This is a genomic window from Erythrobacter sp., from assembly GCF_040217515.1.
GTDB lineage: Bacteria > Pseudomonadota > Alphaproteobacteria > Sphingomonadales > Sphingomonadaceae > Erythrobacter.
In genome coordinates, this window is the sequence record NZ_JAVJPT010000012.1 from 56,294 (window position 1) to 113,964 (window position 57,671).

Consider the following 57,671-nt stretch of genomic DNA (forward strand, 5'->3'; position numbering starts at 1 on the left):
AGTCAAGCCGTTCCTCATCGGGTTCCCTCTAGGCGTCGCGATTGTCCAGGGCGTCTATCGGATGTGAAGGCGCGCCTCTGTGGAGAAGTAGGCGACAGGTGCGCTTACCGAATCCGCGATAGTTTTCTATCCTGACTTCATGCCTTACGCCCCATTCGTTCCCCTGCGCGTGATGTCTTCCTATTCGATGCTCGAAGGGGCGATCGACCCCAAGGACATCGCGAAACTCGCAAGGCAGCTCGGCTTTCCGGCAATCTCGATCTGCGACCGCGACGGGCTTTACGGCGCGGTCATGTTCGCTTCGGCCTGCAAAGGCGAGGGCGTGCAGCCGATCATCGGCGCGCTGCTAGGCGTCGCGCGCGAAGGGCCATCGGGCGCAGCATCGCAGGGGACAATCGGTTCGGGCAAGCTGCCGATCGACTATCTCCCGCTCTTCGCGCAGGACGAACGCGGTTATGACAATCTGTGCCACCTCGTCAGCAAGGCCCATCTTGAGCGCCCGCTCGAATTCGATCCCCATGTAACGCTGGACGATCTCGAAGGGCGCACCGACGGGCTCATCGCTCTGACCGGAGCGGGGGAGGGGGCGCTTGCCCGCCTGCTCGCCGAAGGGCAGGATAAGGCGGCAAGGACGCTGTGCGACCGGCTCGACCGGCTGTTTCCGGGGCGTCTCTACATCGAACTAGCGCGCCATGGCGACCCGGTGTGCGAGGCAGCCGAAGAGCCCTTGATCGACCTCGCCTATGCCCGCGAGCTGCCGCTGGTCGCGACCAACCCGGCGAATTTCGCCGAGCCGCACATGCACGAGGCGCACGATGCCATGTTGTGCATCGCCAATACCAGCCAGATCGAGGCCGAGGACCGCCCGCGCTCCAACCCGCAGGCTTTCGTCAAGTCGGACCGGATGATGGCCGAACTCTTCGCCGACCTGCCCGAGGCGACCGCGAACACCCTCGTCATAGCGCAGCGCTGCGCCTGTGCCCCGCCTGACCGCGCACCGATCCTGCCCAGCCTTGCGGGGGATCAGGAAGGCGAGGCGACAATGCTGGTCGAGGATTCGCACCGCGGGTTGGAAAAGCGGCTCGAGCCTTACGGCGAATTGTCCGAGGAAGAACGCCGGGCCTATTTCGATCGGCTCGATTACGAGATCGGGATCATCATCAAGATGGGCTTCCCCGGCTATTTCCTGATCGTCGCCGATTTCATCAAATGGGCCAAGCAGCAGGGCATCCCCGTCGGCCCCGGCCGCGGCTCGGGGGCCGGCTCCCTCGTCGCCTGGGCGCTCACTATCACCGATCTCGACCCGATCCGGCTCGGCCTGCTGTTCGAGCGCTTCCTCAACCCAGAGCGCGTGTCGATGCCCGACTTCGATATCGATTTCTGCGAAACGCGAAGGGGTGAGGTGATCCGCTATGTCCAGCAGAAATACGGGCACGATCATGTCGCCCAGATCATCACTTTCGGAAAGTTGAAGGCCCGCGCCGTGCTGCGCGATTGCGGCCGGATCCTTCAGATGAGCTACGGGCAGGTGGACAGGCTCTGCAAGATGGTCCCCAACCACCCGACCGATCCATGGAAGCTTGACGAGGCGCTGCACGGAAAAGCGGGCAAGGACGGCCACCGTGCGCCCCCAGTCGCCGAATTCCGCCGCGAATACGACAACGACAACGGGGTGAAGCGCCTCATAGACCTTTCTCTGCAATTGGAGGGGATGCCGCGCAATTCCTCGACCCATGCCGCCGGCGTGGTGATCGGGGACCGTCCGCTCTCGCAACTCGTCCCGCTTTACCGCGATCCTCGGTCGGACATGCCGGTCACGCAATACGACATGAAGCATGTGGAAAGCTCCGGTCTCGTGAAGTTCGACTTTCTCGGCCTCAAGACCCTGTCCGTTCTGCGCAAGGCCGTCGACCTGCTGGCGGAGCGGGGCATCGCAATCGATCTCGGCGCGCTGACGCTCGACGATCCGGCAGTCTACGAGCTCATGCAGGCTGGTAACACGGTCGGCGTGTTCCAGCTCGAATCCGAAGGCATGAGGCGCACGCTGAAAGCGGTGAAGCCGACCAATTTCGGCGACATCATCGCACTGGTTTCGCTCTATCGGCCGGGGCCGATGGATAACATCCCGCTGTTCGGTAAGCGCAAGGCGGGCGAAGTTCCGATCGAATACCCGCACGAAAAGCTCGAAGGCATCCTCGCGGAAACCTACGGCATTTTCGTCTACCAGGAACAGGTCATGCAGGCCGCACAGATCCTCGCAGGATACTCGCTCGGCGATGCGGACCTGCTGCGCCGCGCAATGGGCAAGAAGAACCAGGCCGAGATGGACAAGCAGCGCGCCATCTTCATCGAAGGCTGCGCGCGCGTCTCCGGTATCGGCGAGGACAAAGCGAACGAATTGTTCGACTTGATCAACAAGTTCGCAGGCTACGGCTTCAACAAGAGCCACGCGGCCGCCTATGCCCTGCTCGCCTATCAGACAGCATGGCTGAAGGCGCATTATCCGGAAGAATTCTACGCCGCCTCCATGTGTTTTGACATGCATCAGTCGGAAAAGCTCGCAGTCTTCGTCGACGATGCGCGCCGTTATGTCGGGCCGGACGGCGCGATCGAGATCCTTCCCCCCGATATCAACGCCTCTCATGCGCGCTTTACCGTCGAACAGACGGAGCGCGGCTATGCGGTTCGCTATGCGCTTGCGGGGATCCGCAATGTCGGCGAAAAGGCAATGGAAGCGATCGCTGCCGAGCGGGAGGCCAATGGCAGGTTCGAGAACCTGCAGGATTTTTGCGAACGCATTCCGCATGGCGCGATGAACCGCCGCCAGTTCGAGGCGCTGGCCTGTGCCGGGGCGCTCGACGGGCTCGAGGCGAACCGGGCTCTCGTCCATTCCAATGCCGAGCACCTGCTCGCAGTGGCAGAGGCGGCCATGCGCGAAAGGGTGAGCGGGCAGGCCGGACTTTTCGGAGGTGAGACCACACCGGGCGAAACGCTGCGCCTCGCGCCGACCGAGGAATGGAGCAGGGCCGAACGGATGGCAAGGGAGCGCGAGAATTTCGGCTTCTATTTCACCGGCCACCCCATCGAGCAATTCCGCGCCATCGCGCTCTCCAACGGGGCGCGGACCTATCAGAGCCTGATGGAAGGCGGAGGCGGCGGCATGGCGGTCATGGCAGCGATGGTCGAGAGTGCTGTGAAGGCCCGGACGAAGCGCGGCAAGGATTTCACGAGGGCCGATTTCTCGGACCGGTCGGGGCAGTTTTCCGCAGCCTGTTTCGACGAGACCCTCGTGCCCCAGTTCGAACGCTGGGCAGCGAACGGCGAATGCCTCCTGCTCAATGTCGAGCTCGATACGCCCGATCCGTCGGAACCGCCACGTCTGACAGTGCGCGGCGCGCGGCCGCTGGCGAGCGTGAGCGGGTCGACGCGGATGCGGCTTACCGCCGATGTCATGACGATGGACGCCCTGCTCGAACTCAAGATCGAGCTCGATGTCGCGCTGGGCGAATGGCAATCGGGCTGCGGCGAGGTGATCGTGCGCGTCGCGCTCGAGCAGGGCGGCCACGCCCATGTCCGGCTGGGGCGTGACTTCATGCTCGACGGCGAATTGGCCGAACGGCTGGCAACCATCCCCGGGATCGACAATGTCGAACTCGGACCCCAGCGCGGCAAGGCTCGGCTCAAGCTGGTAGCCTGAGCCGAGCCGGGACGCCGTGCCCGCCAAAAACACGTCTTTGTACGAACCGGGCGGAATTCGGGGTGAAACGCTGAATGGTTTTGCTCGCCCGTAAACCAGCGCGTCATGCCGTGAAAAAAGAGGCCGGAAGATCGCTCTTCCGGCCTCTTTGCGTGAGGGTTCGATAGGGCTGCCTTACATGCCCGAATTCGGCCCGTAGGTGATCTCGACGCGGCGGTTCTGGGCCTCGCGAACACCGTCCGCAGTGGGGACGCGCGGCTGCGATTCGCCGAAGGCCTCGCTCGAGATGCGCGCCTCGGGAATCCCGCGCCCGCCGAGATAATCGCGCACCGAAGCGTTGCGACGGGCGGCAAGGGCCATGTTGTAGGTGACGCTGCCTGCCCGGTCGGTGTGCCCGGCGAGCATGACGTTGGCCGTGCCGCAATTCGAATAGGCGGTCACCGCCGCATCGAGGATGGTCGCCGCTTCCGCGGTGATAGCGGATTCGTCGAAATCGAAGAACACGATGTAGGGGCCCGTGTTGCACGCCGGCGCCGCGGGTGGCGGCGGAGGAGGAGGCGGGGGAGGCGGCGGCGGCGGGGGGGGCGGCGGCGGAGGAGGCGGGGGAGCCATCGCGGGTTCGGGCGCGCTGCCGAAATTGTAGCGCAGGCTGGCAAGGATCGAGTGGCTCTGGAAGTCGGCCTCGAGCGGGTCGCCGAATGCGCTTTCGAATTCGAATTCGTCGATCACGAAATAGCGATACTTGACCCCGAGATCGAGATTGTCGCTCACCGCGAAGCGAAAGCCGCCCAGCAGCTGCCAGGCGAAATCGGTCGACGAATCGTCGACGACCGTGCCGAGCCCGGCAACTTCAACGGGCAGGTCGACATTCGCGAAGCCCGCACCGCCGCCGGCGAAGATCTGGAAATCGTTGCCGTATTCGAACAACCCGTTGACCATGCCGCTGAAGATCGAAAGGTCTTCCTCGTTCTGGACCGTCGTTCCCGGCGCGATCCCGGCGCCGGGCACGAGGTTCGGGTTGACCACGGTCAGGCTGTCATAGCCGGCGCGCTTGTATCCGCCCTCGGCCTCGAGCCGAAAGGCTCCGAAATCGTAGCCGACCACGATGTCGGCATCGATCCCGGTGTTGGTATCCGCGAAAGCGGCATTTTCCTGCAGCCCGTCGGGACGGGCGAGATCGATATCGACATCGACCTGGTCCTCCAGCATGACGCCGCCGTCCACGCCGACATAGAACTGTCCGTCGCGCGCCTGCGCGGGGACAGCAGCGATTGCGGCGGAGCCCGCAAGAAGTATCGCAATTCTGGTCATGTCCTTCCTTTCGATCATCGCTTCATTGCGCCGGGTCTTAGGAAGCCTCCATGGCAAAGCCGTGACAGATATTCGCGAGGCTGTCGCAATTGCGCCGATCCGGAGATTGCCAAGCGCGCATCGGCTCGGCATGAACACGACCGGTTGGCCCATTCACACCGGGCAAGGGATTCCCGGTAATCCGAACAGTCTTCAGCAATAGGGGAGAGACGATAATGGCAAAGCTCGGAGCGATGCAGGACTGGACCATGCGCATCACGAGCGTGATCGATCACGCCGCGCGCGAGGCTGGCACGCGCGAGATCGTGACGCGCTGGGCCGATGGCAGCATGACGCGCACCGACTGGTCGGGGATCAGGCGTGACGCGCTCAAGATGGCGCAGGCCCTGCAAAGACTCGGGATTAGGCCGGGCGAGAGGGTGGCGAGCCTTGCGATGAACCATTCGCGCCACCTCGTCAGCTGGTACGGCGTTGCGGGCATGGGCGGGGTGCTGCACACCGTTAATCCGCGCCTGTTCGAAGACCAGCTCGAATATATCGTCAACCATGCCGAGGACCGCGTCCTGCTCTACGATGCGGCGTTCCAGCCGATCGTCGACAAGATGAAGGATCGCTGGCCCACGATCGAGCATTACATCTGCTACGATTCAGACGAGAACGCGCCCGCCTTCGAGGACTGGATCGGCGCCGAAAATGGCGATTTCGAATGGGTCACGGGTGATGAACGCGATCCTTGCATGATCTGCTATACCAGCGGCACGACCGGAAATCCCAAGGGCGTGCAGTACGAACACCGCTCGACCGTGCTCCACGCGGTCGCCGGCCTCCAGCCGGCGGCGTTCAACTTTTCCGGAGCTTCGGTGATGTTGCCGGTGGTCCCGATGTTCCATGCGGCAAGCTGGGGACTGCCCTATGCGGGCGCGATGGCGGGCATCAAATTTGTCTTTTCGGCAGTCAATGATCCCGCCGTGCTCCACCAGCTGATGATCGACGAGAAGGTGACCGACAGCGCGGGCGTTCCGACAGTATGGCTCGCGCACTTCCAGTACTGCGATGCCAACGGGCTCGACCTGCCGCCATTGAAGGCCGCGACAATCGGCGGTTCGGCCGCGCCCAAGTTCATGATCGAGCGCCTGATGAAGAACGGCACGCGCGTCCAGCACGCCTGGGGCATGACCGAGACCAGCCCGATCGGCACGGTCGGCGGGCCCACCTGGGACTGGGAGGAGCTTTCCTTCGAGGAGAAGGTGCAGAAGACGACCATGCAGGGTCGTCCGATCTTCGGTGTCGAACTGCGCACGGTCGATCTCGACGACATGGTCACCGAATTGCCGCGCGACGGGAGAAGTTCGGGCGCGCTGCAGATCCGCGGTCCCTGGATCATCAAGCGATATTTCAAGGCGGAAAAGGACGCGGTGGGCAATGACGGCTGGTTCGACACCGGCGATGTCGGCATCCTGCATCCCGACGGGACGCTCCAGCTGACCGACCGGACCAAGGACGTGATCAAGTCGGGCGGTGAATGGATCAGCTCGGTCGAACTTGAAAACGCCGCCGGCGGCCATCCGGCGGTCGCCGAAGCCGCCTGTGTCGGCATGGCCCATCCCAAATGGGATGAACGCCCGGTCCTTTTCGTCGTGAAGAAGCCCGATGCTGAAGTGAGCACGGACGACATCATCGAGCATCTGCGCGGGCAGGTGGCGAAATGGTGGCTGCCCGATGCCGTCGAATTCATCGACGAGATACCGCACACCGCGACCGGCAAGATCTCCAAGAAGGACCTGCGCGACCGTTTCTCGGACTACAAGCTCGAGGCCTGATCGATCATGGAGTGCGAAACCTATATCGACCCGTCGCGCGAGAATTTCGAGCAGTTCAAGAATCTCCCGCGCGACGAACCGATCCACATGCTCAACCTGCTGCTTTATCGCGAAAGGGCCGAATATCCCGAAGGTCACGAGCACGCGGGCAAGGGCTGGACGGGTCGGCGCGCTTACGAGGAATACGGAAAGACCTCGGGCCCGATATTCCGCCGCGTCGGCGGGACGATCATATGGCGCGGCAGCTTCCAGACGATGGTCACGGGCCCCGAATTCGAGACCTGGCACGACGGCTTTGTCGCGTCATATCCGAGCGCGACCGCCTTCTTCGAAATGATCAAGGACCCCGACTATGCGAGAGCGGTTGTGAATCGCTCCGCCGCACTGGTTGACAGTCGGTTGGTGCGCTTCAGCCCCGGCGAGGCGGGGGAGGGCTTCGGCTGAACTGCCCCGTCCATAGCCGGCGTTGGTGTTTCAGGTGTCACCTGCCGACCCGGCGCCTTCGCTCTCACGCTTGCCGTAGAGATACTCGAAGAAATCGTTCAGCGAATTTTCCCACAGGGCGATCTGCCGACGGTAGTTCTCGCGGGTGATGCCGCCATCCGAGATGATATAGAGCCTGACCGAAACCGTCCCTTTGGGATCGACATAAGCGCGCCCGAAATTCTCGCGATAATTGTACGCGTTGATCGCCTCAATCACCTCGGACTCGGAACGGCCCTGCGGGTTGAAGGTGGCAAGGAGTGAGGTGCCGAGACATTCGGCCTCGAGTTCTTCATCGCTGCACGCGAGCAGCAGCGCATTGGCGAAAACACCCGAGGCGAAGGTGACATTGATGCTGCGGCTGTCCGGCATTTCCTCGTGACGCGCGCCGTTCGCCTTAAGCGCGGCAATCAGGTCGGCACGATCGAATGTCTCGAGCAGCGCACTTTCCTGCGCGTTTACCGGCAAAGCCAGCATGCTGGCGAGGAGGGCGCAGAGCGTTGCCTTGAGTCTGGTGTCGGTCATCGTTGTCCTTTCTTTTTTCAGCGCCCCGCCAAGGTCCCGTGTCGCCATGTCCCGTCACACATCGGCTCGCCGTTATTCTCCTTCGCCGTAAAGCGCTTCGCTGTACTGGGCGATGCCGAGCGCGAACAGGCCGATGCCGATGACGAGATTTTCCCGCGTAATCCCGCCGTCGAGCATCATGTAGGACTTGAGCAGGTGTTCTCCGCGCTCGTTCACGATCACGCTCGCCGGGTTGAAGCTCGCCGAAAAGCGCCGTGCGATCCGCTCGGCCGTTTTGGCATCGCGGCCTTCGGGCGGTGTAAACAGGCTGGTAAGGAGCAGACCGCGGCACGGACCCTCTTCACAGGCGGAGCGACGCAGCACCGCGACCCCGCCGCCGGGAAAGGCGACCCGCAGCACCCGCGCTTCCTCGTCGAGCTGTCTTGCCTCGGCCCGGAGCGTAATTAGCGCCTCGCGCAGGGTCTGCTCGTCGATCGTCTCGATCAATGCGGGCGGCGGTGCGGGCTCAGCCGCGGCGACGGGCGATGTCGCGGTGGCAAGGGCAGCGAGCACAGTGACGGCCGCTAAACGCGACAAGCCTGAAATAACGCCATGAAACGCTTTCATCGCCCCCTCTCCTCCCGCGATGCCTAAAACGCAAGCAGTGATAAAACAAGGGAAAGCCCATCATGCAAAGAGGTCGAGCTGGCCATGCGGAGAGGGCCTTACGAAGCGGGTGCAGTCGAGCTCGAAACGGTGCTTGCCGATACCTGCACGCTTGCAGGCGATCGCGAAGCGGCTGCGAAACAGGTCGGCCCACACGCCTTCGGGTTTCATGCGCGTACCGAAATTCGGATCGTTGTCGCGCCCACCTCGGATTGAGCGGACGATGCCCATCACTTTCCCCGCGCGTTCGGGGTAGTGGACGTCGAGCCATTCGCGGAACAGTGGCGCGACCTCATGCGGTAGGCGGAGCGGAATCCAGCCCGCGCTCGGAACACCGATGCGCCCGGCTTCGGCGAGGATGCCCTCCATGAATTCGTCCGTGATCGCCGGGATCACGGGTGAGACCGAACAATGCGTGGGAACCCCCGCCTCGACCAGCCTCCCGAGGGCGGCGAGCCGTTTGGCCGGGGCCGCGCAGCGCGGTTCGAGCTTGCGCGAAAGACCGGGATCGAGGCTCGTCACCGAGATCGCGACCGCAACGAGATTCTCGCGCGCCATTTCGGCGATGAGATCAAGATCGTCGAGTACACGGTCCGATTTCGTCGTGATCGTCACCGGGTGGCGCGCCTCCAGGCACACTTCGAGCACCTGCCGCGTGATCCGCCAGTCGCGCTCTATCGGCTGATAGCAATCGGTGTTGGTGCCCAGCGCGATCGGACGCGGGCGGTAATTCGGGTTGGCCAGCGTCTCGCGCAGCAATCGCGCGGCATCGGGCTTTGCGAACAGACGGGTTTCGAAATCGAGGCCCGGCGATAGGTCGTGATAGGCATGGGTTGGGCGGGCATAGCAATAGATGCAGCCATGCTCGCAGCCGCGATAGGAATTGACCGAACGGTCGAACGGTATGTCGGGCGACCGGTTGAAACTGAGGATGGAGCGCGGGCACTCGCGCGTCACGGTCGTCCTGAGCCTTACCGCCGGGCCGGCATCATCGCCTCCGAGCGCCTCAAGATGGTCGCGCCAGTCGCCGCACGCCTCGCGCGCTGTGAGCCCGAAGCGGGCAGGGGTGCGGGCGGAGGCCGCGCCGCGGCCCTTGGCAGGCGTGCGTTCCGGATCGGGCATGAGTCGGAACATAGAAGGAACATACGTGGCTGTCGAGCCTTATCCGCGATAGATCTGCAGCCCCGCCCCGACGGCCCATAGCGCGATCAGTGCGACCGATTCCCAGCCGATCTTGCCCGGCCCCTCGCGCTCGCGGCGCAGCAGGCCGAGTAGCAGGACTGCGGTCATCACGATGACGAGGCCCATCCAGAACACCGTGGCATCGGATATCGCATGATAGATGCTACCGTCGCGATAGGCGAAGTCGCTCGCGGCGATGAACAGCGAATCGAACATGTTCCCGCCGACGATCCCGCCAATCGCGAGCTGCGGCGCGCGCCGACGCACGGCGGCGATGGTGGTGACGAGTTCAGGCAGCGAAGTGACGGTCGCCGTGCCGAGCGATCCGACCAGACTGCCCGAAAGGCCCAGCCTTTCGGACAGGGCGAGGCCGGTTTCCCCCACGACATAGCCCGCAAAGCCGACGATCACGACGAGCGCGCCGAACATGGCGAAAAGCCGTGCAAGTGATCGCCCTTCATCGTCTTCGTTCGGTTCGTCTTCCTGCGTGTCCTTCGTCTGCTTGGGCAGCCACATCGGTTCCTGGTGGATGCGATGGGCATTGTGAAGGCCGATGAGATAGACCGCGATGAGGACGGGGCTCAGCAAATTGACCCCGAGGAGCGTGATCGGCGGCGCGGCCCAGGCCATGACGGGCAACGCGACCAGCACGATGAGCACGGTCGCCTGACCCAGATTGACCGCGCTCACGCCCGCATGCTCGAGATTGACCCGCTTGTAGAAGACATCGGCAAGGGCGAGGAACATTGTTTGCGCAACGATCCCGCCAAGTGCGTTCGAGACGCTGAGATCGGCCGCCCCGCTGGCCGCGGTGCTGGTCGAGGTCACGATCCCGGCAATGCTCGTCCCCGCGCCCAGCAGGACCGAACCGATCAGCGCTTCGCCAAGGCCGGTCCGGTCGGCGATAACGTCGGCATATCCCGCCATTTTCGAACCGAACACCGCGATCACGACCGCGCACGCGGCGAAAGCGATCGCGAGCGTGGTGGTCGAATATTGGGCGAGATCAAGCAAGGGGGCCCCGTTTTGCGGCGTGATGCCTGACCAATCCGGGTGCGTAACGCTTTGTTCCGCCGCTATCGCTCGGTGAGGCGCGGCATCAGCTCGACGAAATTACAGGGCCGGTTACGCGCGTCGAGCTGCTCGGCGAGGATATTGTCCCAGCCGTCCTTCACCGCGCCGTTCGAACCGGGCAGCGCGAAGATGTATGTGCCACGCGCCACCACTGCGCAGGCGCGCGACTGGATCGTGCTGGTTCCGATGGTGTTGAAGCTTACCCAGCGGAACACTTCGCCGAAACCGGGGATCTCGCGTGCGCCCTCGATCATCGCCAGTGCCTCGGGCGTGACATCGCGCCCGGTAAGCCCCGTCCCCCCGGTGGAGACCACCGCGTCGATAGCTGGATCATCGACCCACCCTTCGAGCCGTGCGACCAGCGTGGCGGCATCGTCGCGTTCGATAGCACGCGCGGCCAGTGCGTGCCCGGCACTCTCGATCCGCTCGGCGAGGATGTCTCCGGACGTGTCGTTATCGCAGGTTCGGGTGTCGGATACGGTGAGCACGGCGATATTGATAGGAACGAACTGCCGTGTCTCGTCGATGGCCATGCCTGCCGCCCCTTCAGTCTTCGAGTTCCACCCTTGCGGTGCGGACCCTAGACATTCGCGGGAAGACTGGCCAGCGCCCCTGGGCCAACGCCCGGCGACTGGGCGAGGCGACCCCGGCGGCACGCTCGTACATCCAGTAATTGCGCATCACGATCGCGACATAGCCGCGCGTCTCCCAGTAGGGGATCGATTCCATCCAAAGCAGTGGGTCGCCCTGGTCGTTGATTTCGCTGTTCCAGCGAGCGACCGGGGTAAGGCCGGCATTGTAGGCCGCCATGATCTTGGGCAGCAGCCCGCCGGTCGCGCCGCTGTCGCGCAGCATCTCAAGGTGCTGCTGGCCGTAGGCGAGGTTGATCTCGGGATCGTTGAGATCGGCATAACTTGCACCCAGTTCGAGGCGGCGGTTATGATCCCGCGCCGTGGTCGGCATGATCTGCATGAGCCCGCGCGCATTGGCGGGGCTCACTGCGCCGGTGCGGAAATTCGATTCCTGAAGCGCATGGGCGAAGGCGAGTGCAGGGTCGACCCGCCATCCTGTGCGCGGCTGCCAGCGCGCGACCGGAAAGCGCAGCGCAGCATTGCTGTGCATCCCGCGGGGCGCGTGATGGGCCATGAACAGCTGTGCGCCCGGCAGGCCCAGTTCGCGCGCGAGGCGTGCGAGGGCCGGGTAAGCACCTGGGGGGCCGATCCGAGCCTCGTGGCGCAACACTTCATCGGCAAGCGCATAGCGCCCGATCTCGACCAGCGCCGTTGCAACGCGGACATTGTCGCGCCGCTCGAGCACGCGCCAGTCGTCTTTGCCGAAGGCTTCCGGTGCGGCTTCGGCCGGCAGGTCGATACCGAGTTGGTCGGCCGCGAGCATTCCGTAGAGCGTTTCGTGATAGCGAGCCGCTGCGACAAGGTGCTGCTGCGCTTCGCCCGGTTCGCGGCAGCGCACGAGCGCGCGATGGGCCCAGTAATGCGCTGCGGTGGTGAGCTCGTCATTGGTCGAGGCTTTCGCCGCCTCGGCGAAGCTTTCCGCCGCAAGCGCGCAATGGCCCAGCCGCCATGCGGCAAGACCGGCGACCCATTCGCCTTCCGCGACCCACGGCCCGCTTCCCTCCGCCACCGTCTCGGCCATGGCGAGGGCGGAGCGATCGTCGTTCTCGATGTAGAAGCTCCAGGCGACCCGCTGGCGCCATTCGGCCCGGGCTTCGGGACCGAGCCTCGCATCGACCTCTTCGAGATAACGTCGTGCCGAGGCCGGATCGTCGCTGCGGATCGCATCTAGGATCGCGGCGCGGACTGATTGCGGCATGTTCGCGTCTTCGACCGTGCGTGGGCGGATCCGCTTGGTCGCGGCGGGGCGGCGGCTCAACGCCTGGACGGCGGGCAATTCGGGCGCATTCTCCAGCCCACGCTTCTCCCCGAGGCGCGCCAGTTGTGCCGCCTGCGGCAGTTCGAGACCTGCCGCAAACCAAGCCGCCACCTGTTCGGCGCTGACCTTGGGACTGTTCGCATGGGTGTAGTATTCGGCCAGTGCAACGGCGCGCAGCACGCCGTCTTCGTCGGCCAGTAGGCGGTCGACAGCTCCCCAGTCCTCGCGGTCGATCGCGGCGAAGACCGCGCGGTAATGGTCGCGTTGACGCGCCGACAGGACGACGGGAAGTGCGGAGGCGGTACGTTCGGCGCGGTCGTAATGCGCGACCATGCTGCCCGAGGGCTGGGCTGCCAGAGGCGAGGCGAACGCGCCGCCGAACGCGACGGTCAACGCCGCCAGCGCTCCACTCAAATACGTTAGTACCGGGCTATGCCCAGCGGCCCCTTTCGCTGTCAGACCTGTTCGCTCGACCACTCGATCCATCTCCGCCAGAACCGGGCCTTGAGCCTGGGCATCCCGATTAGGCTCTCGAGATCCTCGCTCACCAAGACCGGTTTATTGGAGGCTTTGTGGTTTAGGATAGGTAAATTCCCATAATCCTTTTTCGCGTCCGGTGCGAGAAGCGCGGCAAGCCCTGCACCAAATGCGACGATCCGCCGGGGCGCGACGATCTCGATATGGCGCGAGAGCACATCGGCCATTCCTCGCTGCGCTTCGGCGGCGCAATCGGCCATCGGCGTGAAGCGGGGAAGGGCGGAGGCGACATAGGTTTCTTCACCTGAAAGCCCCATCGCCGCAAGAATCGCCTCGATAAGCCGACCTTGCGATCCGGAAAGGAGGTGCTCGCGGTCGGTTTCCTCGGGATGCACCACCAGGACCATAAGAGCCGCTCCGGCGGTCCCGCGCGGCGGGACCCGGCCGCGCGGGCCGACCATGTCGAGCCCGGGAGCCGTGAGCCACCAATCGCGAAACGCCTCAAGCGTCTCAGGCGGCGAATCCCCGAACAGACCGATCGCCGGCGCTTTTTTCGCAAGCTTCGTCTCGGCCGGCGCATCGCCTCTTACCGCGACGTTCGCAGCAGGTTCGGCAACGGGCTCGACCGGTGCCGGCCGGGCCAGCCATGCCGTAGCGTCATCGGCGAAATCGAGGTCGACGCCCGCAAGCCGCCACCATTCGCGATGGGCGGCGAGTTCGCGGGCAAGGTCGGGGTCGGGGGCGGTCATGCTATCCAAAGCGGGTCTTGACTGTCCGGGGGGCAGTTAGCAAGTGCAATAGGCCAGAGAGGGGGCTCTCTAAACGCCGATGGGCGTTTTGCCGGAAACGAAGGGTTACAAGAGAAGCGCATGAGCGAACGTGAATCAATGCCCTGCGATGTGGTCATCGTGGGAGGCGGGCCGGCCGGCCTTTCTGCGGCGATCCGCCTCAAGCAGATCAACGAGGAACTCGAAGTCGTCGTGCTCGAAAAGGGCTCCGAGATCGGGGCGCATATCCTTTCCGGCGCGGTGGTCGATCCAAAGGCGCTCGACGAACTGCTGCCGGATTGGCGCGATCAGGGCTGCCCGATGGCCGAAACGCCCGTGACCGATAACTGGCACTGGATGCTTTCGAAAGGCGGAAAGACTTCCCTGCCGCACGCCCTGATGCCTCCGCTGATGGGTAATCACGGCTGCTATACCGGCTCGCTCGGCAATATGACCCGCTGGCTAGGCGAACAGGCCGAGGAACTGGGCGTGATGGTCTTTCCCGGCTTCCCGGCGGCCGATGTGCTGTTCGACGATGACGGCGCGGTCGCGGGCGTCATTACGCAGGACATGGGCGTAGATGCGAACGGCGAGAAGAAGCAGGAATACGAGCCCGGCATGGAAATCCATGCCAAATACACGCTTTTCGCGGAGGGCGCGCGCGGTTCGCTGACGAAGCGAATGAAGGCGAAATACGATCTCGAGGCGAATTGCCAGCCGCAGGTCTATGGCCTCGGATGCAAGGAATTGTGGGACATCGACCCGGCCAAGCATGTGCCGGGCCGTGTCATTCACACCCAGGGCTGGCCGCTGTCCGAAAGCGACACCTGGGGCGGGGGCTTCCTTTACCACCAGGCGAACGGTCAGGTCGCGATCGGCTTCGTGACCGCGCTCGATTACAAGAACCCGTGGGTTTCGCCCTACCAGGAGTTCCAGCGCTGGAAGCAGCACCCCGCGATCCGCGAATATCTCGAAGGTGGCAAGCGCGTGGCCTATGGCGCGCGCGCGATCAACGAGGGCGGATGGCAGTCCGTGCCCAAGCTCGCTTTTCCCGGCGGTGCGCTGATCGGGTGTGCGGCGGGCTTTGTGAACGTTCCCCGGATCAAGGGCAGCCACACCGCGATGAAGAGCGGGATGCTCGCCGCCGACAGCATCGCCGCGGCGATCGCGGCGGGCCACGAGAAGACCGAGCTTTCGGATTATGACAGCACCCTGCGGGAAAGCTGGATCGCGGACGAGCTGAAGAAAGTCCAGAATGCGCAGCCAGCCGTCGCCAAGTACGGCGGCGACATCGGCACCGCGCTTGCGGGTATCGACATGTGGATGCGCACGCTCAAGATCGGCCTGCCGATCTCGATGAAGCACCACCGCGACCACGAGATGACAGGCCGCGCGGACCTCTATCCGAAGATCGACTATCCCAAGCCCGACGGCGAGATCACCTTCGACCGGCTCACCAACGTCGCCTTCAGCTACACCAACCACGCCGAGGACCAGCCCTGTCACCTCCAGCTCAAGGACCGCGAGCTGCAGAAGAAAAGCGAGCTGGAAGTCTATGGCGGCCCCTCGGCTCGCTATTGCCCGGCGGGCGTCTACGAATGGGTCGAGGAAGAGGGCAAGGAGCCGCAATTCGTGATCAACGCGCAGAACTGCGTCCACTGCAAGACCTGCGACATCAAGGACCCCAACCAGAACATCAACTGGGTGACGCCCGAAGGCGGCGGCGGGCCGAATTATCCGAATATGTGAGAGGGTGTCTCGAGCCGTAGCAAACACGAGACCCACCGAAGCGTCTTCGCAGGTAAGTCGAAGCGGGAGATCGATTCGATGTTTGCTGAAGGCGATGAGGGTTCGGACGAATTGATGGAGAAGCGTCGCCTCAAACGCGAGGCTAAAGCGAACCGCTCGACGAAGTGACCCTCACCGAAACCGCCTATGCCAAGATCAACCTCGCGCTGCATGTCCGTCGGCGGCGGGAGGACGGGTATCACGAGCTCGAGACCCTGTTCGCCTTCGTCGATACGGGTGATGTGCTGAGCGCCTCACCGGCGCAGCAGGACAGCGTCACGACCCTCGGTGAATTCGCACGCGGGATCGAGGACCCTTTCGACAATCTCGTCGCCAAGGCGCTCGCCGTCCTGCCACGCTCGCGGGGCCTCGCGATCACGCTTGAAAAGAACCTCCCCGTCGCGGCTGGCCTCGGCGGCGGGTCGGCTGATGCGGGGGCGGTGTTCCGCATCGTCGAGTCGCTCCACGGCCTGCCCGACGACTGGCGGGAACGCGCGGCGAAGCTCGGCGCCGACGTGCCTGCCTGCGTCCTAAGCCGCACGCATATCGGGCGCGGGACCGGGACCGAGCAGGCGAAGGTGGAGGACGACCTCGCCGGAACCCCCGTCCTCCTCGTCAATCCGCGTGTGCCGCTGTCGACCGGGCCGGTGTTCAAGGCGTGGGACGGATCAGGCCGGGGCGCGCTGCCCGAAGGCCCCGCGCGGCACATCGCCTTCGAGGGGCGCAATGACCTCGAAGCACCTGCGATTTCGCTTTGCGCGGTCATCCGAGAGGTGCTGGATGCGCTCCGCGGAACCGACCCGTGGCTCGCCCGCATGTCCGGCTCGGGCGCGACCTGTTTCGCGCTTTACGACAGCGAGGCCGAGCGCGATGCGGCCGCCGAGCGCGTCGCGGCGGACCACCCCGGCTGGTGGCAACTCAGGGGGAAGCTGAGATGATTGACGGCCAGCCCTTCCGCCATATTGGAGCGCCTAGCCCGGGCGGGATCGTCTGCGTCGCCGACCACGCCTCCAATTTCGTGCCCGAGGACATCCCCCTCGGCATCGCGCCCGAACTTCTCAAAGAACACGTCGCCATCGACATCGGTGTGGCGGGCGTTGCGACCCGGATGGCGAACCAGCACGGTATCGCCGCACACCTCGCCACGGTCAGCCGCCTCGTCTGCGACCTTCACCGCGAGGAGGACCATCCGAACGTCGTCCCCGAGGCGAGCGACGGATACGTGATTCCCGGCAATATCGGGGCCGACATCGAAAGGCGGCTAAGCCGCTTTCACCGCCCCTATCACGCCGCACTCCAAGGGTGGCTGGAAGCCGCCCAGCCTGGCCTGATCGTATCGCTGCATTCCTTTACGCCGAAGATGGCGTCCACCGACGAGGAGCGCCCGTGGGACATCTCCCTGCTGTGGAACACCGATGACCGGGCCGCGCGCCATGCGATCCGCTTTCTCGCGGACGAGGGCCTGCATGTCGGAAAGAACCAGCCCTATTCGGGCGCTGAACTGAACGCCAGCATGAACCGCCATGCCGAGGCGCATGGGCGCCCCTATTGCTTCTTCGAGATCCGCCAGGACCACATCACGACCCGCGCCCAGCAATCGCGCTGGGCCGACATGCTCGCCGATGTGGTCGGAAGGGTTGCGCTGGCGCTTTCCTGAAGGCAGGGGCTGTTGCGCAAGCAAGCCAGTGACGGGAAAGAATATGTCCGAACGCTTCGACAAGTCGAAATTGCCCAGCCGCCACGTTTCGGTCGGCCCCGAACGCGCGCCGCACCGCTCCTATTACTACGCGATGGGCATGACCGAGGAGGAGATCAACCAACCCTTCGTCGGCGTGGTGAGCGCAGGCAATGACAGCGCGCCCTGCAACACGACCCTGAACGCGCAGGCCGACATCGCGCGCGAGGGGGTGATCGCCGGGGGAGGGACGCCGCGCCGGTTCAACACCATCACCGTGACCGACGGAATCGCGATGGGCCACCAGGGGATGAAAAGCTCGCTGGTCAGCCGCGAGGTGATCGCGGATTCAGTCGAAGTTTCGGTGCGCGGCCATTGCTATGATGCGGTTGTAGGCTTTGCAGGTTGCGACAAGAGCCTGCCGGGCATGATGATGGCGATGCTGCGGCTCAACGTGCCCGCGATCTTCGTCTATGGCGGCTCGATCCTTCCAGGCACTCATCATGGCAAGGACGTAACCGTTGTCGACGTGTTCGAGGCGGTCGGCCAGCACGCCGCCGGAAACTGCCCCCTGCAGGAACTGATCGCCCTCGAGAAGGTCGCCTGTCCCGGACACGGTGCCTGCGGGGGCCAGTTCACTGCCAACACCATGGCCTGCGTCGGTGAGGCGATCGGATTGTCATTGCCGAACAGCAACATGGCGCCCGCTCCGTACAGATCGCGTGAGGAAATCGCACGCGCCGCCGGCAAACAGGTGATGTATCTGGTCGAAACGAATCTGCGCCCGCGCGATATCTGCACGCGCGCAGCCTTCATGAATGCGGCGCGGGTCGTTGCTGCCACGGGCGGTTCGACCAACGCCGCGCTCCACCTGCCCGCCATGGCCAATGAAGCGGGGATCGATTTCGACCTGTTCGATGTCGCGGAAGTATTCAAAACAATACCTTACATCGCGGACTTGAAGCCGGGTGGTAAGTATGTCGCCAAGGATATGCATGAGGCGGGCGGGGTCTACATGGCCTTGAAGACACTGCTCGACGGCGGCTTCATCGATCCCGAACCGATCACCGTCACCGGCAAGACCCTGGGTGAGAACATCGAGGAGATCACCTGGAACCCCGATCAGAAGGTGTTCTACGAAGTCTCCAACCCGATCACGCCCACCGGCGGCGTCGTCGGGCTCAAAGGCTCGCTCGCGCCCGACGGGGCGATCGTCAAGGTCGCCGGCATGGCGCGGCTTCAGTTCTCCGGCCCCGCGCGGGTGTTCGACCGCGAGGAGGATGCTTTCGCGGCCGTGGAGGCACGCGACATCGCGGAAGGCAGCGTGATCGTGATCCGCTACGAAGGGCCCAAGGGCGGCCCCGGAATGCGCGAGATGCTTTCCACCACCGCTGCGCTCTACGGGCAGGGGATGGGCGAGAAGGTCGCGCTCATCACCGACGGGCGCTTCTCGGGTGCGACGCGCGGCTTCTGCATCGGCCATGTCGGGCCGGAGGCGGCGGAATGCGGCCCCATCTCGCTGGTCGAGGACGGGGACATCATCTCCATCGACGCGGTCGCCGGCACGATCGAGCTCGAAGTCGAGGAAACGGTGCTGGAAGAACGGCGCAAGGCGTGGCAACCGCGCGAACATGATTACCAGTCGGGCACGCTCTGGCGCTATTCGCAAACCGTCGGACCGGCGCGTTACGGCGCGCTCACCCATCCGGGGGCGAAGGCGGAGAAACACTGCTTTGCGGATATCTAGCGCGGCTCTCCTCGCTTTGGGGCTCGCAGCCTGCGTGCCCGAGGCGGGCGCTCCGCAAGGCAAGACCATCGCCTGCGCGATCGGGCCGGGGGCAGAATTCGCGGACGAATGCGTGCTCGAAAGGCGGGCGTTGGAGGAGGGGCGCGAAATGCTCGTTATCCACCATCCGGGCGGCGGCTTCCGGCGCTTCGTGATGGAGCGCTCCACCCTGCTCCCGCTCGACGGGGCCGAGCCGCTAGTCATGGTCGCACTCGACGCCGCGAGCGGCATCGAGTTCACCGTCGCAGGCGACCGCTACCGCCTTCCCCCTGCGGGCGAGCCGGAATGAACGAGAGCCAGATTCTGACTGCCAGCGAAATGCAGGCTGCCGAGCAGGCGATCTTCGATAGCGGCACGAGCGTTTCGGAGCTGATGGAGATCGCCGCCGGGGGTGCTGCAGAGTGGGTCCGCCGCGTCGCCGCCGGGCGTTCGGTCACGGTCCTGTGCGGCCCCGGCAATAATGGCGGCGACGGCTATGTTATCGCGCGGCGGCTCGTCGAGGCGGGCAACCAAGTCGAGATCGTCGCCCCGATCGAGCCCAAGACCGACGCGGCACTGGCCGCGCGCAAGCGTTTCGAGGGGCCGGTCCATTCCTCGGGCCGCGATGTCCGGGCAGAGGTGCTGGTGGATTGCCTGTTCGGGACCGGACTGGCCCGGCCGCTGTCGGGCGAATTGGCGCTGCTCCTGCGCGACCTCGCCGGGCGACACCCGATGCGCGTTGCGGTCGACCTGCCTTCCGGCATTGCCAGCGACAGCGGCGAACTGCTCAACGAGAAGCTGCCGGACTACGACATCACGCTTGCGCTCGGGGCATGGAAATTCGCCCACTGGAGCCTGCCGGGCAGGGCGAGGATGGGGCGGGTCAGGCTTGTCCCCATCGGGATAGGGCCCGTCGATGGCGCAGCCCGGCTCCTTGCAAGGCCGCGAATTGATCCGCCCGAGCGCGACAGCCACAAATATCGTCGCGGGCTTTGTGCTGTGGTCGCGGGCGAAATGCCCGGGGCTGGCCTGCTGGCGACCCTCGCCGCCCAGCGTGCGGGCGCGGGCTATGTCAAGTTATTTGCCGAAACCGTCCCTGCCGCTCCTCCTCCTGACCTCGTGATCGAGACCGACACGCTGGGCGATGCGCTAGCCGATGAGCGGATCGATGCGCTCTTGTGCGGCCCCGGCCTGGGGCGCGATGAAGTAGCGGGCAGGCGGCTCATGGCGGTGCTGGGCTCCGATCTGCCGACCGTGCTCGACGCCGATGCACTCGTACTGCTGCGGCCCGCAATGCTGGGGGAACAAGTGCTCGTCATGACCCCGCATGACGGCGAGCTTGCAACTCTGTGCCAGAGCTTCGCGGTTCGCGCGGAGAGCCGCCGAGACCGGGCGCAGGCGCTCGCGCGCACGAGCGGGGCGGTGGTCGTCGCCAAGGGCCCCGATACCGTGATTGCGGCGCCCGGTGGCAGGCTGTCCCTTGCGCCGCCGTCGCCGAGCTGGCTCTCGGTCGCGGGTACGGGGGACGTGCTGGCCGGCATCCTCGCTAGCAGGCTTTCAACCGGAAGCGATCCGTTCGAGGCCGCGTGCGAGGCCGTGTGGCTGCACGGGGAGACGGCGCGGCTTTGCGGTCCTGCCTTCACCGCGCAAGAACTCGCCCGCGCCGTGCCGCGCAGCCTCGCTGCCGCGCTTGTCTCCACGAGCCTGTGAGCGGTCCCGGGGAAATCGTCCGCATCGCGGCGAGGGGAGACGGCGTTACTGCCGAAGGCCGCCATGTCGCGGGCGCGGTGCCGGGTGACAGGGTCGCAGCGGACGGTGGGGTCCTTGAGGGAGCCCATCATGTGACAGCGCCATGTCCCCATTTCGGCCCTTGCGGGGGATGCCAGCTCCAGCATGCCGACGACACGGTCCTTGCCGATTTCGTGCGTGACCGGGTGCTGGGCGCCGCCGCGAGGCAAGGCATCGAGACGCTCGAAATCCTGCCGGTCCATCTCTCGCCGCCTGCAACCCGTCGCCGGGCGAGCCTCCACGGGCTCAGAACGGCGAAAGGGGCGGTCCTCGGCTTTCGCGCGGGCGGCTCGCACCGGATTGTCGACATGAAGGCCTGCCCGGTCCTGCACGAGCAGCTGTTCGCCCTTTCCGGCCCGCTCCGGGCCTTCATCGCTGCGCATGGCGGCAAGGGCGGGATCGAGGCGCGGCTCACCCTGGCCGACCAGGGGCCCGATGTCGCGCTCACCAACGTCGCACTGGACGGCCTCGCCGCGACCGAAGCCGCGCTGGATCTCGCAAGAGAGAACGGCCTTGCGCGGCTTTCGATCGACCAGGGCTATGGCACGGAAACGATGTGGGAGCCGGAACCGGTCTCTGTGACCCTGTCGGGCATACCCGTGGACCTGCCGCCCGGCGCTTTCCTGCAGGCGACCATCGATGCGCAAGAGCGCATGGCTTCGGATGCAATCGCATGGATCGGCGATGCTTCAGTCGTCGCCGATCTCTTCGCCGGGCTCGGCACTTTCGCCTTCGGTCTGCTCACGGCCGGACCGGCGAAGCGAAAAGTCCTGGGTGTCGAAGCCGACCGTGCCGCGCACCTCGCCTTCAAGGCCGCCGGAGCGCGAACCGGGGGGCGTGCGCTCGCCTTGCACCGCGATCTTTTCCGCGCGCCGCTTCAGCCGAGCGAACTTGCGCGCTTCGATGCCGTGTTGCTCGACCCTCCGCGAGCCGGAGCGAAGGCGCAGGTCGCCGAAATCGCGGCGAGCGAGCTGGCCCGGGTCCTCTATGTCAGCTGCAATCCGGCAAGCTGGGCGCGCGATGCCGCGCGGCTTGTCGAAAACGGCTTTCGCTGCACGAAACTGCGGCCGGTGGGCCAGTTCCGCTGGTCGACCCACGTCGAACTGGTCAGCCTGTTCGAGCGCGCCTGAGGGTCACGCTCTGAGCGCAGCGAGGATTTGCGCGTCGAGCCACTCCCGGTGCTCCGCCCGGTCATAAGCATGGCCCGCGCCCTCGCAGCGGGCGATCCGGCTGTCGGGGCCCCAGCTTTCCTCGAAGACCTGCGCGGTGCGGTCCGCAGTGGCGAGCAGGATGTGCACCGGGCCATCATAGTCTGCCAGGCCTGCGCGCATTTCCTCCGCAAGGCTTGAAGGCGCGGGGGCGGGAGCGAGCGATTTGATAAGGCCCCGGCCCAGTTTCCCGAGGTCCACCCCGCCGCGCAGCAGGCGCGCCACCTCGCGGGGATTGGTGAGCTTTTCGGCATAGCGCGCTCGGATGGCGGAAGCCGGCGGCGTGGGATCCTTCTCGCCGCCATCCTCCTCGATCGTCCAGGGGTTGGAAAGGACCAGAGCGTCGAGCCCCGCTCCTTTCGTCAGCATCAGCGCCGAGGCCGCGTCGCAATTGCCAAAGCCAACCACCCGGTCGACCTGCGGGGCAATCGCGCGGAAAGCTTCCAATGCCGCGGCGATGTCGCGCCGCGCATGGCGAAAGCCGCGATTCTCGCCCTCGCTGTCGCCGATCCCGCGCCGGTCGAAGCGAAACACCGGAAAGCCCGCCCGCGCGATCCGCGAGGCCAGCAGCGACTGGCCGGAAAAGGCACCCGCGCGGACTTCGTTGCCGCCGCTCACGATCAGAAGCCCGGTGGTGCCGGGGGCCGTGTCGAGCGTGCCCGCAAGTTTGAGGCTGCCGCACCCGAAATCGAGCGGGAGCCGGGTCATGCCTCGCCCTCTGTGGATCGTCCTTCGCCAAGCGAATCAGCGATGATCCGTGCCAGTGCCTCGGCCTGCGCCTGATCGTGATCGGGCTCTGCGCGCAGCCACAGGCCGGGCCCGCCGAGCGCGGACTGGGCGATGTCCTGCCGGATCTGCGAGGCCCCGGCCTCGGCCTCGGCGAATTCGGCGAAGAAGGTGGCGCCCAGCGGCCAGCCGGCAAGGACGAGCCCGTCGCGCCGCCCCCTGTCCATCAGCTCTTCCCGGCTTTCCTCGCGCCCGTCCTCGCGCGCGGCGAGGGTGCGTGCCCGGATCATCCCGCGCAATTGTTTCGGCCCACTCTGCGCGGCGTAGCGCCAGCCGGGAAGGTCCGCAGGCGCGATGAGCGCGCCCGAACGGATCGCGAGCACATGGGTCGCGGTGAAAGCCTCGCAGGCCGCTCGCGCCGCCGCGCGCCAGGCCGTCAAGGTCTGTTTGTCGAGTGGAACGAGGCTTTCATTGCAGCCCGGAAGGTCGGGCAGGAAGCAGTCGATCCCCGCCTCGTCGAGCAGCCGCATGGCCGCCACGGTAAGGCGGCGCAGCTTGTTCGCCTCGTCGAACCATGCCGGTAGGACCAGCACCCGGCATTGTCGGGACCGGTCGAAGGAAACGAGCAATTCCTCGGCTGTCTGTCCGTGTTCGAGCGGTGCTGTCCAGGTGCCGATCAAGCGCTGGCTCCCGTCCGTCTGTGCAGTAACGGGAATCAGCTTTCGGCGAGCTTGGTTTCGGCGAAGCCGAGAAGCCCGCCATAGGTTTCGAGCATCTCGCCATCGACATCGTCATCCTCGATGACGATTTCAAGCCGGTCCTCCATCTCGGTGAGAAGGCCCGCCACCGCCATGGAATCGAGTTCTGGCAAATGGCCGAAGAGGCCCGAATCCGGCCCCATCGCCTCTGCCTGCGCCGCGTCGATTCCCAGCACGTCGGCGATTATCGACTTCAATTCACGGTCGATTGCGGCGCGGTCCATTCCCGTTCCCGTCTGGCTGTTTCCGCCTTCGGCGGCGGTCTTGATGGCCGGAGTCGTGCTCATGGCTTTCGGATTCCCCGTTCGGACCCGCGCGCAAGGTTGCGAAAGGCGCGGCCTGTTCTTGGAGCGCGGCCTTAGCCAGCGAGCGGCGCGGGCGCAAGTTCCGGCACGTCCGGTTCGCTGAGCCGCCGCCCGGCCAGGCGGGCCAGATCGATCCAGGCGCGGGCGCGTCCCATGGCGAGACAGTCGATCCGGTAGCGCGGGCGTATCTCCTCCATCCAGTCGGCCTTATAGGGCTGGTCGCCCGTGCCGAAATCGATTGTCCCCACCCGGTCCCGGTCGATGACATGTTCGAATAGGGCGGCGGTGAGCGTCGTACCGGCCGAGAGTTGCCGATGGCTTTCTCGATGCGCTAGCTTGTGGATGAAGGCGGTCCCGCCCTCGACCGTCCAGCACTGCGCCGCGACCGGCTCGCCTTGGTGCCAGGCCATGCCGAAACGCAGACGGCCTGCCGCGCCCTCGGCCTGAGCGAAGCTGCGCAGCATGGCGGGGAAGTCCTCTTCGGGTTTCCAGCTTTCTGCATAGATGTCTTCGTATGCGGCCCACAATTGAGGGTCGAAGCTTTCCAGGATGCGGGTCTCGACCTTCTTCGCCTTGCGCTTTAGCGTCGTGCGCATACGCCCGGGCCTATCCGCCCAGTATTCGGCGAAACTGCGCCCGCGCAGATGCAACACGTGATTTATGTCGCAGAGCGTGACCTCGACCCGCCAGCCGGCGGCGCGGAAGGCGCGGGCAAGGCGGGATGCCGACCCGTCCTCCTCGGGAACGGGGGCGAGCGTCACGCGGTGGCCCCTCGTCTTGAGCTGGCGGGCGATTTCGGCCAGCAAACGGTCTCCGCGTTCGCCGGGAGGGGCGAGCTGGCGCCAAGTGAAGCTGTACCAGTTGCGCAAGGGGGCGATCCGTCCATGGGTCTCGGTGAGGGCGAGCGCCGCATGCGCGTCACCGTCCTGCGCCATCGCGACAAGCGGGACGAGGCCCGTTTCGGCCAGCAGCGCGTACCATTCGGCGCGATCGAACGGTGCGGGCGCGGCATGGCCATCGCCGCATGCGAGACCGCTGAGCGCGTTAACGCTATCGTGACAGGTCGATACGATCATTATACCTCGCTTTCGAACACTCCCGAACCGTTCCGCCCTCCGACGACGCAGAAAGACCGATGCCCAGCCCTTCGCCCGCCGCGATCGCCGAGAAAGCCTGCCGCGAGCCCGATTCCGCGCCCCGTCCGATCGATCACCTTGCGGTGCTCGCTGCGGAACGCGGGCGGGGCGGGGACATCGCGCTCGAGCTTCGTTCGGGGTTTATGGATCACGATGCGTTAAACTTGCGTGTTGACGAAATCGCCGCTTGGCTCGCACGCGAAGTGCCGGACAGGGGCGCGCGGGTGGCTAGCTGGGCCGCCAAGGGAGAGCTGACCTGTCTCATGCCCCTTGCCGCCGCGCGCGCGGGGTTGGTCCATGTGCCGATCAACCCGCTTTTGAAGCGGATGCAGGTCGCGCATATCCTCGCAGACAGCGGCGCGCGGCTGCTGGTGGGGACGGCATCGCGGCTCGCCGGGCTCGAGCAAGGCGACGTACCCCCGGCCTGCCGCGTGGTCGAGGAGGATGTGGCGTTGACGCAGGCGAGCAGGGCCGGGCGGGGCCCGGGACCTTCCAAGGCCGATCCCGATGCGCTGGCCGCCATCCTGTACACCAGCGGTTCGACCGGCCGGCCCAAAGGGGTGATGTTGAGCCATGCCAATATGTGGCTCGGCGCGGTTTCGGTCGCGCATTACCTGCACCTGGCCCCGGATGACGTGACGCTGGCTGTGCTGCCGCTGAGCTTCGATTACGGGCAGAACCAGCTTTTTTCGACGTGGTATGCCGGCGGACGCGTCGTGCCGCTCGATTTCCTGTTCCCGCGCGACGTTGCCAAGGCCTGTGCGCGGCACGGCGTCACAACACTCGCGGCGGTTCCGCCGCTCTGGGTCCAGCTGACCGAGCTCGAATGGAAGCCGGAAGAAAGCGCCCCGCTGCGCCGGTTGACCAATAGCGGCGGCGCGCTGACGGTTGAGCTAGTACAATCACTCCGAGGGATTTTCGGACAGGCCGAGCTTTACCCGATGTATGGTCTGACCGAGGCGTTCCGATCAACTTATCTCAGCCCCGAATTGGTTGAAAAGCACCCGACATCAATGGGTAAGGCGATACCTTTTGCAGAGATTCTCGTTATCGGCGACGACGGTGAAGAGGCCGCGCCGGGCGAGGAGGGCGAACTCGTCCATTGCGGGCCGCTGGTGGCGCAGGGCTATTGGCAGGACCCCGAGCGGACCGCCGAGCGCTTCCGTCCCGCACCTGCATGTTCGCATTACGGTGGCACCGCCGTATGGTCGGGCGACCGCGTCCGGCGCGATGCGGAAGGCCTGCTGCATTTCGTCGGTCGGCGCGATGCCATGATCAAGAGTGCGGGCAACCGCATCAGCCCGCAGGAGGTCGAGGACGCCGCGCTCGCCACCGGCCTCGCTTCAGAGGCGGTCGCGCTCGGCCTGGCCGATCCGCGGCTCGGCCAGGCGGTGCATCTGGTGGTGCGCGGGCCCGGCGATGCCGATGCGCTTGCCAGGGCGCTCAAGGCGGTGCTGCCCAATTTCATGCAGCCGCAACCCCGGCACATCCACTGGCGCGAGGCGCTGCCTCTCAATCCCAACGGCAAGATCGACCGCACCGCGATCGCCGCCGAACTTGCGAAAGCGCAGCAATGAAGCCCGTCGGCCCGATCCCGCCCGGCTACGGCACGCTGGAAGGCGAACTCGCCATTGGCGGGCGCACGGCAAGCGCGCTGGTCGAAGAGGCGGGCGGCACGCCGCTCTTCGTCTATTCGCGCGCATTGCTGGACAAGCGCGTCGCCGACCTGCGCGCCGCGCTCCCGGAGCGCATCGGGGTCAATTACGCGGTCAAGGCCAACCCGCTGCCTGCCGTCGTCGTCCACATGGAGCCTCTGGTCGATGGGTTCGACATCGCCTCGGCGGGCGAACTGGCGATCCTGCAGGACGCCGGAATAGACCCTGCGCGCATCAGCTTTGCCGGCCCCGGCAAGCGCGAGGAGGAGCTGGAAGCCGCGATCGCCGCCGGCGTGACGCTCAATTGCGAATCCGCGGGCGAAGCGGCGCGTTCGCTCGCGATCGGCGAGCGGCTGGGGCAGCGCCCGCGCATCGCGATCCGCGTCAATCCGAGTTTCGAGCTCAAGGGCTCGGGGATGAAGATGGGCGGCGGTGCCAAGCAATTCGGGGTCGATGCCGACAAGGTCCCCGCACTGGCCCGCGACGTGATTGGACAGGGAGCCGAATGGCGCGGGCTGCACATCTTCACCGGCAGCCAGGCGCTGAGTGCGGAAGCGATCGCAGAAACGCAAGCCAACGTGTTGAATCTGGCTGCGGAACTCGCTGAGCAAATCGGCCACGGCCTGCCCAAGCTGAACATGGGCGGCGGTTTTGGCATTCCCTATTTCCCCGGCGACGAAGCGCTCGATCTCGCCGCCGTGGGCAAGGCGCTGGCCGAGCGCGTCGCCAACCTGCCGCCCGCGCTTGCCGAAACCGAGCTGTGCCTCGAACTCGGGCGCTATCTCGCTGGCGAAGCGGGGGTTTATCTGTGTCGCATCGTCGATCGCAAGGAGAGCCACGGGACGACCTATCTCGTCACCGATGGAGGCCTGCATCACCAGCTCGCCGCCTCGGGCAATTTCGGCACCGTGGTGCGTCGCAATTACCCCTCTGCGATAGCCACCCGCTTCGCCGGGGAACCGAGCGAGGAGGTCAATATCGTGGGCTGCCTGTGCACCCCGCTCGACCGGCTCGCCGACCAGGCGATGATGCCGCGCGCGGATGTGGGGGATGTCGTCGCCGTGTTCTGTGCCGGGGCTTATGGCGCGACCGCTTCGCCGTCCGCCTTCCTCGGCCATGGCCCGGCGCGCGAAATGCTGGTCTGAACGCGGCTCGCCGCAGGGCGGGCAGGCCTTCGCGTTAACCTCTCGCCATGCGCTGTCCCAAGGCGGGATGGGACTTGGATTGCGGGCTTATTCCTAACACTCTCTTCACCATTTTCAGGCACATCGGACGTTGGAATTCCGCGGGGCCGGGTCGGGCAGGTCGCTCCTGCCGGCACGTGCCGCCCCCGCGCATGCTTGGTCCAAGGATAGGTAACGATGTTCAGAACGCCGCTTTCCCTTCCCCATATCGCCCGCCGCGCCGCGCGATTCGTGGCCGCGTTCGCGCTGCCGCTGGGGCTCGCCGCCTGCGCGGGCGGTCCCGAACTGCCGCCTGCGACCTACACCGCCGCAGCAGAACAGCCCTCGGAAGAATATCGCATCGGCCCGCTCGACGACATCACGATCCATGTCTGGCGCAATCCGGAACTGAGCGCGGAGAAGGTCAAGGTCCGCCCCGACGGCCGCCTCACGATCCCGCTCGTGCAGGACATCCCGGCGGTGGGCAAGACCGCGACCGAGCTGCAGGATTACATTGCGGGCGAACTCGCCAAATATATCGAGCAGCCCATCGTTTCGGTGATCGTCAACACGCCCGGCGGCACCTACGACCAGCGTGTGCGCGTGGTCGGTTCGACCGAACAGCCCGCCTCGCTGCCTTACCAGGCCAACATGACCGTGCTCGACGCGATGATCGCGGTCGGCGGCCTGGGCGAATTTGCCAGCGGCAACCGTGCCAAGCTGATCCGGCTCGACCGGGAAAGCGGCACGCAGAAGGAATATCGCCTGCGTCTCGCGGACCTGCTCAAGCGCGGCGATGCCAGCGCCAACGTGATGCTTTCGCCCGGCGATACGATCATCATCCCGGAGAGTCGCTTCTAAGGGGGCGCGGCACGGATGGACGAACTCTTCGACGAGGTGCGCGCGGCGCTCTGGTCGGTCTGGCACCGGCGCTGGATCGCGATTGCGGTCGCCTGGGGGGTGTGCCTCCTGGGCTGGCTGGTGGTCGCGTTGATCCCCAATTCCTATGAATCCAAAGCGCGGATCTACGTCGATGTCGAGGATGTCCTGTCCGAACAGCTGGGCATTGCAGGCGACGGACGCGAAGAGATCCTCAAGGTTCGCCAGACGCTGGCGAGCAATGTCAATCTCGAACGGGTGATCAAGGCGACCCGGCTCGGCGAGGGGATCTCGACCCGCGGCGAGATGGACAACGCCATTGCCGACCTTTCGAAGAAGGTCGCGGTCCGCAGCGAAGAGGACAACCTTTTCGCCATCGCCGCGACCGTCGGCAAGGACGACCTGACCGATGCTGAAAACGCGGTCCTTGCGCGCAATGTGGTGCAGAAGCTGCTCGACATCTTCCGCGAGGAGCACATTGCCGGCAACCGGGCGGGAATCGACCAGGCGCTGGCCGAACTGGATTCCCAACTCGAGGAGCGCAAGGCCGAACTCGAGGCGGCGGAGGAACGGCGGCTGTCCTTCGAGGCGCAATATCCCGAATTGATCGGCGGCTCGCAGACCCTTTCGAGCAAGGTCCAGCAGGCGCGCACCGAATTGCGCGATATCGAGGCCGACCTCGCCGCCGCGCAGAGCGCCCTGGCCGCGATCGAAGGCCAGCTTTCCGGCACGCCGCGCACGATCATCGGCCCCGGGAATACCGGTGGCCCGCGCGGCGCGCTGATGCAGGCGCAGGCGCAGCTGGCCGAACTGCGTTCGCGCGGGCTCACCGACGAGCATCCGGACGTGGTCGCGACGAAGCGGCAGGTGGACCTGCTCGCCCGGCAGGCGGCCGCTGCCGGGCCGGACGACGCGCGCGGCACCCCGAACCCGGCCTATACCTCGCTGATCGCGATCCGCGCCGACCGGCAGGCGGCGGTGGAATCGCTGCAGGCGCGGCGGGCGGCGCTGCAATCGACTCTCGCTTCGCTGATGGCGAGCCAGGCGAGCGAACCGGCCATCGCCGCCGAGGCGAACCGGATCAGTCGCGATTACGACGTGCTGCGCAAGAATTACGAGGACCTGCTCCAGAACCGCGAGGAAATCCGCACGCGCGGCGACGTGGTGGACGAGACCAGCCAGTACAAGTTCGACCTGATCGACCCGCCGGTCGTCCCGCAAAAACCCGCCGCGCCCAATCGCCCGGTGCTCTTGCTGGGCGTGCTGGTGGTCGGCCTCGGCGCGGGCGCGGGGGTCGCCTGGGCGCTGGGCCAGCTGCGCTCGGGCTTTGCGACGCCGCAGAAGCTTGAACGCGCCTTCGACCTGCCTGTGATCGGGGCGATCTCGCTGACCCTGTCGGATGCAGCGAAGGCACTCGAGCGGCGGCGATTGAAGCAGTTCGCGGGCGCCTGCGCCGGGCTAGGTGCGATTTTCGTCATCCTGCTTGCGATCGAGGTCGTCTCGGTCGGGACCGTGGCGTGAGGAGGGGCGCATGACCGAGCATAGCAGGATCACGCCGCCGGGCGGAATGCCCGGAAAGAGGCCGGACAAGGCCAAACGTCGCTCGCTGTTCGAGCGAGCCGACGATGCGTTCGGGCAGGGGCTCGGCCCGGCGGACGTGCCGCGTGACCTGCCGCAGGCTCCGCGCCGACCGCAGCCGCAGGAGACGCCCCCGGCCGGAAAGCCCGCGAGCGAAAAGGCGACGAGCGAAACACCCATCGCCCCGGCGGAGGGCCGAGTGCCTTCGCACCAAGCCGCGCGGGTCGCGCTTTCGGGTCCGCCCCAGGTGGTGGACCGCACAAGGCTGGGCAGCGAGGGCCTGATCGTCCCCGAGGACCCGGCCACCGGCCAGCTCGAGGAATTCCGCATCGTCAAGCGCGAACTGCTCGCCGAGGCGCGCATCGGGGGCGACGACCTCGCGCGGCGCATCCTCGTCTGCTCGCCGCATCCGGGCGAGGGCAAGACCTATTGCGCCACCAATCTTGCCATCGCGATGGCCGCCGAGCGGAACATCGAGGTGGTGCTGGTCGATGCCGACGTGGTGAAGCCCTCGGTCGCTCAGCGCCTCGGTATCGAGGGCGGGACCGGGCTGATGGACGTGCTTGCCGATCCCGCGATACGCCCCGAAAGCTGCGTCATCCGCACTGATATCGAGGGTCTCTTCGTCCTTCCCGCGGGCAGCCCCAATGTGCGCGATGCAGAGTATCTTTCCAGCGCGCGGACAGGCGAGGTTTTCGACCGGCTTACGCGCGGGGCACCGAACAGGGTGCTGATCTTCGACACGCCGCCGGCGCTTTCCGCTTCGCCGGCCGCCGAGCTTGCAGCCCATGTCGGGCAGGCGGTGCTGGTCGCACGCGCCGACGAAACGGGGCGCGCAGCACTCGAGGATGCGCGCCAGCTGCTGTCGGCCTGCGCGGACATCAAGCTTCTCCTCAACGCCGCGCGCTACAGTCCCTCGGGCCGTCGTTTCGGCGATTACGGCAAGGGGAGGGACTAGACCCATGCCTCGCACCGCCCATCGTCTTTCCGCGCTCGCCGCAGTTGCGGCGCTCATCTCGGCTCTTCCGGCCAACGCCCAGGACAGCCGCCAGAATTCGGGCGACGGCCGTACGGTCTTGCAGCCCTATATCGAGGTCAGCCAGGTTCTCTCGGCCGAACTCACGCCGGGCGACGACGTGCTGACTTTCACTCAGGTCGCCGCCGGGGTCGATGCCAACCGGCAGGGCCGCAATTCCGGCGTCTCGGTCTCGCTGCGCTATGAACGCAATATCGTCTGGGGCGACGACCAGGTCGACAGCGATACGCTGAGCGGGGTCGCACGCGGTTATCTTGGGATCATCCCGCGCGCGCTCACGCTCGAGGCTGGGGGGCTTGCGAGCCGCACCCGCGTCGATGGCGGAGGGGGCGTGTCGAGCAACCCGCTGGTGCGCGAGGACGCGGAAAGCCAGACCTATTCCATCTATGCCGGCCCCACGCTTGCGACCAATGTCGGTGCGGTCGCGATCAACGGTTTCGCGCGGGTCGGCTACAACCGGTTCGAGATCTCGGATGCAGTGTCCGACAGCGCCGGCAATCCGATCGACGTGTTCGACGACAGCGTGACCTATAACGGGCGCATCACCGCTTCGACCCGGTCGGGCGATCCGCTGCCCGTGGGGCTCGCGGTGACCGGCGGCATCTTCCAGGAGGACATCTCCAATCTCGACCAGCGCGTGCGCGACGCTTTCGTGCGCGCCGATATCACCGTTCCCGTCACACCTTCGCTCGCGATCGTCGGCGGGGTCGGGTATGAGGATGTCGAGGTTTCGAGCCGCGACGCGCTGCGCGATGCCAATGGCGATCCGGTCCTTGGGGCCGACGGCCGGCTCGTCACCGACAGCGCGAGCCCCCGGCTCATCGCGTTCGACGTGGACGGCCTGCTCTGGGATGTCGGCGTGCTGTGGCGTCCCAGCTCGCGCACCTCGCTCGAGGCGCGGGTCGGGGAACGTTACGATTCAACCACCTATTACGGTAACTTCACATATCAGCCCGATTCGCGCAGCGCGCTTGCCATCACCGCCTATGACGGCGTGAGCGGTTTCGGCGGGGTGCTCAACAACGCACTGGCGGGCCTTTCGAGCGATTTCACCGCCTTCCGCAATCCCGTGACCGGCGATTTCGGCGGCCTCGTCAGCGGGTCGGAAGGGCCCGGCACGCTCGGCGCGCTCGGCTCGGTGCGCTCGGCCGCGTTCCGCGGGCGCGGCGTGCGGGCAAGCTACCAGCGCACGATCGGTCGGCTCGATGCCGCGATCGCCGCAGGCTATGACCGGCGCACTTTCATCGCCGCGGCCGGGACCCCGCTCGCGGCGGCGGACGGGCTGACCGATGAAAGCTATTATGTCACCGGCGCGCTTTCACGCCAGCTCGGTCGGCGAGCGGTCCTCTCGCTCAATGCCTATGGCAACTGGTTCGAGAGCGCCACCGATGGCGGCGACGTCACCGCCTTCGGCGCCTCGGCCTCCTACAATCGCTCGCTGACCCAGCGCCTGTCGGCGCGCGCTGCGGTGGCGGTCGATTATTTCGACAGCCAGTTCAGCGCCGAGGATTTCGCCTTTGCGACCGCGCTGCTCGGCCTGCGCTACGATTTCTGATTTCGGAGCCAAAGCAATGTACGAGAAATTCTACGGCTTCACCGCAAGGCCCTTCCAACTCACGCCGGACCCGCAATTCTGGTTCGAGAGCGTCACGCACCGCAAGGCGATGAGCTATCTCGGTTACGGGATGAACCAGGGTGAGGGATTCATCGTCATCACCGGCGAAGTCGGCGCGGGCAAGTCGACTCTGGTCGCCCACCTGATGGAGCGGATCGACCGCGAGGCGCTCACGGTCGCGCAGGTCGTGACTTCCTCGCTCGACGGGGAGGAAATCATCCATGTCGTTGCCCAGGCTTTCGGCCTTGCGGTCGAAGGGCACGACAAGGCCGGCGCGCTGGGCGCGATCGAGCGTTTCCTGCAGGACGAGGCGCGCGCGGGGCGGCGCTGCATGCTGGTGGTCGACGAATGCCAGAACCTCGCGCTCGAGGCGCTCGAGGAATTGCGCATGCTGTCCAATTTCCAGCTCGGCTCGCACCCGCTGCTGCAGAGCCTGCTGCTCGGCCAGCCCGAATTCCGCCGGACGCTTGCGCATCACCCCGGGCTCGACCAGTTGCGCCAGCGGATCATCGCCTCGCATCATCTCGAGGCTCTGGGCGAAGAGGAAATCGAGGCCTATGTGACCCACCGCCTCGCCCATGTCGGCTGGGACGGTCGCCCGGCTCTGGCCGATGGCCTGATGCAGGCGCTCTACCGCGCGTCCGAGGGCATTCCGCGCCGGATCAACCAATTGATGAACCGTCTCCTGCTGCTGGGCGCAATCGAGGAGGAGGAGACGCTCACGCCTGTCATGCTCGCCTCGGTGGTCGATGAAATGGCGGGCGACGAACAGCGCGGTGCGCTCCGCAAGCAAGAGACAGGAGCTGCCAGCCCGGCCGCTCCCTCGGTCCAAGAGCGAAAGGCGGAGATGATGCCAAGCGAGGACATGGCCTCGCTCCTGGCACAGCGCGATGCCCGCACCGCCCAACTTGAAGCGGCGATCCTCGAATTGCAGGCCGCGGGTGCGGCCGCTCCCGAGGACACGCGCGGTGGCGATGTCGACCCGGCGCTCGCCGAGACGATCCGGCGGCTCGAAGCGCGGCTCGAGGAGCAGGAACAATCCCTGCGCCACGTGCTGACCATGCTGATCGAATGGTTCGAGGACGATATCGGGCGAGAGGCAGCCTGAGCGTGGCTCGCGCCTCCGCCTCCCTGCCGCCCACCAACGGCCTGTCGGTCGATGTCGAGGAGTGGTTTCAGGTCGGCGCCTTCGAGCGCGTGATCGACCGCGCCGACTGGGCCGGCATGGCGAGCCGGGTCGAGGGCAATGTCGATTTCCTGCTCGACCTGTTCGACGAGGCCGGAGTGCAGGCGACCTTTTTTACCCTTGGTTGGGTCGCCGAGCGCAGCCCCGCCCTGATGCGGCGGATCGTTGAATCCGGCCACGAGATCGCCAGCCATGGCTATGACCACGCCCGCGTGTTCACGCTTTCGCGCCGCGCCTTCGCCGAGGACATCGCGCGGGCCCGCGCGCTGATCGAGGATGCGAGCGGTGCGAAAGTCAAAGGCTATCGCGCGCCGAGCTTCTCGATAGATGCGCGAACCCCCTGGGCCTTCGAAGAGCTTGCCGAGGCTGGACACGCCTATTCCTCGAGCGTCGCGCCCGTGATGCACGATCATTACGGCTGGCCCGACGCTCCGCGTTTCGCGTTTCGCCCGGTGGCGGGATCCGATCTGGTCGAACTGCCCGTCACCACCGCCATGCTGGGCCCTCGGCGCGTTGCGGCAGGCGGGGGCGGTTTCTTTCGCGTCCTGCCCTATCGCTTTTCGCGCTGGGCGATCCGGCAGGTCAACACCCGCGAGGCGCGTCCGGCGGTGTTCTATTTCCACCCCTGGGAAATCGATCCCGCCCAGCCGCGCGTCGCAAATGCCCCGCTGCGATCGCAGCTGCGGCATTATACCGGGCTGGCCGCGATGGCCGGGAAACTGCGCCGCCTGCTGGGCGATTTCGCCTGGGGACGGGTGGATGCGCTCGCCATGCGCGAGGCGGGGCGAGCGGAAGAGTTTCCGGTGGCAACGCTGCCCAAAGAGACTGTGAAGAGGGAGGCGGCATGAACGCGCCCGTGCATGTGTCGCAGGCTGTGCGCACGGCGGACCTGCGCGACCCGGCGGAAGCGCGCCGGATCGAGGGCTTCGTGTGCGAGCAGGGTGCGAGCCTCTTTCACCGGCCCGCCTGGCTGCTGGGCGTGGAAGCGGGGACCGGGCAACGCGCGGCGGGTTTCGTCGCTGAGCGCATGGGAACGATCACAGGCTGGCTTCCGCTCACCGAATTGCGCTCTGCGCTGTTCGGCAAGGCGCTCGTATCGAGCGGGTTCGGCGTGGGAGGTGGCATATGCGCTTCGAGCGAGGCCGCGGCTGATGCGCTTGCCGAAGCGGCCGAGCGCCATGCGGCATCACGCGGTTTCGGTGCGGTCGAATTGCGCGGCGGGCCGATCCCCGAGCGGCCGGACTGGCGGCAATGGAACGACAGGCATTGCGGTTTCGAACGCCCGTTGGCGGCGGATGACGAGGCGGAGCTTCTCGCCATACCGCGCAAGGCCCGCGCCGAGGTGCGCAAGGGCATCGCGAACGGGATGTCTGTGCGCATCGGGCGGGGCCGCGACGACCTGCGGGCGCATTACGCGGCCTATTCGCAGAGCGTGCGCAATCTGGGCACGCCGGTTTTTCCGCGCAAACTCTTCGCCGCGATGCTCGAAGCCTTTCCGGGGGAAAGCGACATTCTCACCGTATTCACCGAAAGCGCACCGATCGCGAGCGTGCTGTCCTTTTATCACGGCGGCGCGGTCATGCCTTTTTGGGGGGGCGGCACGTTTGCGGCGCGGGGCAAGCGCGCGAACGAGCTGATGTATTACAAGCTGATGTGCCATGCGCGCGAGGAAGGCGCGCAGCGGTTCGATTTCGGCCGCTCCAAGACCGGCAGCGGGCCTTGGAAATTCAAGAAGAACTGGGGTTTTATCCCCGAACCGCTGACCTATGGCGAATGGACCGCACCCGGCCGTCCGGCCCGCGATGTCGATCCCACCAGCGCGGCCTATGCCCGCCGGATCGAGCTGTGGAAGAAACTGCCCCTGCCGATCGCCAATCTCATCGGCCCGCCGATCGCGCGCGGCCTGGGCTGATCGCTGCGGGAGAGGCTGATGGGCGAGATCCTGTTCCTTGCACACCGCGTGCCGTTCCCGCCCGACCGGGGTGACAAGATTCGCTCGCATCACCTGCTGCGCAAGCTCGCGCGGCTCGCCTCGGTCCATGTCGGCACGCTTGCCGAAAGCGCGGCGGACCGCGCGGGCGAAGTCGACCTCGCGCGCATCGCCGCGAGCTATCACGTCGCCAGTCGTGCCAAGCCTCTCGCGCTGGCGGGAATCGAGGCGGTCCTTACCGGCAAGCCGGTTAGCCTTACCGCCTTCCATTCCGCCGCGCTCGAGCGCTGGGTGAAAGCGACGCTGTCGAGCCGCCCGATCGATACGATGGTCGTCTTTTCGGGGCAGATGGCGCAGTATGTTCCCGAAGATTTCGCGGGGCGCATCGTGATCGACCTGTGCGATGTCGACAGCGCCAAATTCGCCGATTACGCCGATGCCGGGCAGCGCGTCTGGCTCAACCGCCGCGAGGCCCGGCTGCTCGCGCGGGCGGAGGAACGGGTCGCCGCGCGTGCGGATGCTACCGTGCTCATCACCGAGGCGGAGGCAGACCTGCTGCGGGACCGCCTGCCCGCAGCCGACACGGCAAAGGTACACGTGATCGGCAACGGCATCGATGCGGTCTTCTTCGACCCGGACGACTGCGTTACGCAGCCCGAGATCGCGGCCCGCCCGGGGCCGCATGTCGTCTTTACCGGCCAGATGGATTACTGGCCCAATGAAAAGGCCGCGATCCGGGCTGCAACCGAATTCCTGCCTGCCCTGCGGCGGAATTTCGTGCAGGCCGAATTTCACATCGTCGGTCGCAATCCGACCCGCGCGGTAGAAGCGCTGGCCGAACGCGCGGGCGTCACCGTCTGGGGAGAGGTTCCCGACATGCGCCCCTTTCTCGCCGCCGCGACCTGCGTCGTCGCCCCGCTCGACATCGCGCGCGGCGTGCAGAACAAGGTGCTGGAGGCGATGGCGATGGCGCGGCCCGTCCTGCTCTCGCCCGCCGCCGCCGGCGGGATCGACGCGCGTCACGGCGAGCATTTCTGCATCGTCCCATGCGAGGCCGGGGCGATGGCGGCCGAGGCCGCGCGCTTCGTCGAAAGCCCGGAACGCGCGGCCGCGATGGGAGCGGCGGCGCGGCGGTTTGTGCTGGACAACCATTCCTGGGAAGCGATGCTGGTATCGCTCGAAGCGCTACTTGCGCAGGGCGAAGGGGATGCGCGTCATGCTGCATGATAGAGCGGCGCATGCGCCGACAGATCTTGACGCCATTCCCGACGTGCACACCGAGGCCTGGCAGCGCGCGATCGCGCTGCTCGGCCTCGCGGCTGGCGCACTCATCTCGGCGAGCGCACGCGAATGGGCAGAGATGCTGCACCAGTGGTGGAATATCGACACCTACAACCATGTGCTCGTCGTGCCTTTCATCATCGCCTGGCTGGTCGGTCTTAGGCGCGAAGAACTTGTGCAGGTCGAGCCGCGCGGATGGTGGCCGGGGGTCGCACTCCTGGGGGCAGCTCTGGCGCTATGGGGGGCGGGGCGCGCGACGGGCATCAATTTGCTCGCCCATGCCGGGGCCGTAGGAGCGCTGCAGGCGACAGTCGTCGCGCTGCTGGGCCCCAGGGTCGCGGCCCTGCTCGCCCTTCCGCTCGGCTTTGCGGTTTTTCTTGTGCCGTTCGGCGATGAGCTTATCCCCGCGCTGCAATTCGTCACCGCCGAGATCGCGGTCGCGCTCACCCGGGCAGGCGGCATCACGGCGGAGATCGACGGCATCCATATCCAGACCCCGGCCGCGCTGTTCATCGTGGCCGAGGCCTGTTCCGGAGTGAAATTCCTCGCCGCCATGGTCGCGCTCGGCGTGCTGGTAAGCTTCACCCGCTTTTCCTCGTGGAAGCGCCGGGCCGCGTTCATGATTGCCGCAACCGTCGTCCCCATCCTGGCGAACGGGGTGCGCGCCTGGGGCACGATTGCGGTCGCGCACAGCCATGGGGTCGAATTCGCGGTGGGTTTCGATCACATCGTCTATGGCTGGGTCTTCTTCGCTCTGGTCGTCGCGCTTCTGCTCGCCGCGGCATGGCCGTTCTTCGAGCGGGAGCCCGAAGAGCATGGCTGGAGCGTCGGGGACATCGCCTCCTCGCAGCTAATGGCTCGGGCAGCGCAAGGCGAAGCGAGCGGGCGCGCGGTTTTCCTCGCCATACTCGCCTTGTCGTTGGCGGCTGCGATTGTCGCCCTTGCGGCAATGGGCTAGCGCTCGCGGCACTCATGTGCGGGATCGCCGGAATCTTTCATGCCGAAACGCCCAAGCCGGTCGATCCCGCCCGGGTCGAGCGGATGTGCGACGCGCTGGTCCATCGCGGGCCGGACGGCTCAGGGGTGTGGACCGCTCCGGGCGTGGGGCTCGGCCATCGGCGGCTGTCGGTTATCGACCTCGAAGGCTCGCCCCAGCCCATGCATTCGATAGACGGGCGCTGCGTAATCGTCTTCAACGGCGAGATCTACAATTTCCGCGAATTGCGCCGCGAGCTTGAAGCCTCCGGCGCGCGCTTTCGTACATCGGGCGACACCGAGGTCATCCTCGCGGCCTATCGGCGCTGGGGGGTGGATTGCCTCGCCCGGCTAGACGGCATGTTCGCCTTCGCGCTCTACGACCTCGACAAGCGAGCACTGTTCCTTGCGCGCGACCGGTTCGGGGTGAAGCCGCTTTTCCTCGCGCCACTTGCGGACGGCAGCCTCGTTTTCGCTTCGGAACTCAAGGGCCTTCTTGCCCATCCCCTATTGCGGCGGCGGGCGAATCCGCAGGCGATCGACGCTTTTCTTGCATGGGGCTATGTGCCCGATAGCCATGCTATCCTCGAAGGCACGTGCAAGCTCGCGGCCGGGCATTTCCTTTGGGCCGAGCAGGGGAGGGCGCTGCCCGAGCCTCGTCGTTGGTGGGACATCGACTTTTCGGACCGCTCGAAAGGAAGCGAGGCGGACCTTTCGGCCGAACTCCTCCATCTGATGCGCGAGGCGGTGCAATCGCGCATGGTCGCCGATGTGCCGCTGGGCGCATTCCTGTCCGGCGGGGTGGACTCATCCTCCGTGGTTGCGCTGATGAGCGAGGCAAGCGCGCAGGCCGTGCGTACCTGCTCGATCGGTTTCGACGTCGCAGGGCTCGACGAGACAAGCCATGCCGAAGCGGTGGCGCAGCGTTTCGGCACGAAGCACACCGCGCGGCGTGTCGGCCATGAAGATTTCGCCGAGATCGATGCGCTCGTCACCATGTTCGACGAGCCCTTCGCCGATGCCTCGGCGTTGCCGACATGGCGGGTCTGCCAGCTTGCGCGAGAGCAGGTGACGGTGGCGCTTTCGGGCGACGGGGCAGACGAGGCCTTTGCGGGTTATCGGCGGCAGGTGTTCCATGCCGGAGAGGAGCGGCTTCGCTCCCTCCTGCCGGAGGGTGTGCGTGGTCCGCTGTTCGGCACACTTGGCCGGCTCTGGCCCAAGGCGGACTGGGCCCCGCGCCCGCTGCGGGCCAAGTCGACGCTCCTGGCGCTCGCAGCGAGCGGCGAGGAAGGCTATGCCCGCGGCCTTTCGGCCACCACGCCCGAGCAACGCGCTGCGCTCTATTCGGAGGGCTTCTCCCGCGAAATCGCGGGTTTCAGGGCAGAGGACGAACTTGTCGCCCTGATGCGCGTGGCCCCGGCGCGCAGCGGGCTCGACCGGGCGCAATATGCCGATCTCGCCTTCTGGCTGCCGGGCGACATTCTGACCAAGGTCGACCGGACCAGCATGGCGGTGAGCCTTGAAGCGCGCGAGCCGCTGCTCGACCATCGCCTGGTCGAATTCGCCGCCCGCCTTCCCGAAAGGATGCGGGTGCGCGGAGGTACGGGCAAGTACCTGCTCAAGCGCTGCATGGAGCGATACCTTCCGCATGACATCCTTTACCGGCCCAAGCAGGGTTTCGTCACGCCGATTGCCGAATGGCTGCGCGGACCCCTTGCCGGAGAGGCACGGGCGATCGCGTCGAGCCCCGTGGTTGCAGAAAGCGGCATGTTCGATCCTTCCGCCCTGGCGAGACTAGCCGAGGCGCATATTGCCGGCCGCAGCGACAATTCACGCCTCTTGTGGCAATTGCTCATGCTCGAGAAGTCGCTGACAAGACTCGGCATTTCGGCCTGACCCGAACTCGCTTGCGGCAGCGCGGAATCGAGTCCTATGCGCAAACTTCGCTGCGGCTTTCGACACTCCATTGCGCTGTTGGTAAATAATTGATTGCCAAGCGACTCCTGCCTCGTTTAGATTCCATGCAACAGAGCCAAAGGGCCGTGAAACCGATCCGGCGGGTTGCATGCCGGGAACTGACGGGGCTTGTCGGAGAACGGACTATGGACAGCAGTGCCACCAGGGCGGTTCCCCTGACCGGTGAGGAAGAAGAGCTTCTCGCCGGAAGCGCGCTTCACGCTGCGATCCCGGAAGAGCTCTTTGCGCTGGGCGAACTCGACGTGCTCTATGACGATCGCACGGCAGCGCTCTGGACTTTCATGAACCCGGAAGGGCGGCCCAGTTTCACCCCCGCGATGTTGCGCGATTTCGAAGCGTGGCAGCGGCTGATAGGGCAGGGCTTCGGCCCGGAAAAGGTGCCGCTGCGCTACCTGATCCTCGGTAGCCGGGCGCGCGACGTGTTCTGCTTCGGGGGCGATCTCGACCTGTTCCAGCGTCTTATCCGCGAGCGCGACCGCGAGGGGCTGGTGAATTATGGCCACCGCTGCTGCGCGATCCTCGACCGCAATATCAGCACGCTCGGCATCCCGATGCTCACCGTGGGCCTCGTGCAGGGCGCAGCGCTCGGCGGCGGGTTCGAGGCTCTGCTCTCCTTCGACTATATCGTCGCCGAGCGGCAGGCGACTTTCGGCCTGCCCGAGATCATGTTCGGGCTTTATCCCGGCATGGGAGCGCATGCGCTGCTCGCACGCAAGCTGGGCAGTGCGATGGCCGACCGGATCATCGTCTCGAACCAGACCTATACGGCCGAGGAGATGTACGAGATGGGTATCGTCCATGCCCTCGCCGAGCCGGGCGACGGGGTGAATGCGGTGCGTGAATTCCTGAAGAAATCGGACCGCCGCCACGCCGGTCTCGTCGGATCGCGCCGGGCGATCAAGGAGGTCTGGAAGCTCGACGTTTCGGAACTTTATCGCATCACCGAATTGTGGGCCGACACCGCGCTTCAGTTGTCCGAGTCCGATCTCAAGGTAATGAATCGCCTTGTGGCCGCGCAGGCGCGCCTCGCCGAGCGGATCGCGGCGGCCTGAGGCTCGTTCATTCCTCTCCATGGCCGAGCGCCATGTAATCATCGCTCTGCATTTCGTTGAGGCGGCTGACGGTGCGCTCGAATTCGAACGCCCCGTCTCCCGACGGGTATAGCGCTGCCGGTTCGGTGGCAGCGGTCGCAAAGAGTTTGACCCGGTTTTCATAAAGCGCATCGATGAGTGTGACGAAGCGCGCGGCCTCGTTGCGGTTTTCCGGGCCGAGAGGCGGTATGCCCACGATGATCACGGTGTGGAAAGCGCGCGCGATGGCGAGATAATCGGCTGCCCCGCGCGGCTCGCCGCACAACCGCCTGAAGCTGAAAACACCGACCCCCTTCAGGCTCTTGGGCACGTGGATCGACCGTTTAGACCCGATGGGCAGATCTTCGCTCGGCACGTGTTCGGCATCTTCAGGCGCGAAATCGGTCAGGCGGAAGAAGGCCTCGCGCACTTTCGCGGTCGCTTCATCACCCAGCGGCACGTGCCAGCTGGCGAGTCCGCCAATCCGGTCGAGCCGGTAATCGGTGGGCCCGTTAAGCGGCAAGATGTCGAGCTCGGCCTCGATCAGCTCGATGAAGGGCAGGAAATGCTCGCGGTTGAGCCCGTCCTTGTAAAGGTCGCGGGGAGGGCGGTTAGAGGTGGTAACGATCGTCACGCCGCGCTCGCGGATGAGCTGGGTGAAGAGCCGGCTCATGATCATCGCATCGGCTGAATTGTTGACCACCATCTCGTCGAAGGCGAGACAGCGCACGCCGTCTGACAGGCGCTCGGCGACGCGCGGGATCGGATCGCCTTCGCGGTGCTGGCGGACCTCGCGCATCGTTTCGTGGACTTCCTGCATGAAGGCGTGGAAATGGACCCGGCGCTTCTCCGCTAGTCCGAGTGTCTGGTGGAACAGGTCCATCAGCATCGATTTTCCGCGCCCGACGCCGCCCCACATATAAACGCCTTCGGCTCGCTCCGGCTCCTTGCCGAAAAGCTTTCCCAGCAGCCCTCCCGAAGGCGCCGCCGCCTCGATCTCACGCTGCAACCGGTCCAGCCTTTCGGCGGCCGTGCGCTGGTCGGGATCGGCGCGCAGTTCCCCGTTCGCGATCAGCTCTTCGTAACGCGCGAGCAGCCCCGCCATCAGCGCGGTTTCATCTTGCGCACTATGCCCGAATAGCTCGCCACGACGTCGTCTCCCCCGTTGCCGTCCGACTGCACCGCCTGTCCGCGCAGGAAGAGCATCCGGCCGGTTTCGCGCACGATCTCTGTCACTGCATCGAGCGGTTTTGCGGGATCGCCCGCGCCGACGAACTGGGTGGACAATTCGACCGTCACCGAAGGCCCGGCATCGCCGTGGCCGACGAGATGCATGGTGGCGAACAGCGCGATGTCGATGAGGCCCAACGTCGCCGCGCCATGGATGTTGTCGCCGAGATTGGTGTGCTTGCGTTCGGGAAACATGCGCAGCCGGCAGAAATCGCCTTCGCGCCGGACATGCATGTCGCCGAGCACGGCGGTGTTGTAGCGCGTGCGATCGACGAGGTTCCAGCTGTACCAGCCATCCTCACCGCCCGCTTCCGCCGGTGGAATGCTGCGATAATCGAAAGGAGGGCCGGCATCGTTCATGCCGCAGACCCTCCAGCAATACCCCTCCCGACCATGCGCAGGATCAGAGCTCGCGCTCGGCCATCATCTTCTTGGTCTCGGCAATCGCCTTTGCCGGAGAAAGGCCCTTGGGGCAGACATTCGCGCAGTTCATGATCGTGTGGCAGCGATAGAGCCGGAACGGGTCTTCCAGCGCATCGAGCCGCTCGCCCGTCATCTCGTCGCGGCTGTCGGCGAGCCAGCGATAGGCCTGCAGCAGGATGGCCGGGCCGAGGAACTTGTCCGAATTCCACCAGTAGCTCGGGCACGCGGTCGAGCAGCAGGCGCACAAAATGCACTCGTAAAGCCCGTCGAGCTGCTCGCGCTGTTCGGGCGATTGCAGGCGTTCCTTGCCCGAAGGCGTCGGGCTCACGGTTTGCAGCCACGGCTTGATCGAGGCGTATTGCGCGTAAAAGTGAGTGAAATCGGGCACGAGGTCCTTGATCACGTCCATGTGCGGCAGCGGCGTGATGCGGATCTCGCCCTTCAGGTCCTCGATCGCGGTGGTGCAGGCGAGGCCGTTCTTGCCGTTGAGGTTCATCGAGCACGACCCGCAGATTCCTTCGCGGCAGGAGCGGCGGAAGGTCAGGGTCGGGTCGATCTCGTTCTTGATCTTGAACAGCGCGTCGAGGACCATCGGGCCGCATTGGTCGAGGTCGATCTCGAACGTGTCGTAGCGCGGATTCTCGCCGCTGTCGGGATCGTAGCGATAGACCTTGAAGTTCTTCACCCGCTTCGCGCCGCCGGCCCCTTTGTCCACGGTGTGGACGCGGCCCTGCTTCTTGATCTTGGAATTCTTCGGAAGGGTGAAAGTCGCCATGGTGGTCGTGATCCCGGTTTGAGGTTGCGCCCTATCTAACGGCTCGCGTGGGCGAGGCAAGGCGGCAGGTGTTGCGTCGTTTGGCACGAAGCTTGTCCGCGCTTCAATAAGCCGGACAAAAGTTACACCCTGTCAACTTTAGGATCGTCTTGCATCCTTCTGATTTCCATGGATAGTTCACTGGTCTCGGTAAGCGGACGGACAGGGGGAGGGGGTTGATTTTTGTTGCAATCTCCTTGGAACCGCGCGCCGTCTCCCGCGCTTTAGCTGCCATGACCGAGGTAGGAAATTGGCCGCGCCGCGCGGCGGTGTGGGGAAGTTCCGGCGGGATCGGCCGCGCGCTGTGCGAAGGGCTCGCCGAACAGGGCTGCGAACTCGTCTATGCCGGTTCGCGCGGCGGGAAGGGGCCATCGGGCGGACCGTTCCGCCCATTCGCCTTCGACCTCACCGACGAGGACAGCATCGCCGCTGCCGTCGAGGCGATGAAGGACGAGCCGCCCGAATGGGTGATCGTCGCCAGCGGAATTCTGACATTGGCCGACGGAACCGGTCCGGAGCGCAGCTATCGCCATATTGCGGCGGCGAGCATGATCGAGGTCTTCGCAGTGAACACGTTCGGCCCCGCGCTCATCGCCAAGCACTGCCTGCGCCTGATGCCGCGCAAGGAGCGCTTCGTTTTCGCTGCGCTCAGCGCGCGGGTCGGCTCGATCTCCGACAACCGTATCGGCGGATGGCATTCCTACCGCGCGTCGAAAGCGGCGCTCAACATGCTTTTGAAGAACTATGCGATCGAAATGGGCCGCACGCATTCCGAGGGCGTGGTGGTCGGTCTCCATCCCGGCACGGTGGACACGGTCCTGTCCGAGCCGTTCCAGAAAAACCTGCCCGAAGGCCAGCTGACCGAGCCCGGCGAAGCGGCGGGCAAGCTGCTCGGTGTGTTGGCGGGACTTGGCCCGGAGGACAGCGGCAAGGTGTTCGATTATGCGGGGCGCGAAGTGCCGGCTTAGTCGAAGATCCCGACCGCAAGCTCCGCCCAGACCACGAGAAACACGGCCGCCGCAAGCGCGATGCCGGCGAGCCGGGCGACAGGCCGAAGGAGGGCGCGCAAAACGAGTTCGACCCCGGCCCAGAGCGCGGCGAGCAGGGCGGCGGCGACGAGGAAATCGCCGGGGCCCCAGTCGACCTCACCGGTGACCTGCATCGCGACCAGCACCGCGGAGAGAAGCGCCAGCGCCCCCGTCGCGAAGGCAATGCGCAAGCCGCGATAAGGACCCAGCGCGCCGGTCGAAGCTGTTGGCATCATCATTCCCCCTTATGCTCGAAGACTCGAGTGTCGCACCCGACCTTACCCCAGGCTTAACGGATGTCGATCAGCCCGTGCCGCGCCAGCGCCTCGGCGAGGATCGTCTCTATCAGCTCTTCCTGCGACCATCCCGCCATTTGCGCCGCCCGGCCGAAGACCTTTTTCGACCACAGGTTGCAGTTGAGATTGAGCTCGAGGAAATTCACCTCTCCACTCGTCTCGTTCACGCGGAATTCGAAGCGGCCGTAGTCGAACGGGCGGTATTCCTCCCACACCTTGCGCGTCATGTCCTCGATGCGCGCGACCAGCGCCTCGTCGGTGAAGGGGTCGAGCGAATATTTCTGGCTGCGATCAACGAGGTCGCGCTTCTCGTAATAGGTCCGCAGGTGCGAAGGGTCGGCCTGGCGGAAGATCAGCATCGGCAGGATCTCCGGCTCGCCGCGAATGGTAACGACAGGGACTTCCACGTCGGAGCCTTCGAGGAAGGGTTCGACGATCGCATCCTGCCCGCCATTGGCCGGGTCCTCGTGGATGCGCCGCACCGCTTCGGCAACGCCGGTCCAGTCATGCGCATCGGCCACCCCCCAGCTGGCCGAGGAATTGTTCGGCTTGACCACATAACGCGCCGCCCCGGGCAGCTTGTCGGGCGTGATGGGCGCACCCTTGCGATAGATCGCCCAGGGCGCGGTCGGCACGCCCGCGATCGCAGCCGCCCGCTTGGCGAAATGCTTGTCGTCAGAGGTCCCGCGCAGGATCGGGTTCGCGCCAAGATAAGGCAGGCCGGCGCGTTCGCACAGCAGTGGCACCAGCATTTCGGAATTGAAAAATCCCGCCCGGTTGAGGAGCGGAAAGACGAAATCGACGCCTTGCGGGGGATCGAACAGGACCTCGTGACCCTGCGCGATCTCCAGTTTCAGTCCGAGCGATTGGAGCACCTCGCGCATTTCGCGATGATAGAGGGCGTGATTGCCGTCCTCGGGATGGATGTCGCCCTCCCACAGCGCGTTCTTGGCGACGAACAAGATCGTGAGCGCCTCCTTCGCTGCGGACGGAATGGCGAGCGGGGAATGTTTGGGCAATTTTGCGCGACCTGCATTTATGAAAATCGCCTCTGCGCATAATTATGCTAGGGACGGGTTCCAAGCAGAAAGAAGGGTCGCGTGGCTCGTGGTCGCAAGATTTGAGGACATTGACCCCGCCTATTGCGGGCGGGAGGATGTTGCCGATCTGGTCGCGCTGCTTTGCCAGGGGGGCGATGCGCGGATCGCGCTTGACCCCCAAACGGGTCTCAATCGCTATCTTGCCGCGCCCTATCCGCGCCGTACCCTGGCGTTGGCCTCGTCGACCGCGAACGACATTTCGCGCGCCGCCTTCGATCACCTGCTCGCGCTCATGGCGGCGGGGCTCGCTTCCCATGACGATCATCTCGATGCGCTGAGGCGGCGGATCAGGATGGCCTATGGTCTCGAGAACGACACCGGGGTCGTCTTCACCCCTTCGGGAACCGATTGCGAGTTCGTTGCGCTCGCCGCTGTGCAGGGGCGGGCGAAAAGCGGGGTGCACAATATCCTTCTGGGTGCCGACGAAGTGGGCAGCGGATGCATTCATTCGGCGCGCGGCTGCCATTTCGCCGAGAGCACTGCGCTCGGACACGCAACCGAGCCCGGGGAACCGGTCCCGGGGATGGCGCCGGTCACGCTGTGCGACATACCGGTGCGGTGCGCGCGCGGAGAGGCGCGGGGCAGCCGGGAGCTCGCGCAGGTCATCCGCGCCGAGATCGTCCACGCGCGCGAGCAGCAGCAGCATGCGCTGCTACACGTGGTTCATGGCTCGAAAACGGGTCTGATCCTGCCGCGCCTGCGCGAAATCGACGCGCTGAGGGCCGAATTCGGTGCGCAGCTGAGCCTGGTGGTCGATGCCTGCCAGGCGCGCATCACTTCCGGGGCAGTGCGCGACTATCTTGCCCGCGGGGCGATCGTGCTCTTGACCGGCTCGAAATTCATGGGAGGACCGCCCTTTTCGGGTTTTGCCCTGGTCCCCGCTCGCGTGATCGAGCGCACCGCCGCGCTGCCGCCGGGCTTTGCGAGGCTGTATCGCCGGGCCGAATGGGATGCGCGCTGGGCGGGGTGTGAAATGCTCGAGCAGACCGCCAATCCCGGCCTTGCCCTGCGGCTCGAGGCGTCGGTCTTCGAGCTCGAACGGTTCCAGGCCCTGGGGCAGGAAGCGGTTCGGCGGGTGATCCTCGCTTTCCAGCGCGCGATCCGGGCTTTGCTCCTGCACCGCAATGGCTTTGGTCGCATCGAACCCTATCGCGCGGGCAATGCCGAGGACGCAGCCGACCATCCGCTCGAAATGCTCACTCTCGCAACGCTCGACGTGAGCGCCCATCCCCAAGCCGGAACCTTCGATGATGCGCGTGTATTGCATCGTTCGCTCGACAGGAAGGGCCTCAGGCTCGGCCAGCCGGTCAAGTGCATCCCGCGCGAGGACGGCAGCTGGGCCGGCACGCTGCGGGCCGGACTTTCCATGCCACAGATCTGCGCGCTCGCCGAGCTGTCCGACCATGATCTCGAGAGCGCGATGTTCGAACGGATCGGACGTTTTGCGGATGCGCTCGCCGTCCCGGCCTAGCCCGCGATCAGCCCACTGCGGCGCCAGCTTTCCGCCAGCAGCGTCTCGAGCAGGTCGCCATGGCTGAGCCCTGCGCGCGCTGCCGCTTGGGCCATGACCTTTTCCGACCACAGGTTGCAGTTGAGATTGATCTCGATGAAGTTGATGTCGCCCGTCTGAAGGTCCAGCCGGAATTCGATACGGCCATAGTCGAAGGGCACGAATTCGCGCGCGACCGCTGCGGCCATATCCCCGATTTTGTCGGCGAAATCGGGATGCTCGAAGGTCTTGAGCGCCGCCTTCTCCGTGTTCTGTACGAGATCGCGCTTCTCGTAATAGGTCCACAGGCGCTGCGTGTCCTCGCGCTCGTACCACAGCATCGGCAGCGCGGTCGGCCGATCGTGGACGGTGATGAAGGCGCACTGGATGTCGTAACCGTCGAGATAGGGCTCGACGATCGCATCGTGGCCCTGGCCGTGAATGTCGGCGACGGCGTTGGCGACACCGGCGAAGTCGAAGGCGTCGGAAATCCCCCAGCTTGCCGATGAAGCATTGGGCTTGACCACCCAGCGGCCCTTGGGGCTTGAGGGAAGGTTCGCCTCTTCGACGGGCGCCCCGCGGCGATAGCAGAACCAGTCGGCGGTCGGCACGCCCGCATGGCGCGCAACGAGCTTCGAAACCGACTTGTCGTCGCCCAGCCCGCGCAGGAAAGGCATCGCTCCGAGATAGGGGAGGCGCTGCATGTTGCACAGCAAGGGCACCATCATCTCCGAATTCACGAAGCCGCCGCGATTGAGCAGCGGGAATACGAAATCGACCGGTGGGCGAGTGAAGAGAATGTCGTAGCTGTCGCCAAGATGCAGGTTCAGCCCCAGCCCCTCGAGCGTCCGGCGCACCTCGTGATGGTAGATTGCGTGATTGCCGTCCTCGGGATGCATCCCGCCGCCCCACTTGGCGTGCTTGGCCATGTAAAGCAGCCGGACACGCTCCTTGTCTTCGGGCGCAATGCGCAGGGGAGAGAGGGATCGGGTCATCGAGGCATCCGTGATCGGGAAAACAGGCCGCGCTGATTACCGCCTCGCATGGCGCTTCGCCAGAAAAATAATGGCGGGCAAAAGCGCTTGGCAGGTGGGCCGGTTTGGAAGAGATTGCACGGCAAGGGCGAGCAGGAGAGACGAAAAATGGGCTTAGGGCAATGGTACGACCGCCATGTGATGCCGCGCCTGGTCACCTGTGCCTGCTCGCAGGGCCAGGTGATGAAGCGCCGCGCTGGAGTGGTGCCGCTGGCGAAAGGCGACGTGTTCGAGCTCGGTTGCGGGGGCGGGATCAACCACGAATTCTACGATACCGGTGCGATCACGGGCTATGCCGGGATCGATCCGCATGAAAAGCTGCTCGAGGGTGCACGCAGGGCCGCCCGGCAGAAAGGCTGGAGCGCGGATATCAGGCAGGGACGGGGCGAGGCGATCCCGTTCGCCGCTGGCTCTTTCGACACCGTGGTGTGCACTTTCACCCTGTGCTCGGTCGATGATCCCGCGCAGGTCGTTTCGGAACTGGAGCGGATCCTGAAGCCGGGAGGGCAGGCGTTGTTCCTCGAACACGGCCGCGCGCCCGATGCCGGGGTGGCGAAGTGGCAGGACCGGATCGAGCCGGTCTGGAAACGCATGGCGGGTGGTTGCCACCTGACCCGACCGATCGGCAGTGCTTTCAGGGGAGCGGGTTTCCATGTCGCGCCGATCGGGCAGGGCTACACGCCCGGCGCACCCCGCTTCGCCGGGTGGATGGAGTGGGGCGCAGCAATCAAGCCGGGAGGCTAGGGCCAAGCCGGGAGGCCAAGGGCGGACCCGGCCGGACAGGGAAAGTGGGCAGCCGGGCCGAAGCCCGACCGCCCGGTCTTTCACCTGGCCATCATTCCCAATCCGTTTACTCGCCGAAAGTGCGCTGCCACCAGCCGCGCTTTCTCGGCGCGGGCTTTTTCGCCGCCTTATGCTCGGGTTCTGCTAGTTCGGTTTCGGCTTCCTCCGCCTCGGCCTCGGCCTCGGCTTGCGCTTGGGCGGGGGTGGGCTCGAGTTCGGCGCTCTCGGCGGTCGTCGCTTCCTGCGTTTCCTCGACTTTTTTCGCCGGAGCCTTCCGGCGGCGAGGGGCCTTGGGTTTCGCCTCGGCCTCGGCCTCGGCCTCGCCTGCGCCTTCCGCAGGCGCCTGCACACTCGTATCGGCCTGCGCCGCACCGTCCTCGCCGGCTGCAGCCGCTTCGGCGTCCTTTTGTGCCTTGGTCTTGCGCGGCGCACGCTTGCGCTTGGGTTTCTCCTCGGTCGGTGCTTCATCGACCGGATTATCACCGGGCGGCGTTTCGGCCTCGGCCGGAGCTTCCTCGGCCTTTTTTCGACGGGGGGCACGGCGGCGTTTGGGCTTTTCCTCGGCGCCCGCCCCCTCCTGCACCGCTTCGCCTGCGGTTTCGGGCGCACCGTCGGGGCCGGAGACGACGGTCATGTCCTCCTTTACCTGCTCGGCAACCTCGTCCAGCTCGTCGGCCGCCTGTTCCAGATCGGCCGCCCGGTCGGGACTGTCCTGCGAAGCCTCGTCGCCGTCGCTGCGGCGCGAGCGCCCGCGCCCGCCGCGGCGCCGGCGCTTGCGCGGCTTGTCGCTCCCGTCCTCTGCGTTGCCGTTTTCGACTTCGTTGTCGTTGGAGCCGGCTTCTTCGCCTTCCCCGCTCTCCTCCGATCCGTTGTCCTCGCCATTTTCGTCGCCACCCTGGCGCTTCTTGCGGCCGCGACCGCCACGCCGACGGCGACGCTTCTTCTTGGGCGGTTCGCCGTCGTCGTCCGAGGAGGTGCTGTCGATACTTTCGTCCTCGTCCTCGCCCTCGTCCGCCTCTTCGGGCGGGCTTTCCTCTTCGTCCTCGTCGACGATCGGATCGAATTTGGGTGCGGCGGCGGGTTTGGGTCCGGCGCTTGACACGCTCATCTTCGCGCCCTCGTTCTCGCCTTCGGGCACTACTTCGACCGTGACGCCATAGCGCTTCTCGATCTCGACGAGGTCATCGCGCTTTTCGTTGAGCATGTAGATCGCCGCCTCTGTACTGGCGGCGAGTCGGATGATCGTGCCTTTGCCCTTGGCGGCTTCGTCCTCGATCAGGCGCAGTGCGGAAAGCCCCGCGCTCGATGCGGTCCGGACAAGGCCCGTTCCGTCGCAGTGCGGGCATTCGCGGGTCGTCGCCTCGAGCACGCCGGTGCGCAGGCGCTGGCGGCTCATCTCCATCAGGCCGAAGCCCGAGATGCGCCCGACCTGGATGCGCGCCCGGTCATTCTTGAGCGCCTCCTTCATCGCCTTCTCGACCTTACGCACATTGGAATTGTGCTCCATGTCGATGAAGTCGATCACGACGAGCCCGGCCATGTCGCGCAGCCGCAGCTGGCGGGCGATTTCGCGCGCCGCCTCCAGATTGGTGTGGAGCGCGGTCTGCTCGATCCCGTGTTCCTTCGTCGAGCGGCCGGAGTTGATGTCGATCGAGACCAGCGCCTCGGTCGGATTGATGATGAGATAGCCGCCCGATTTCAATTGGACCATCGGATCGTACATCGCGCGCAACTGGTCCTCCGCGCCGTAGCGCTGGAACAGCGGGACGGGATCGGAGTAGGCTTTCACCCGCCGGGCATGGCTCGGCATCAGCAGCTTCATGAAGCCCTTGGCCGCCTTGTAGCCGTCCTCGCCCTCGACGATGACTTCCTCGATCTCGCGGTTGTAGATGTCGCGGATCGCGCGCTTGACGAGGTCGCTGTCCGAATGGATCAGCGCGGGCGCGGTGGAAGACAGGGTCTTTTCGCGAATCTCGTCCCACAGCCGCGCGAGATAGTCGAAATCGCGCTTGATCTCGGTCTTGGTGCGCGAAAGGCCCGCAGTGCGCACGATCAGGCCCATGGTCTTGGGCAGCTTGAGATCGGAGACGACCTGCTTCAGTCGCTTGCGGTCGCTGGTGGAGCTGATCTTGCGGCTGATCCCCCCGCCATGCGAGCTGTTCGGCATCAGCACGGTGTAGCGCCCGGCGAGGCTGAGATAGGTGGTCAGGGCCGCGCCCTTGTTGCCGCGTTCTTCCTTCACGACCTGGACCAGCAGGACCTGGCGGCGCTGGATGACATCCTGGATCTTGTAGCGACGGCGCAGCGCCATGCGCTTGGCGCGCACTTCGTCGACTTCCTTGGCGCGGCTGCGAGAGCCGCCCTTGCCATTCTTGCCGCCCTTGCCCTGGCGACGGCCGCGGCGCGAGCGCCCGCGGCGATTGCCGGACGCGCTGTCGCCGCCGTTCTCGTCGTCGCCGCCGTTCTCGTCGTCGCTGTCGTCGTCGTCGCTTTCGTCGTCGTCCGACGTGCCGTCCTCGATCGTCGAGACCTTGCTCGACTCCTCGTCGTCGATCTCCTCGACACCGTCTTCGGCGAAATCCTCGGCCAGGCTTTCGCCACTCTCGTCCTCGGCGTCATATTCGTCGCCCGGGGCGATGCCTTCGCTTTCCTCCTCTTCACGCAGGCGCTGCTCTTCCTCGGCCGCTTCGGCCTCTTCCTCGAGCAGTTTCTGCCGGTCCTCGTAGGGGATCTGGTAATAGTCCGGGTGGATTTCGCTGAAGGCGAGGAAGCCGTGGCGGTTACCGCCGAAATCGACGAACGCTGCCTGAAGCGAGGGTTCGACCCTCGTCACTTTCGCCAGGTAGATGTTGCCCTTTATCTGCTTGTGTTCGGCAGATTCGAAATCGAACTCTTCAATCCGGTTGCCTTTGAGTACCGCCACCCGGGTCTCTTCCGAGTGGCGCGCATCGATAAGCATGCGCGTTGCCATTATGTGTTCTCCAGGCGCCCGCCCGCTTTCGCGTGAAGCGGCAAGGTGGGCGCGTATTGTGGGATGATGCGGCGGGGTCCTCGCCCGTTCCGCATGGGGTATTCGCGGCCGTTCCGTTCAGGAAAGCTGGCGCGCTGTTCGTGTCTGCTGCGACGGGAATGCGGGAATGCCCCGCGCTTCGGCCCGCACCGCCGCGAGCGGCGAAAGCGCGCTCGGGGCTGGTCAGCGGGGGGAAGGGTCTCGTCACTGCATCAACCTGTATTCGGGCCTCGCGAGGGATGCCGGAGGGCCGCTTTTTCGCACGGACGCCTGCAATGGAAGCGGGATGATCGGTCTTTCACCAGCAAATCCCGTCGAAACAGAGGCGTCTAGTGATTCTAGCTAGCACCGTGGCTTTTCACCCGCAACTCTATTGCGCTTCGCCTGCGCAACATCCTAAGCGGTTCGCGTCATGAGCTTTCGCACGCTGCTGCTGATCCTCTTCGCGGTGCCCGCCACGCTCTTGGGCGGTGCGATGGCTCTGGGGGTCACCCTGCCGGTTCCTTATTGGGGTCGCGACTATGTCCTGCGCATCGCGCTGGAGCAGGAGGCCCGGCCACTCGACCTGCCCGAAATCTTCGGACCCGACGATCCTTCCCGCCCGCTGGTCGTGATCGATGCCGGCCATGGCGGGCGCGATCCCGGATCGGTCGGGGGCGGGGTGCGCGAGAAGGACGTGGTGCTTGCGATCGCCCGGTCCCTGCGCTCCGAATTGCTCGAGGGTGGTGGTATCCGCGTCGCGATGACGCGCGAGGACGACCGGATCGTCCCCCTTGCAGACCGACCCGAGATCGCGCGTCGACTGGAGGCGGATCTGTTCCTGTCGATCCATGCCGACAGCGCGGGGGAGCGCGAGGATGTGGCCGGGGCTAGCATCTACACCCTGTCCGCCGATGCCTCGAGCGAGGCGGCGGCTCGCTTTGCCGAGCGAGAGAACGAGGCCGACCGTGTGAACGGCATCGTGATCGAGAACCAGAGCGAGACGGTGAGCGCCATCCTCGTGGAGCTGTCGCAATCGCGCACGCAAGAGGAGGCGAACGAATTCGCCGGACTCATCGCGCGCGAGGGGGAGGGGCGAATCGCCTTTCACCCCCAGGCCCGCCGTTCGGCCGCGCTGGCCGTGCTGCGCGCACCTGACGTCCCGGGCGTCCTGTTCGAAAGCGGCTTCGTCACCAATCGCGACGATCGGGCGCGGCTGACCACGCCAGAGGGGCGGGAGGCCTATGCGCAAGTGCTCGCCCGCGCGGTCCGGGTCTATTTCGCCCGCCGCGCCGATCCGTGACATGGCGCGCCGGGCGCGTTCAGCGCGGCGAAAGCGCAAGGCGGTCAAGGGACGAGGCATGAGCTGGGCGAAGCGTCTGGAATGTCTGTGGCGGACCGTGCTAATCGCAAGATGACCATGACAGATCGCGCAAACCTCTCTTTCGCCGGATACGCCCGCTACCGCGTCAACCGCGACATTGCCGGCCTTGCCGCTTGGTTCGGCGAGAAATGGCGGGGCAGCCTGCTGTTCAAGCTTGCCGCTGCAGCCGCTGCGGTGTTGATCATGCTGTGGGTCGCGGCGTGGATCTGGCTGGCGAGCGACCTGCCCGATGCGGAAAGCCTGCTCGAATACGAGACTCCCCTGCCGACCGTGGTGCGCGGCTTCGACGGGCAGATCGTCCATTCCTATGCCCGCGAGCGGCGCGTCCAGCTGCAATATCCCGATTTTCCCGAGCGGCTTAAACAGGCCTACATCTCGGCCGAGGACAAGACCTTTTACAGCCATGCCGGGGTCGACATTACCGGAACGCTCAATGCCGCTTTCGACTATGTCAGCAAGATGGGCTCGGGCGAGCGCGCAGTCGGCGGTTCGACCATCACCCAGCAGGTGGCGAAGAATCTCCTGCTCGGCGATGAATATTCGGTCACGCGCAAGCTCAAGGAGATGATCCTCGCCAGCCGGATCGAGGACGCGATGAGCAAGCAGGAGATCCTTGAGCTCTATCTCAACGAAATCCCCCTCGGCCGACGCAGCTTCGGAGTCCAGGCGGCGGCGCGGGCCTATTTCGACAAGGACGTGGCCGATCTCGATCTGCACGAAATGGCCTTTCTCGCGATCTTGCCCAAAGCTCCCGAACGCTACGGCCGAAAGGGGCAGGAAGAGGCTGCGCTGGGAAGGCGGAATTTCGTGCTTGGCCAGATGGAGGCGAACGGTTTTATCTCGGAGGCCGAGCGCGCCGCCGCCGCTGCCGAACCGCTTGGCCTCGTCACCCAGCGGCGCGAGCGTAGCGTGGATGCGGGCTATTTCCTCGAGGAAGTGCGCCGCGAGCTGATCGGCCAATTCGGAGAGACGGCCGAGGACGGCCCGAATAGCGTCTATGCCGGGGGCCTGTGGGTGCGCACCTCGCTCGATCCGGAGCTGCAGCAGGCCGCGCGCGAGGCCCTGCGCGAGGGACTGGTGCGCTATCACGGCAATCGCGGCTGGAGCGGGCCGATCGCGACGATCGACGTGTCCGAAGGCAACTGGGCGCGCCAGCTGCAAAGCTCGCCGCTCGGGATCCGGTATCGCGACTGGCGCCTTGGCGTCGTCACCGTGCGCGAGGGAAGGTCGGCCCGGATCGGCTTTTCCGACGGCTCCGAAGCGCCGCTGACCGGCCTCCCCCGTAGCCTGAAGACGGGGGACGTGATCGTCGCCAGGCCATCGGGCGGCGCCTATGCGGTCGCCACCGTGCCGGAGGCGCAGGGCGGGCTCGTGCTGCAGGATGCGCAATATGGCCGCGTGCTTGCAATGCAGGGCGGGTTCGATTTCCGCCTGTCCGATTTCAATCGCGCGACCCAGGCGCGCCGGCAGCCCGGTTCAACGATCAAGCCCTTCGTTTATGCCACAGGGCTGGACAACGGCATGACGCCTTCGACCCGGATCGATAATACGCGTTACTGTTATTACCAGGGGTCCAATCTCGGCGAGAAATGCATCCGCGGCGGGCGCGCGGGCCAGTTTCCGATGCGCTATGGCCTCGAACAGTCGCAGAATATCATGACCGTCCAGATCGGCTCGACCGTCGGCTTCGACAATGTCGTCGATACGATCGAGCGAATGGATATCAGCGATGAGGCGGAGCCTTATCCGTCCACGGCGCTCGGGGCGGGCGAGACTACGGTCTCGAGAATGGTCGCCGCCTATGCCGCGCTCGCCAATCACGGGCGGCTCAACCAGCCGACAGTGATCGATTACGTCCAGGATCGTCGGGGCAAGGTCATCTGGCGCGCGGACCAACGGACCTGCCGGGGCTGCAACATGGCAGAATGGGACGGGCAGCCCATGCCGCGCTTCGGCCTCAAGGGCGAGCAGGCGCTTGATCCGCGCACGGCCTTCCAGGTCATGCACATGCTCGAAGGCGTGATACAGCGCGGCACCGCGACCAATCTGCGCGATCTCGGCCTGCCGCTGTTCGGCAAGACCGGAACCACCAGCGGTCCCAAGGACGTCTGGTTCATCGGCGGAACGCAGCGTCTTATCGCCGGTGCCTATGTCGGGTTCGACACGCCCCGCAACATGGGCGGCTACGCCTATGGAGGGACGATCGCCGCGCCGATTATCAAGAGCCTGATACGGAAAACGAAGCCGCGCTGGTCGGACCTTCCGCCGGTCGCCCCCGAAGGAGTGCGGATGGTGCGGATCGACCGCCGGACCGGGAAGCGAGTCTTCGAAGGCTGGCCTTCGGGCGAGCCGCGCGCAGCGATCATCTGGGAGGCATTCAAGCCCGACAAGGAGCCCGAACGCTTCACCCGGCAGGACGAAATCGCCGCCCGGCGCGACGAGATACTCGAACTGATACGCACCGGTCGCCTCGGCGTTGTCCCGCGCAGCGAGGAGAATGCCTTCGGCCAGCCGAGCGATTTCGTCGAGGAACAAGGCGGCATCTATTGATCCGCGCCGCCCGTAGCTGTCCCGCAGGAGGAACACGTCATGACCCGCTTTCCAGCCGCTCTAGCCGCAACTCTGGCCGCCGGGTTGGCCGCCGCCCCCGTTGCGGCGGAACTACCCGTCGGCGAGCGCGCGCCTGGCTTCTCGACGCGGGCCGCGCTGGCAGGGGAGGCGTTCGGCTTCTCCCTTGAAGAGGCGCTGAAGAAGGGCCCGGTGGTGCTCTATTTCTACCCCAAGGCCTTCACGCAGGGCTGCACGCTCGAGGCCAATGCCTTTGCCGAAAGCATGTCTGATTTCGAGCGGGCTGGGGCGAGCGTCATCGGCATGTCGAACGATGACATCGCCACGCTCAAGCGGTTCAGCCGCGAGGAATGCCGCGACGCGTTCCCGGTCGGCGTGGCAAGCGCGGGAGTGATCGCCGACTACGATGTGAAGCTTGGCAATAGCGGGCTGGCGAGCCGCACTTCCTATGTGATCGCGCAGGACGGGCGGATCGCCGCGGTTCATTCGGACAGCGACTATCGCGGCCATGTCAGGGAAACGCTCAAGGCCGTGCGCGCGCTGTCCCGGTGAAGCCCGCGTGTCACGGGTGCGTCGATCTTTACAATCGCATGATGCTCGCTAGGTGAGGCGTCCCGCCGGTCGGGCGGGGGCACTAGCGCAAAAGGAAACCACGCATGCGGGCAGAAGCCCAGGCCCATATCGACCGGATCGAAGCCGCGCTCGCGCTGGTGCGTCAGGCGCTCGACTGGGAGCGCGCGCTGCGTCGGCTCGACGAACTCAATGCACGCGTTCAGGACCCTTCGCTGTGGGACAATCCCAAGGAGGCGCAGGCGATCAGCCGCGAGCAGAAGACGCTCGAGACGGCCGTGACGACAGTGCGGGAAATCTCGAGCGAAATGGACGATGCGGTCGAATTCATCGAGATGGGCGAGGCCGAGGGCGAGGAAAGCGTAATCAATGAGGGCCTCAAGAGCCTCGAGAAACTCGCCCGCCGCGCCGATGCCGACAAGGTCCAGGCGCTGCTTTCGGGAGAGGCGGACGGCAACGACACCTATCTCGAAATCCATGCCGGCGCAGGCGGGACGGAAAGCCAGGACTGGGCCGAGATGCTTTTCCGCATGTATTCGCGCTGGGCCGAGCGGCGCGGTTTCAAGGTCGAGACGGTCGAGTACCAGGCGGGCGAGGC

General features: G+C 65.7%; 49 protein-coding genes (1 of these 49 cut by a window edge). 30 read left to right on the forward strand and 19 right to left on the reverse strand.

Annotation, left to right across the window (positions count from 1 at the left end; translation table 11 throughout):
• Positions 1-139 precede the first annotated feature (139 nt).
• Positions 140-3,697, forward strand: a complete 3,558-nt coding sequence (gene dnaE / locus RIB52_RS13445; RefSeq protein ID WP_350176376.1) for a DNA polymerase III subunit alpha — start codon at positions 140-142, stop codon at positions 3,695-3,697.
• A 174-nt stretch (positions 3,698-3,871) separates the two neighbouring features.
• On the opposite strand, the gene RIB52_RS13450 is transcribed toward dnaE, so the two are convergent.
• On the reverse strand, positions 3,872-5,008 hold the full coding sequence (locus RIB52_RS13450; protein ID WP_350176378.1) for an OmpA family protein: 1,137 nt from the start codon (positions 5,006-5,008) through the stop codon (positions 3,872-3,874).
• Between the two features lie 215 nt (positions 5,009-5,223).
• On the opposite strand from RIB52_RS13450, the gene RIB52_RS13455 reads away from it, so the two are divergent.
• Both RIB52_RS13455 and RIB52_RS13460 read left to right on the forward strand, forming a co-directional pair.
• A complete protein-coding gene (locus RIB52_RS13455; protein WP_350176380.1) occupies positions 5,224-6,828 on the forward strand; it encodes a long-chain fatty acid--CoA ligase in 1,605 nt (534 codons plus the stop codon).
• 6 nt (positions 6,829-6,834) lie between these two features.
• A complete protein-coding gene (locus RIB52_RS13460; protein WP_350176382.1) occupies positions 6,835-7,272 on the forward strand; it encodes a DUF1330 domain-containing protein in 438 nt (145 codons plus the stop codon).
• 30 nt (positions 7,273-7,302) lie between these two features.
• Here RIB52_RS13460 and RIB52_RS13465 read toward each other — a convergent pair whose 3' ends face one another.
• The 7 genes from RIB52_RS13465 to RIB52_RS13495 all read right to left on the reverse strand — a co-directional run bounded on the left by RIB52_RS13465 (position 7,303) and on the right by RIB52_RS13495 (position 13,853).
• The gene (locus RIB52_RS13465; RefSeq protein ID WP_350176384.1) at positions 7,303-7,836 is read right to left on the reverse strand and encodes a YbjN domain-containing protein; all 534 of its coding nucleotides are present in this window, start codon (positions 7,834-7,836) and stop codon (positions 7,303-7,305) included.
• 72 nt (positions 7,837-7,908) lie between these two features.
• Entirely contained in the window at positions 7,909-8,388 is a 480-nt protein-coding gene (locus RIB52_RS13470) for a type III secretion system chaperone family protein (protein ID WP_350176386.1), read from the reverse strand.
• 114 nt (positions 8,389-8,502) lie between these two features.
• Complete coding sequence (locus tag RIB52_RS13475) at positions 8,503-9,603, reverse strand: PA0069 family radical SAM protein (protein ID WP_350176388.1); 1,101 nt, start codon at positions 9,601-9,603, stop codon at positions 8,503-8,505.
• Between the two features lie 39 nt (positions 9,604-9,642).
• Positions 9,643-10,677 (reverse strand): sodium:calcium antiporter, encoded by a 1,035-nt coding sequence (locus RIB52_RS13480; protein ID WP_350176390.1) that lies wholly within the window; start codon positions 10,675-10,677, stop codon positions 9,643-9,645.
• 62 nt (positions 10,678-10,739) lie between these two features.
• Entirely contained in the window at positions 10,740-11,270 is a 531-nt protein-coding gene (moaB, locus tag RIB52_RS13485; RefSeq protein ID WP_350176392.1) for a molybdenum cofactor biosynthesis protein B, read from the reverse strand.
• A 13-nt stretch (positions 11,271-11,283) separates the two neighbouring features.
• Positions 11,284-13,020: a lytic transglycosylase domain-containing protein gene (locus tag RIB52_RS13490; RefSeq protein WP_350176394.1), complete on the reverse strand. Its 1,737-nt coding sequence runs from the start codon at positions 13,018-13,020 to the stop codon at positions 11,284-11,286.
• A 62-nt stretch (positions 13,021-13,082) separates the two neighbouring features.
• A complete protein-coding gene (locus RIB52_RS13495; RefSeq protein ID WP_350176396.1) occupies positions 13,083-13,853 on the reverse strand; it encodes a uracil-DNA glycosylase family protein in 771 nt (256 codons plus the stop codon).
• Between the two features lie 120 nt (positions 13,854-13,973).
• Here RIB52_RS13495 and RIB52_RS13500 point away from each other — a divergent pair, with 120 nt between their 5' ends.
• The 7 genes from RIB52_RS13500 to RIB52_RS13530 all read left to right on the forward strand — a co-directional run bounded on the left by RIB52_RS13500 (position 13,974) and on the right by RIB52_RS13530 (position 22,017).
• On the forward strand, positions 13,974-15,620 hold the full coding sequence (locus RIB52_RS13500; protein WP_350176398.1) for an electron transfer flavoprotein-ubiquinone oxidoreductase: 1,647 nt from the start codon (positions 13,974-13,976) through the stop codon (positions 15,618-15,620).
• A 164-nt stretch (positions 15,621-15,784) separates the two neighbouring features.
• Positions 15,785-16,597 carry a 4-(cytidine 5'-diphospho)-2-C-methyl-D-erythritol kinase gene (locus RIB52_RS13505; RefSeq protein WP_350176400.1) on the forward strand — a complete coding sequence of 271 codons (813 nt, stop codon included), beginning with the start codon at positions 15,785-15,787 and terminating at the stop codon, positions 16,595-16,597.
• Positions 16,594-17,316 (forward strand): N-formylglutamate amidohydrolase, encoded by a 723-nt coding sequence (locus RIB52_RS13510; protein ID WP_350176402.1) that lies wholly within the window; start codon positions 16,594-16,596, stop codon positions 17,314-17,316. Before RIB52_RS13505 ends, RIB52_RS13510 begins: the two co-directional genes overlap by 4 nt.
• A 43-nt stretch (positions 17,317-17,359) precedes the next feature.
• The gene (gene ilvD, locus RIB52_RS13515; RefSeq protein ID WP_350176575.1) at positions 17,360-19,081 is read left to right on the forward strand and encodes a dihydroxy-acid dehydratase; all 1,722 of its coding nucleotides are present in this window, start codon (positions 17,360-17,362) and stop codon (positions 19,079-19,081) included.
• A 34-nt stretch (positions 19,082-19,115) separates the two neighbouring features.
• Positions 19,116-19,409, forward strand: a complete 294-nt coding sequence (locus RIB52_RS13520; RefSeq protein WP_350176404.1) for a hypothetical protein — start codon at positions 19,116-19,118, stop codon at positions 19,407-19,409.
• Positions 19,406-20,809 carry an NAD(P)H-hydrate dehydratase gene (locus RIB52_RS13525; RefSeq protein WP_350176406.1) on the forward strand — a complete coding sequence of 468 codons (1,404 nt, stop codon included), beginning with the start codon at positions 19,406-19,408 and terminating at the stop codon, positions 20,807-20,809. The genes RIB52_RS13520 and RIB52_RS13525 overlap by 4 nt, the downstream gene beginning before the upstream one ends.
• Positions 20,806-22,017 (forward strand): class I SAM-dependent RNA methyltransferase, encoded by a 1,212-nt coding sequence (locus tag RIB52_RS13530; protein ID WP_350176408.1) that lies wholly within the window; start codon positions 20,806-20,808, stop codon positions 22,015-22,017. The genes RIB52_RS13525 and RIB52_RS13530 overlap by 4 nt, the downstream gene beginning before the upstream one ends.
• A gap of 3 nt (positions 22,018-22,020) precedes the next feature.
• Here RIB52_RS13530 and RIB52_RS13535 read toward each other — a convergent pair whose 3' ends face one another.
• The 4 genes from RIB52_RS13535 to RIB52_RS13550 form a co-directional block, all read right to left on the reverse strand.
• Complete coding sequence (locus tag RIB52_RS13535) at positions 22,021-22,803, reverse strand: hydrolase 1, exosortase A system-associated (RefSeq protein WP_350176410.1); 783 nt, start codon at positions 22,801-22,803, stop codon at positions 22,021-22,023.
• Positions 22,800-23,501, reverse strand: a complete 702-nt coding sequence (locus RIB52_RS13540; RefSeq protein ID WP_350176411.1) for an alpha/beta hydrolase family protein — start codon at positions 23,499-23,501, stop codon at positions 22,800-22,802. The genes RIB52_RS13535 and RIB52_RS13540 overlap by 4 nt, the downstream gene beginning before the upstream one ends.
• 35 nt (positions 23,502-23,536) lie before the next feature.
• Positions 23,537-23,866, reverse strand: coding sequence for an acyl carrier protein (locus RIB52_RS13545; RefSeq protein ID WP_502879548.1), 330 nt, complete (start codon positions 23,864-23,866; stop codon positions 23,537-23,539).
• A gap of 71 nt (positions 23,867-23,937) precedes the next feature.
• Positions 23,938-24,960, reverse strand: coding sequence for a GNAT family N-acetyltransferase (locus tag RIB52_RS13550; protein WP_350176413.1), 1,023 nt, complete (start codon positions 24,958-24,960; stop codon positions 23,938-23,940).
• A 59-nt stretch (positions 24,961-25,019) separates the two neighbouring features.
• Between RIB52_RS13550 and RIB52_RS13555 the strand changes: the two genes are divergently transcribed.
• From RIB52_RS13555 to RIB52_RS13615, 13 genes are all read left to right on the forward strand, one after another.
• Positions 25,020-26,597 (forward strand): acyl-CoA ligase (AMP-forming), exosortase A system-associated, encoded by a 1,578-nt coding sequence (locus RIB52_RS13555; protein ID WP_350176415.1) that lies wholly within the window; start codon positions 25,020-25,022, stop codon positions 26,595-26,597.
• Positions 26,594-27,820: a pyridoxal-dependent decarboxylase, exosortase A system-associated gene (locus RIB52_RS13560; RefSeq protein ID WP_350176417.1), complete on the forward strand. Its 1,227-nt coding sequence runs from the start codon at positions 26,594-26,596 to the stop codon at positions 27,818-27,820. The genes RIB52_RS13555 and RIB52_RS13560 overlap by 4 nt, the downstream gene beginning before the upstream one ends.
• 216 nt (positions 27,821-28,036) lie before the next feature.
• Positions 28,037-28,699, forward strand: a complete 663-nt coding sequence (locus RIB52_RS13565; protein WP_350176419.1) for an XrtA/PEP-CTERM system exopolysaccharide export protein — start codon at positions 28,037-28,039, stop codon at positions 28,697-28,699.
• A 15-nt stretch (positions 28,700-28,714) separates the two neighbouring features.
• A complete protein-coding gene (locus RIB52_RS13570; RefSeq protein WP_350176421.1) occupies positions 28,715-30,238 on the forward strand; it encodes an XrtA system polysaccharide chain length determinant in 1,524 nt (507 codons plus the stop codon).
• A 10-nt stretch (positions 30,239-30,248) separates the two neighbouring features.
• A complete protein-coding gene (locus tag RIB52_RS13575) occupies positions 30,249-31,253 on the forward strand; it encodes a P-loop NTPase (RefSeq protein ID WP_350176423.1) in 1,005 nt (334 codons plus the stop codon).
• Between the two features lie 4 nt (positions 31,254-31,257).
• Positions 31,258-32,886 (forward strand): porin family protein, encoded by a 1,629-nt coding sequence (locus RIB52_RS13580; protein WP_350176425.1) that lies wholly within the window; start codon positions 31,258-31,260, stop codon positions 32,884-32,886.
• A 16-nt stretch (positions 32,887-32,902) separates the two neighbouring features.
• Positions 32,903-34,054, forward strand: a complete 1,152-nt coding sequence (locus RIB52_RS13585) for an XrtA/PEP-CTERM system-associated ATPase (protein ID WP_350176427.1) — start codon at positions 32,903-32,905, stop codon at positions 34,052-34,054.
• Between the two features lie 2 nt (positions 34,055-34,056).
• Entirely contained in the window at positions 34,057-34,980 is a 924-nt protein-coding gene (locus RIB52_RS13590) for an XrtA system polysaccharide deacetylase (protein ID WP_350176429.1), read from the forward strand.
• A complete protein-coding gene (locus tag RIB52_RS13595) occupies positions 34,977-36,044 on the forward strand; it encodes a FemAB family XrtA/PEP-CTERM system-associated protein (RefSeq protein ID WP_350176431.1) in 1,068 nt (355 codons plus the stop codon). The genes RIB52_RS13590 and RIB52_RS13595 overlap by 4 nt, the downstream gene beginning before the upstream one ends.
• Positions 36,045-36,062: 18 nt before the next feature.
• Entirely contained in the window at positions 36,063-37,289 is a 1,227-nt protein-coding gene (locus RIB52_RS13600; RefSeq protein WP_350176433.1) for a TIGR03087 family PEP-CTERM/XrtA system glycosyltransferase, read from the forward strand.
• Entirely contained in the window at positions 37,279-38,301 is a 1,023-nt protein-coding gene (gene xrtA / locus RIB52_RS13605) for an exosortase A (RefSeq protein WP_350176435.1), read from the forward strand. Before RIB52_RS13600 ends, xrtA begins: the two co-directional genes overlap by 11 nt.
• A 14-nt stretch (positions 38,302-38,315) precedes the next feature.
• Positions 38,316-40,214 (forward strand): XrtA/PEP-CTERM system amidotransferase, encoded by a 1,899-nt coding sequence (locus RIB52_RS13610; protein ID WP_350176437.1) that lies wholly within the window; start codon positions 38,316-38,318, stop codon positions 40,212-40,214.
• A 206-nt stretch (positions 40,215-40,420) separates the two neighbouring features.
• Positions 40,421-41,347: a crotonase/enoyl-CoA hydratase family protein gene (locus RIB52_RS13615; RefSeq protein WP_350176439.1), complete on the forward strand. Its 927-nt coding sequence runs from the start codon at positions 40,421-40,423 to the stop codon at positions 41,345-41,347.
• A 7-nt stretch (positions 41,348-41,354) separates the two neighbouring features.
• Here RIB52_RS13615 and zapE read toward each other — a convergent pair whose 3' ends face one another.
• The 3 genes from zapE to RIB52_RS13630 are packed head-to-tail and all read right to left on the reverse strand — an operon-like array spanning position 41,355 to position 43,793.
• Positions 41,355-42,470, reverse strand: a complete 1,116-nt coding sequence (gene zapE, locus RIB52_RS13620; RefSeq protein ID WP_350176441.1) for a cell division protein ZapE — start codon at positions 42,468-42,470, stop codon at positions 41,355-41,357.
• Positions 42,470-42,955: a PaaI family thioesterase gene (locus tag RIB52_RS13625; RefSeq protein ID WP_350176443.1), complete on the reverse strand. Its 486-nt coding sequence runs from the start codon at positions 42,953-42,955 to the stop codon at positions 42,470-42,472. Before RIB52_RS13625 ends, zapE begins: the two co-directional genes overlap by 1 nt.
• A 43-nt stretch (positions 42,956-42,998) precedes the next feature.
• Positions 42,999-43,793 carry a succinate dehydrogenase iron-sulfur subunit gene (locus RIB52_RS13630; RefSeq protein ID WP_350176445.1) on the reverse strand — a complete coding sequence of 265 codons (795 nt, stop codon included), beginning with the start codon at positions 43,791-43,793 and terminating at the stop codon, positions 42,999-43,001.
• 272 nt (positions 43,794-44,065) lie between these two features.
• Between RIB52_RS13630 and RIB52_RS13635 the strand changes: the two genes are divergently transcribed.
• A complete protein-coding gene (locus RIB52_RS13635) occupies positions 44,066-44,800 on the forward strand; it encodes an SDR family NAD(P)-dependent oxidoreductase (RefSeq protein ID WP_350176447.1) in 735 nt (244 codons plus the stop codon).
• Here the strand turns inward: RIB52_RS13635 and RIB52_RS13640 are convergent.
• Both RIB52_RS13640 and RIB52_RS13645 read right to left on the reverse strand, forming a co-directional pair.
• Entirely contained in the window at positions 44,797-45,096 is a 300-nt protein-coding gene (locus RIB52_RS13640; RefSeq protein WP_350176449.1) for a hypothetical protein, read from the reverse strand. The genes RIB52_RS13635 and RIB52_RS13640 overlap by 4 nt on opposite strands.
• A gap of 53 nt (positions 45,097-45,149) precedes the next feature.
• Positions 45,150-46,175 carry a D-alanine--D-alanine ligase family protein gene (locus tag RIB52_RS13645; protein ID WP_350176451.1) on the reverse strand — a complete coding sequence of 342 codons (1,026 nt, stop codon included), beginning with the start codon at positions 46,173-46,175 and terminating at the stop codon, positions 45,150-45,152.
• An 88-nt stretch (positions 46,176-46,263) separates the two neighbouring features.
• Between RIB52_RS13645 and RIB52_RS13650 the strand changes: the two genes are divergently transcribed.
• Entirely contained in the window at positions 46,264-47,727 is a 1,464-nt protein-coding gene (locus tag RIB52_RS13650) for a PLP-dependent aminotransferase family protein (protein WP_350176453.1), read from the forward strand.
• Here the strand turns inward: RIB52_RS13650 and RIB52_RS13655 are convergent.
• Complete coding sequence (locus RIB52_RS13655; protein ID WP_350176455.1) at positions 47,724-48,740, reverse strand: D-alanine--D-alanine ligase family protein; 1,017 nt, start codon at positions 48,738-48,740, stop codon at positions 47,724-47,726. The two genes, RIB52_RS13650 and RIB52_RS13655, sit on opposite strands and share 4 nt — an antisense overlap.
• 147 nt (positions 48,741-48,887) lie before the next feature.
• On the opposite strand from RIB52_RS13655, the gene RIB52_RS13660 reads away from it, so the two are divergent.
• Positions 48,888-49,523, forward strand: a complete 636-nt coding sequence (locus RIB52_RS13660) for a class I SAM-dependent methyltransferase (RefSeq protein ID WP_350176457.1) — start codon at positions 48,888-48,890, stop codon at positions 49,521-49,523.
• Between the two features lie 106 nt (positions 49,524-49,629).
• On the opposite strand, the gene RIB52_RS13665 is transcribed toward RIB52_RS13660, so the two are convergent.
• Positions 49,630-52,533, reverse strand: coding sequence for an Rne/Rng family ribonuclease (locus tag RIB52_RS13665; RefSeq protein ID WP_350176459.1), 2,904 nt, complete (start codon positions 52,531-52,533; stop codon positions 49,630-49,632).
• A 451-nt stretch (positions 52,534-52,984) separates the two neighbouring features.
• On the opposite strand from RIB52_RS13665, the gene RIB52_RS13670 reads away from it, so the two are divergent.
• From RIB52_RS13670 to prfB, 4 genes are all read left to right on the forward strand, one after another.
• Positions 52,985-53,854, forward strand: a complete 870-nt coding sequence (locus RIB52_RS13670; protein ID WP_350176461.1) for an N-acetylmuramoyl-L-alanine amidase family protein — start codon at positions 52,985-52,987, stop codon at positions 53,852-53,854.
• A 117-nt stretch (positions 53,855-53,971) separates the two neighbouring features.
• Positions 53,972-56,485, forward strand: a complete 2,514-nt coding sequence (locus RIB52_RS13675; RefSeq protein ID WP_350176463.1) for a penicillin-binding protein 1A — start codon at positions 53,972-53,974, stop codon at positions 56,483-56,485.
• A 39-nt stretch (positions 56,486-56,524) separates the two neighbouring features.
• Positions 56,525-57,055 carry a peroxiredoxin gene (locus RIB52_RS13680; protein ID WP_350176465.1) on the forward strand — a complete coding sequence of 177 codons (531 nt, stop codon included), beginning with the start codon at positions 56,525-56,527 and terminating at the stop codon, positions 57,053-57,055.
• Between the two features lie 104 nt (positions 57,056-57,159).
• Positions 57,160-57,671, forward strand: partial view of a peptide chain release factor 2 gene (gene prfB / locus RIB52_RS13685; protein WP_350176467.1) — the beginning only. It continues 616 nt past the right edge of the window; only the first 512 of its 1,128 coding nucleotides appear in the window; its start codon is at positions 57,160-57,162; its stop codon lies beyond the right edge, outside the window.

Excerpts from the sequence above, each read along its gene's own strand:
- RIB52_RS13460 (WP_350176382.1), top strand. The coding sequence starts at position 6,835 with ATGGAGTGCGAAACCTATATCGACCCGTCGCGCGAGAATTTCGAGCAG.
- RIB52_RS13595 (WP_350176431.1), top strand. The coding sequence starts at position 34,977 with ATGAACGCGCCCGTGCATGTGTCGCAGGCTGTGCGCACGGCGGACCTG.
- RIB52_RS13555 (WP_350176415.1), top strand. The coding sequence starts at position 25,020 with ATGCCCAGCCCTTCGCCCGCCGCGATCGCCGAGAAAGCCTGCCGCGAG.
- RIB52_RS13660 (WP_350176457.1), top strand. The coding sequence starts at position 48,888 with ATGGGCTTAGGGCAATGGTACGACCGCCATGTGATGCCGCGCCTGGTC.
- RIB52_RS13640 (WP_350176449.1), bottom strand. The coding sequence starts at position 45,096 with ATGATGCCAACAGCTTCGACCGGCGCGCTGGGTCCTTATCGCGGCTTG.
- RIB52_RS13670 (WP_350176461.1), top strand. The coding sequence starts at position 52,985 with ATGAGCTTTCGCACGCTGCTGCTGATCCTCTTCGCGGTGCCCGCCACG.
- RIB52_RS13570 (WP_350176421.1), top strand. The coding sequence starts at position 28,715 with ATGGACGAACTCTTCGACGAGGTGCGCGCGGCGCTCTGGTCGGTCTGG.
- RIB52_RS13580 (WP_350176425.1), top strand. The coding sequence starts at position 31,258 with ATGCCTCGCACCGCCCATCGTCTTTCCGCGCTCGCCGCAGTTGCGGCG.
- dnaE (WP_350176376.1), top strand. The coding sequence starts at position 140 with ATGCCTTACGCCCCATTCGTTCCCCTGCGCGTGATGTCTTCCTATTCG.
- RIB52_RS13665 (WP_350176459.1), bottom strand. The coding sequence starts at position 52,533 with ATGGCAACGCGCATGCTTATCGATGCGCGCCACTCGGAAGAGACCCGG.
- moaB (WP_350176392.1), bottom strand. The coding sequence starts at position 11,270 with ATGGCCATCGACGAGACACGGCAGTTCGTTCCTATCAATATCGCCGTG.
- RIB52_RS13500 (WP_350176398.1), top strand. The coding sequence starts at position 13,974 with ATGAGCGAACGTGAATCAATGCCCTGCGATGTGGTCATCGTGGGAGGC.
- RIB52_RS13550 (WP_350176413.1), bottom strand. The coding sequence starts at position 24,960 with ATGATCGTATCGACCTGTCACGATAGCGTTAACGCGCTCAGCGGTCTC.
- RIB52_RS13625 (WP_350176443.1), bottom strand. The coding sequence starts at position 42,955 with ATGAACGATGCCGGCCCTCCTTTCGATTATCGCAGCATTCCACCGGCG.
- RIB52_RS13585 (WP_350176427.1), top strand. The coding sequence starts at position 32,903 with ATGTACGAGAAATTCTACGGCTTCACCGCAAGGCCCTTCCAACTCACG.
- RIB52_RS13455 (WP_350176380.1), top strand. The coding sequence starts at position 5,224 with ATGGCAAAGCTCGGAGCGATGCAGGACTGGACCATGCGCATCACGAGC.
- RIB52_RS13675 (WP_350176463.1), top strand. The coding sequence starts at position 53,972 with ATGACAGATCGCGCAAACCTCTCTTTCGCCGGATACGCCCGCTACCGC.
- RIB52_RS13600 (WP_350176433.1), top strand. The coding sequence starts at position 36,063 with ATGGGCGAGATCCTGTTCCTTGCACACCGCGTGCCGTTCCCGCCCGAC.
- RIB52_RS13510 (WP_350176402.1), top strand. The coding sequence starts at position 16,594 with ATGATTGACGGCCAGCCCTTCCGCCATATTGGAGCGCCTAGCCCGGGC.
- RIB52_RS13560 (WP_350176417.1), top strand. The coding sequence starts at position 26,594 with ATGAAGCCCGTCGGCCCGATCCCGCCCGGCTACGGCACGCTGGAAGGC.
- RIB52_RS13465 (WP_350176384.1), bottom strand. The coding sequence starts at position 7,836 with ATGACCGACACCAGACTCAAGGCAACGCTCTGCGCCCTCCTCGCCAGC.
- ilvD (WP_350176575.1), top strand. The coding sequence starts at position 17,360 with ATGTCCGAACGCTTCGACAAGTCGAAATTGCCCAGCCGCCACGTTTCG.
- RIB52_RS13615 (WP_350176439.1), top strand. The coding sequence starts at position 40,421 with ATGGACAGCAGTGCCACCAGGGCGGTTCCCCTGACCGGTGAGGAAGAA.
- RIB52_RS13655 (WP_350176455.1), bottom strand. The coding sequence starts at position 48,740 with ATGACCCGATCCCTCTCTCCCCTGCGCATTGCGCCCGAAGACAAGGAG.
- RIB52_RS13525 (WP_350176406.1), top strand. The coding sequence starts at position 19,406 with ATGAACGAGAGCCAGATTCTGACTGCCAGCGAAATGCAGGCTGCCGAG.
- RIB52_RS13630 (WP_350176445.1), bottom strand. The coding sequence starts at position 43,793 with ATGGCGACTTTCACCCTTCCGAAGAATTCCAAGATCAAGAAGCAGGGC.
- xrtA (WP_350176435.1), top strand. The coding sequence starts at position 37,279 with ATGCTGCATGATAGAGCGGCGCATGCGCCGACAGATCTTGACGCCATT.
- zapE (WP_350176441.1), bottom strand. The coding sequence starts at position 42,470 with ATGGCGGGGCTGCTCGCGCGTTACGAAGAGCTGATCGCGAACGGGGAA.
- RIB52_RS13680 (WP_350176465.1), top strand. The coding sequence starts at position 56,525 with ATGACCCGCTTTCCAGCCGCTCTAGCCGCAACTCTGGCCGCCGGGTTG.
- RIB52_RS13450 (WP_350176378.1), bottom strand. The coding sequence starts at position 5,008 with ATGACCAGAATTGCGATACTTCTTGCGGGCTCCGCCGCAATCGCTGCT.
- RIB52_RS13475 (WP_350176388.1), bottom strand. The coding sequence starts at position 9,603 with ATGCCCGATCCGGAACGCACGCCTGCCAAGGGCCGCGGCGCGGCCTCC.
- RIB52_RS13545 (WP_502879548.1), bottom strand. The coding sequence starts at position 23,866 with ATGAGCACGACTCCGGCCATCAAGACCGCCGCCGAAGGCGGAAACAGC.
- RIB52_RS13495 (WP_350176396.1), bottom strand. The coding sequence starts at position 13,853 with ATGACCGCCCCCGACCCCGACCTTGCCCGCGAACTCGCCGCCCATCGC.
- RIB52_RS13565 (WP_350176419.1), top strand. The coding sequence starts at position 28,037 with ATGTTCAGAACGCCGCTTTCCCTTCCCCATATCGCCCGCCGCGCCGCG.
- RIB52_RS13610 (WP_350176437.1), top strand. The coding sequence starts at position 38,316 with ATGTGCGGGATCGCCGGAATCTTTCATGCCGAAACGCCCAAGCCGGTC.
- RIB52_RS13635 (WP_350176447.1), top strand. The coding sequence starts at position 44,066 with ATGACCGAGGTAGGAAATTGGCCGCGCCGCGCGGCGGTGTGGGGAAGT.
- RIB52_RS13575 (WP_350176423.1), top strand. The coding sequence starts at position 30,249 with ATGACCGAGCATAGCAGGATCACGCCGCCGGGCGGAATGCCCGGAAAG.
- RIB52_RS13535 (WP_350176410.1), bottom strand. The coding sequence starts at position 22,803 with ATGACCCGGCTCCCGCTCGATTTCGGGTGCGGCAGCCTCAAACTTGCG.